The organism is Rhizobium sp. CB2179 (genome assembly GCF_057653455.1).
This window is the reverse complement of record NZ_CM172781.1, coordinates 1,232,493-1,290,163: the sequence shown is the minus strand read 5'-3', so window position 1 is coordinate 1,290,163 and position 57,671 is coordinate 1,232,493. Positions and strand designations below refer to the sequence as shown.

Genomic DNA, 57,671 nt, shown 5'->3' with positions numbered 1-57,671 from the left:
GGGTGATGACAAGGCCATAGGCGGACGGTTCGTCATCGGGTTTCCAGGCAAGCGCCGTCTCGAACCAGCGTGCGGCGGTCTGGAACTGGTTGAGGGAACGGGCATACCAGCCGAATTGCTGCGCCGTCGGCACATATTTCCGGGCGATGACCTCGGTGGCGATGCGGTGCAGCACGTCTTCGGCCAGATCGGCCGGCGGCTCCAACGCCATCAGGTTTGCGGTAGCGGCGAGATAGGTTGATGTCGCGTCGTCGGAATCGGCGCGCCAGCGGAACATCACGTCCTCGGCTTCCTCAGGCGCCTTGCGGGCGATCAGCGCCAGCGCCAGCCCCTGCGAAGCGGTCGCCGAATCTTGCTTGGCTCGAGCGGCACGGAACCATTTCTCGGCATCGGCATCATTGTTGCGGCGAAGCTGGTACCAGCCGAGCAGCAGCGCATCGGAGGCAAGCCCCTCCGTCCCGGCGAGTTTTTCGAGGCGGGCGATATAATCGGGCGCGATGGCGAGATTCGGATCGTCATCGCCCTCGGCCATGAAGCGTCGGGCGAGGTTGTCGCGAATCGCATTGAATTCCTTGCTGCCGTCGGCAGCAGGCCTCTCCAGCGCGAGCAGCGCCTGCATCGGCTGGTAGGCAAGCAGCGTCGAGGCCTTCTCGACCGTCGCCTGCCGCTCGGCCGGATTGGTGCAGTTCTTCAGGATATAAGCGTAGGCGTCCTGGCCGCGCTGCGCCCTCTCCGTCTGGATGAAGGCTTCGGCGACGCGCCAGAGGACATCGATCTCGCTGCAGGTGAGCAGGCTCGGTGTTGCAGCAGCGATATCGACCACAGTCGCATGTTGCTTGAGGTCCGAAGCATTGACGAGGCGGGCGCGGGCCTCGGCGACGTCAAGCCGGTCGAGCAGATCGGCCGGCGGCTGCCATCCGGCATCGGTTGCCTGGCGGTCGGCGACGGCCTTGCGCAGCTCCGCATAGCGGCCATCCGAATAGAGCTGCCACATGGCCTCGAGCTGCTTGTCGCCATTCTGCGGCACGGCGAGCGGATCGGCCGGCGGGACCCAGTTCGGATAGAGCGCCTGAAGGCGGGAGATCTCGGCCTGCAGGCGCACCTTGTCGCCGCGGCTGGCGAAATAACGAAGCGCACTTTCATCGACGGCAGGCTGCGGCGCCGCGGCCGCCTGTTGCGGAGCCGGCGGCGCGGAAACGATTGGGGGTGTCACTGGTGCCGGCTGGGCGACGGTCTGAGCCGGCGGAGTAGCCGTCTGAGGTGCCGCAGGCTGCGGTGCTGCAGGCTGCGGTTCAGCGGCATCCGAATCGGACGTGTCCGGTGGTGACGGCGACGGCGAAGTGATCGCCTCGATCTTGTCGGCGACGAGCTGCGCATTGAATTCGGAATTGCCGGCAGGAACCTCCGGCTTGATGCGGCCCATCATCATCAGCTCCGGTGCCGGCTTGCCGGCAGACCCAAGGCCGAATTTTTCCTGCAGAGCGGCACGATCTTTCAGCCCGGTGACGAGGGTTGCCACCACGACTGCCGCTGAAACCGCCACGAGAGAAGACTTCACAGACACTCTGGATGCTTCTCCCCAATATAGGCCAGCCCCAACAGCTGAAGCGTGGACGGATAATAGAGTGTGGGCGCAAATTGCAGGGCCGAGACCGGCAACTTGGTCCCATCGACTACACAGGCCACAACATCGTTAACAATTCGATAACCTGCGTCCGGCAACACAGTCTTCGTCCGGCCGGTGGTCAGATCGATGGTGGCGGGAACGCCGTCTTGCGACATTCCCTGCTGCAGACGGGTCAGCAGCGCCTTGTCGGTGACGCCGCCACGAGCGAGATAGAGCGGGATGCGGATGGCGTTATAAGCAAATTCGGAGTCGAAACCCTGCGCCGGCTGCGGCTGGCCGCTGAGACTCACCCATTCGGCGGGAAGCTTGCGCGGGCCGAACTGCATCGTCTTCAACAGCGTTAGGCCATCATCCGACAGTTTTTGCCAGGCATCCGACGGAGCGAGCGCCGCCATCACCGGGATCGCCTCGTAAATCCAGTAGGACGGGTTGACGACGGGGCCGTCCTCACGGTCGGTAGCGGCAAAACCCTGGCTCCCCGGCAACAAAAGTGTGTGGCCGGCCGCGTGCACAACGGTTTCGGCAAGCAGCGCCTGCGCCATTCGGGAGGCAGCGAGGATATAGTCGTTGCGTTTCCACGCCGTGCCGGCAAGCGCCAGCGCATAGGCGATCAGCATGTCGCCGTCCGAGGCGTTGTTGGTGTCGGTGACGTGCGGCTTGACGTTCGGATCCCATTTCCAGACGGCCAGGCCATCGTCGCGCAGCAGCAGCTCGGTGCGGGTAAAATACCAGATCTGTTCGAAATCGGCGGGACTGGCTGAGAGATAGGCGAGCAGCATGCCATAACCCTGTCCTTCGCTATGGCTGATATTGCCGTTGCCGTTATCGATAATGCGGCCGGTCGCATCGAGAAACTTCGCCTTGTAGGCCGCCCATGCGCCGGCATTGATCATCGCCTGCTGGGCAACGGCAGGCGGGCTCGCGGCCGCGAACGCGACCGTTGCCGCCAGCAGGAGCGCGCGCCACCGCCTCATTTGGACCGGCCCAGTTTTCTGAGCATGCTCGAGGTGGTGATCCCGATCAGCAGCACGAAGACGACCAGCAGGAAGGCGTAGGAGAGGATATTCGTCGACAGCCAGTTGGCGGCGATCAGGCGGTAATTGGCGATCGACCAGGGGGTGGACGGCACGAAATCGAAACGGGTGACGGGCACGGTTTCGATCTTGCCTGTCTTGCTCGAATAGGTGGTGATGTGGCCTGATATCTGCGGCCAGTTCAGCTGCGCGGTCAGAACCTCGAGCCCTTCGCGCAAATCGTTCGCCGACGGCGCCGCCACCACGGTCCAGGCGCCGGCTCCCGCGGGGCTGGAGCCCTGTGCAACCAGCAGCGTGTCGGCGTTGGCCGGCGTGAAAATCTGCTCGGCGCCGGGGATGAATTGCAGCGAGCTGCGGGAGATATCGAAATTGCGCGACAGCCACTCGCGGAAGGCGGTGACCCGGTTGTGCAAGACACCGCCGCTGACCTTGGAGTTCCACTCCTCGAAGGCCGTACCGGTATCGACGACGCCCGGCTGCGTATCGGCCACCGGACGCCACGAGGCCTGGCTCGTCGTGGAGATATTGGTCTGCGACAGCGCCGTTGTCGGCATCTGCGAGATGGAGCCGATGAAGATCGCATCACGATCGCCGATCGTATTCGGCGAGGCGACGGTTTCGACGGCGATCGGATGGCCGGCGGTGATGGCCATCTGGCCGAGCAGCGTGGCGGCAGCCGAAAGCGTGTCGGCATCGATGCGGTCGATGAAGAGCGGCGTCGGCTCCGTGGCCCGGCCATAGGGATAGGCGGTGCCGGCCATTGCGGCCAGGTTCGGACGCTGACCGACGCGGGCGAAATCCGGAATCTGCAGCTCTGAGGTATCGAACAGGGCAAAGCGCGGGGTGGCGCCGGCGGTCGCGCCCGGCGCGCAAGCCGCATCGTCCTTGGTCATCAGGATCGCCTCGATCGCCATCGAATTGAGGCCGGGCTTGAAGTGTCGCATTGTCACGCGGATCGGCAGATGACGGAGAATGCCGCCTGATGTCGTGGTGATCGGCACGGTGGAGGCGATGTTGTCATTGACGTAGATATCGATGTGGCTGCCGGGCATCACGTTATCGGTATAGGCGGCGTCGAGCAGCACCTTCGCCTCGCCATAGGCATTGGCATAAAAATCGGCCGGCACGGCGATATTGAAGCTGGTCCGCAACCGCCGGCCGGAGAATTCGGTGGTCTTCACACCGAGCTGAGACAGGGCGATGTTGGTATCGGAAAAGACCAGCGGCGCGTTCGGCGCGCTCCAGCGCTCGGTGGTCAGCACGTCGCGGCGGACGTCCGAGGACCGATCTGTCGGCGAGACGATGGTATCGATCGCCGACGAGACCGCCTGCCAGGAGGGGCCGCTGATCAGAAGTACCGGCGAGCCGCTGCGCGGATCGGTGACGAAAGCGGCGAGTGCTGCACTTTCGGCGCCGGGCGGCAGGCCAGGAAAGAGCGGCCGCAGCTCCGCCGCGGTGCCGACGAGCACGCTGAGCTTGCCAGGCCCGCCAGCCGGAAGCGAAGCGGTGCTGAAGGCGAAGATCTGGTTCGGCATGCTGCTCAGCACCGACAGGCCCTGCGCCAGCCGTAGCAGCGGCTTGGTGGTTCCCGGCTGCTCCAGCGCCGGGACAACGATGTCGAATTCCGTCTTGCCGGCGCCGTCGACGCCGATCGCGCGGATTGCATCGGCGCTCGATAGCTGGGCGGCATCCCTGCCGGCAAAGCTCAGATAGGTTCCGGCCGGATCGATGTTCGACCACAGTTCATAAGTCGATTGGATGCTGCAATCGGTGCGGTGGCGCTGATCGGCTTCGAAGGTGACGAGGTTGGCGCCTGGCTGCAGCAGACCGGGCGGAACCTCGAACGTGACGGCCGAAGAGCCATCCGGCGAGCCGACGCGCTGCTGGCCGATCGGGCGGCTGTTGAGATAGACGGTCAGCACCGAGGCCTCAGGCGCGACGACGATCGAATTCTGGTAGGCGAAGGTGAAGCTTGCCTTGGCCGCCGCCTGCTCCGGCGTCAGATAGACCGACCATGACCGGCGGTCGTATTCGCCGCCGAGGCCGAGTTTCGAAAAGGGCACGACAAAGCGGCGGACATCGCCGGGGCGAGGCGGCGCGGCGGTATTTGCCATGGCGGCTGGTTGTGGCGCAGGCGCCGTCGGCTGCGGCTGGACGGCGATCGACGGAGGAACAGGAGCAGCCGAGGTTGCGGGCGCGGGTATGACGGAAACCGGAGGCGTGACGGGAACCGGCGCAGTGGCTGCTGCGGGCGGCGTGGGCGACGTCAATCTCGGGGTAACGGACGCACCGGGCGGCCGCTCGCCGGACATGTCGAAGGGTGCCGTCTGGGCCTGGGCGAAGGCGGAGGCATTCAGCAGGAGAAGCGAGGCGGCTACGATGCTTCTCATCCGGCGTTGACCTTTGCCGCCTGCTGCTGGGCTTCTCGCTCCGGCCGCATGCTGCGGAAGAAGTAAACGAGGCCGCGGCTCGTCTGGTAGAACGACATGCCGAGAAACCAGATAGTGCCGCGGATCAGGCCAGGATTGCGCCGGCGCGAGGCCTGGAACTCTGTCCACTGGCCGGAATTGGCAAACATCAGGTCGGCGATCAGACGATGGTCGAGGGCGCTTTTCGGCACGTACTGACAGCCGACATTGCTGATGTCGCCCGACGGCTCGATATTGCGGACGATGAGCGGCAGGGTTTCCAGATCCGCACCGCTATAGGGCCGGAAGCGGATTTCGCCGACGGCGCCGACCAGCATCTCGTCGAGCTGCTTGTTGAAGATGTGAAGCCTTGCGCCGTGGACGGAGACGTCCTCGATCGAAGCCGTGTACCACTTGCCGTTGGCGCCGAATTCGCAGCGCCGGTTGACCCTGACGCGACGGGACGAGGCGCGCTCGCCGCGCTCCGACACGACACCCAGCGCGCAGCCGGCCATGATCAGGTTGATGACATTCCATCCACCGACGACGAGCGTGACGTCGGCCTTATAGGGCTCGGCATAAATCTTGTAGATGGTGATGATGAGCGCGACGATCTGCACCGCAAAGATGACGAAGAACGGACGGCTGATTTCCGACAGACGGCTGACGGCGATCGATTCGTCCTTGGCAGTGACCTTGAAGGTCGGTTTCCTCGGATTGAGCATGACGGAGACGACGGCCGGCAGCAGATGCACAGTCTGGACATATTCGTAGAGCTCGGAAATCCAGGGCCAGCGGAACGACCCGTAGAGGTAGTTCTGCATCATCAGATGCACGAGCATATAGGCAAGCGTATAGGCGAGGAACTCACCGCCCGAAGCGGTGAAGATTTCCAGATCGAAGAACAGGTAGAAGAGCGGCGCAAACAGGAAGATCGTGCGCGGGAATGGGAAGAGCCAGAAAAGCGTGGAGGACATGTAGCAGAAGCGCTGCGGGATCGTCAGGCCGCGCTTCAGAAGCGGAAAGCGGAAGCGCAGGATCTGCATCATCCCCTGGGCCCAGCGGCTGCGCTGGCCGATGAAGCTTGCGAAGGTGGCTGGCTGCAGGCCGGCGATCAGCGGCTTGTCGACATAGATGCTGTTCCAGCCGCTGCCATGGAGCGCCAACGCCGTCTCGCAATCCTCGGTGATGCTGATGCCGGAAAAGCCGTTCTGGGATTCGAGCGCCCTGCGGCTCAGAACCGCGGCCGAGCCGCAGAAGAAGGCGGCGTTCCATTTATCGAGGCCGCGCTGGATGATGCCGTAGAACATCTCGTTCTCGCTCGGCATCTTGTCGAAGGTGCGCAGGTTGCGTTCCAGCGGATCGGGATTGATAAAGAAGTGCGGGGTCTGGACAAGGAAGAGCTTCGGATCGTCTTCGAAGTAACCCACCGTCTCCAGCAGGAAATCGCGGGCCGGCGCGTGGTCCGCATCGAAGACGGCGATGAGTTCGCCGGTCGAATGTTTCATGCCGTTGTTGAGATTGCCGGCCTTGGCGTGCTCGTTGCGGTCGCGCGTGAGGTAGTGGACATCGAGATCGTCGCAGAGCTGCTTCAGCTCGATATGGCGGGCGGCAGCCGCCTGGGCTTCGAGCAGCTTGCCGGAATTGCGCTTCTGCAGGGTGCCGCCGTCGTCGAGCAGCCAGACATGCAACTTCTCGGCCGGATAATCCATGGCCTTGGCGGCGGCCAGCGTGTTTCCCAACAGGCCGGCATCCTCGTTATAGGATGGTACGAAGACGTCGACATGAGGGAAACGCTCATTCTTGGCGGCACGCGAAGGGCGTGACGGCAAAGGTGTGGCAACGATGAAGAGGCTGAGCGCCAGCATCGCAACGCTATACATTTCAGCAAGATAGAGCAGCAGGCCGGGAATGAAATTTGCCAGCTGATTCACAGGTGGCAGCGTATTGGTAGTGCGCCAGTAGACATAGCGCAGCACGATCGACGTACCGAAGGCGAGCGCCACCAGGCGCCAGGTCCCCTCGCCCTTCAGCACCTTGATCAGCGCCATGACTGTCACGACGGTGATGCTGGTGATGAGCTGGGTCTGCAGGTTGACCGGCAGCGTGATCAGCACGATCATGCAGAGCGAAACCACGGCCCATATGATGACACTGCGGGCTTTGCGCATGGACGTTCCTTCGAAATTGCTCAACCGGGGCATCATCTGGCGCCCGCGGGCATGCTCATTATCTCTGGCAGGCGGCCGTCATGGCCGCGTCGCCTATGCAGTCCGGCGAAGGCACGGTGACGCCGATCGCCCTTACCGATTGTTCGATTGGCGCGGCGGCCGCATCCGGCCTTGCGCTCGTCAGTGGCGCCTCTCCCGGCAGCGGCACGCGCGGGCCGATAGGCGCCGGCACCGCTGCGACGCCTTGAGCTGGTTGTGCGGTCCAGGCGCTGCGAACGGCAGCGGCCCGCGGCCGGCCGACAACGGCAGGCGCCGGCTCGTAGCCGATCGGCATCGGGCTGGCGCGATAACCGCCCTCGTCGGGATAGATCGGTGCGCCGGTGCGCCCGAGCGCCACGTCGGCGGGCGGCGGATTGCCGTAAGGGTTCCAGACCTCGCCGTCGAAGGTGCCGGTGACGGTGTAGCCATAGACGATGCCGAGCAACTGGCGCTCGCTCGCTCTCGCATCGCAAAGGCGCAGGCGCAGCTGGATCATGCCGAAATTACGCGCCTGGGTATTGGCGTTGGTGCTCGAGCGGATCTGCTGCCAGGCATAGACGCAGGTGTCGCCGGCACGGCTGCGGCCGGAGGCATAACCGAAGGGGCCATAGGCGTTCTGCAGGAAGGTCGCCGACGTCGCCATCGGCACGCCGGGGGCCGAACGGGCCACCTCGCGGGCAATGCCGCTCTCATTGATCTTGCTGAAGCCGGCATTGCCGGCGCCGGGATTGGCCCCGGAAGCGCCGAAGAACTGGACCTTCAGGGAATTCTGACCGGGCACGGAGGATGAGGTAAACAGCGAGATCGTCTGCTCGACGCCGTTGCCGCGCTTGCGCTCGACGACGCTGACGATCGACGGGCCGCCCGGCGGCGGCAGGACCAGCGCCTTTTCAGGCGCCACGGTTTCCGGCGCGGAAGGCTGGCGCACACCGCCTGTCGATGTGCAGCCGGCCATCATGCCCGCCACGGCCACCAGCAATATTGTTTTCCGCAAGCGCATGTCTCGAGCCGCCGCAATCGTCTTTCTAGAGATCCATTCGCAAGCCGAAACGCGACGGATCGTCGAATCAACGACCGGTTGGTCGTCCGTTCAGAATAAACGTCCAACATGGTTAGCGAAAAGTAAACAAGCGAGCTCTAACATCACCATCTGGGCTCTTTTCGAACGCTGTTCAGGCAGATCAACCGTATGATGCAAAAATTAATTTAGTAACAACTTAAATGCTCTCATTGCGTCTGTCACTGCTGTTGCGAAAAGCCGCGGGGAACTATGCCGCATGGCCAGCGTTGCCTTGATGTCTTAGGTAGGAAAAGGAGAAATCCAATGCGCAAGACCATGCTGGCTGCGGCCGCCATGCTGACCATCAGCTCTGCCGCCTTCGCGCAGAGCACCGTCATCGTCACCGATCCCGCACCGACCGGCTCAGTCGTATTGCCCGGCGAGGTGCGCACCTATGTGATGGAGCAAAACACACCTTCCGTCGTCTATGAAGGCGACATCGCGGTCGGCACGACGCTGCCCGATACCGTCGAAGTGCATACCGTGCCTGATATTGACGGCTACGGTTATACCGTCGTCAACGAGCGACGCGTGATCGTCGAGCCGAAGACGCATCGCATCATCCAGGTCCTGGAATAACCCGATCTTGAACTATGGACGTGCGGCCGTATTTCGGCTTCACGTCCTCTCATCTTCCATCCTCGCCGGTACATTCAGAAGTTCGCGGATCTTGTGGGCGAGCTGCTCGAGGCTGAAGGGCTTGGCAAGCAGGGAAACGCCGTGATCGAGCACCCCATTGTGAACGATGGCATTGCGGGTGTAGCCGGTCGTATAGAGGATCCGGATCGCCGGCCATTTTTCCCGGACGATATCGGCAAGCTGGCGTCCGCTCATCTGCGGCATGACGATATCGGTGAAGATCAGGTCGACTGCCGCATTTTGCTCCAGAAGCATAAGCGCTTCCATGCCGCTAGCCGCCTGCAATACGGTGTAACCGAGTTCATGCAGGCTTTCGGCGGTCATGGTGCGGACGTTCTCATCGTCCTCCACCACCAGGATCGTATCTTTGACGCTGCCCTGAGGAAGCGGCTGGGCGCCGGCGACATTCAACCGGGCGTCCGCCGCGCCGACATGACGGGGAAGATAGATCTTCAACGTCGTGCCCCTGTCGATCTCTGAATAGATCTTGATGTGGCCGCCGCTCTGCTTGACGTAGCCGTAAACTTGGCTGAGGCCGAGACCGGTGCCGTTACCGGGTCCTTTGGTCGTGTAGAACGGGTCGAAGGCTCGTTCGATCACTTCCGGCGACATGCCGGTGCCGGTGTCGGTGATGCTGATCATCACATATTGGCCTGCCTCGACCTCCGAATGCATGCGCGAATATCGCTCGTCGAGTTCGGTATTGGCGGTCTCGATCGTCAGATTTCCGCCGCCCGGCATGGCATCGCGAGCGTTGACGGCAAGGTTCAGGATGGCATTCTCGAGCTGGCTCAAATCGGCAAAGCTCGGCCAAAGGCCGCCGGCAAGCACAGTCTCGATCCGAATGTGCTCACCGAGCGTGCGACGCAGCAGCTCCGACATGCCGCCGACTAGCTTGTTGAGGTCGATCATCTCAGGGGCGAGCGGCTGCTGGCGCGAGAAGGCGAGAAGACGCGCAGTCAGCACCGCCGCTCTCTGCGCCCCGTCTCTGGCATTCTGGATGGAGTATGGCAGGCGAGGATCCTCGCTGCCGGTCAGGCGCCGCTGGGCGAGATCGAGATTGCCGATGATGATTGCCAGCATGTTGTTGAAATCATGGGCGACGCCGCCGGTCAGCTGGCCGATCGTCTCCATCTTCTGCAACTGGCGGACCTGCGCCTGAGCGGCAGCATTCTCTTCCATCTCGTGCCTGAGCTCGGCAGTGCGCTGGACCACTGTCTGTTCGAGGCGCGTGTTGAAGCTGTTCAGTTCACTGCGAAGGCGGCTTTGCCTGCCATGGGCGATGATGATCATCTCCATCAGGCCAACGATGATCACGGCATTGATAAGATAGGTGGAAAGGCCGACCCATTGGCCGGCGCTGGCCGGCCAGAAAACATTATGCGGCTCGACGAAAAACTGCTGGACAATGAAACCGGCAATCAAGGTCGCGACAAAGCCCGGCCCGGCGCCGCCTATGAAACTCGCGAGCAATATCGCCGGAAGGAAGCTCAGAAAGGGAAATCCGGAGAGAGTGTCGCTGGCGGCAAGCCTCAGAAGAAACGTCAGGCCAACGAAGGCAATGGCCAGCGGATATGTATAACCCGGCCTGTGACGCAGCCAATCCGTGGCACTCAGCAAATCCATCCGACACCCCTTCTTACAGCGCCGCGCGTCTTTCGAGAGCCGCAAAAGACGCTGCAACACTTTGAATTCCGCGTAATTTTTTCCATAAATCGATTCCGATTTATGGAATTATGCAGGAGCCGTTGCAAAGACGGCATTCCAGCTTTTGCACATCGAATTTCAACCGGCAATATGCTGTTTCTCGCACTGCCGACCACGGCGTCTTGACGAGCCGTGCAAGCAGTCCACATAAACCTCCATGCCTAAGCGTGTCGCAATCTTTCAGATTCGCTCCTCGGGCTTTAGGTCTTTGTTTTTACGCATGTCGTTATCGCAAAACCGCGCACAATTTGCGCGACATGCTTTAGCAAGGGGGCAATGGGTGAACCGGATCATGAAAGACATATTCATCGTCGAAGACGATACGCTGATTGCCATGCTGCTCGAGGACATGCTCGCCGATCTGGGCTACCGGGTCTGCGCGAGCGCGCCCGATCTGGAACGGGCGCTGACAACCGCCAGGGATACGGAGTTCGACGCTGCAATTCTCGACGTCTCACTTGCAGGGCAGAGTTCGCTGCCGGTCGCAAAGCTGCTCGATGAACGCGGCAAACCCTATCTCTATGCGACGGGATACGGTACCGCACCTGAAGGCAGCAGCCCAAGCACGCTGCCTGTGCTGCAAAAACCCTTCCAGCTCAGCGAACTCGAACAGGCGATGAAGCGGCTTACCGAAGCTTGACGTTCCTGTTCAGCGCACCTGATCGAGCAGACGCTTGCATTCCAGGAGGTCATAGAGCGCCTCCTGCAGCAGCGCTCTGTCTTCCTTGCCAACACTCGATTTGCCGATCGAGACTTCCTGCTCGTCATCTCCGGCGACGAAATTGAAGAACCGGCGGGTGATCGGCGGCTTGGCGCGGCCGACGATCTGGTCTTCGTCGGCCAAGCCGACGCGCGGTTCCCCGGCACCCGTGTCCTGCACGCCCGACGCTAGCGCCTCGACGCTGGCGAGGTCGCCGTGACCGACCGATATGACGAACTTGTTGCCGTTGGTCTTCAGAAGCTTCTGCACACCCTTGATCGTATAGCCGTGATCATAGAGCAAATGCCGGATGCCCTTGAGGAGATCGACATCTTCCGGCCGGTAGTAGCGACGGCCGCCGCCGCGCTTCATCGGCTTTATCTGGGGAAAACGCGTCTCCCAGAAGCGCAGCACATGCTGCGGCAGATCAAGATCGTCTGCGACTTCGCTGATGGTGCGAAAGGCATCGGGGCTCTTGTCCAACGTCATGCTGTTACGCGACCTCGCGGCTCGATCCTACGGCGACTCATCATATTTCAACGGTTTGGCGCCGACAATTCAAGTCATGTCTTGACGTTGCGCACAAGGATGGAGAGTGCGAGGGAGAAAAAAAGCCGTTTCCGAAACGGAAAGCCAATTATCAGGGAGCCGGATTCTGCGGCTTCAGCTTGATCTTGCGAGCGACATGCGACTTGAGGATGCGCGTCTTCAACACGTTCGACGCCTTGAAGGTCATGACCCGGCGGGGGGAAATCGGAACCTCCTCGCCGGTCTTCGGGTTGCGGCCGATCCGCTCGTTCTTGTCGCGCACCTGGAAGGTGGCGAAGGAGGAAAGCTTGACGGTTTCACCACGCACGATGGCGTTGCAGATCTCGTCGATGACGGTTTCCACAAGTTCGGCAGATTCGGTCCGGGAAAGCCCAACCTTTCGGAAAACGGATTCCGCCAGGTCTGCTCGCGTCACTGTTTTTCCGGTCATGGTTTCCCCGCCCATACAAAATATTTTGTGAAATCGCACGAAGAGTATTTGTCTTGCGCCTTACGGTCAAGCTCTTGTTCGCCGCCAGTTTTTTAGGATTCGTGCCTACCAGCGCAGCAGAACCGCACCCCAGGTAAAGCCGCCACCCATCGCTTCGAGCATCACCAGGTCGCCCTTCTTGATGCGGCCGTCGCCGGCAGCAGTCGCAAGTGCCAACGGGATCGAGGCGGCCGACGTATTGCCGTGCAGGTCGACGGTGATGACCACCTTCGCGGCATCGATGTTCAGCTTTTTCGCCGAACCGTCGATAATGCGGCGATTGGCCTGGTGGGGCACCAGCCAGTCGAGGTCATCGGCAGTGGTGCCGGTCGAATCGAAAGCCGCCTGAATGACATCGGTGATCATGCCGACGGCGTATTTGAAGACCTCGCGACCTTCCATGCGCAGCTTGCCGACAGTGCCGGTGGTCGACGGTCCGCCATCGACATAGAGCTTTTCCTTGTGCGAGCCGTCGGAACGCAGATGCGCGGTCAGCACGCCGCGATCGCTAACGGTTCCCTCGCCTTCGGTCGCTTCGAGTATGATCGCGCCGGCGCCGTCGCCGAAAAGCACGCAGGTGGTACGGTCGTTCCAGTCGAGAATGCGCGAAAAAGTTTCGGCGCCGATGACGAGAACGCGCTTTGCCAGGCCGCCGCGGATATAGGCATCCGCGGTCGTCACCGCATAGACGAAACCGGTGCAGACGGCCTGGACGTCGAAGGCGAAGCCGTGACTCATGCCGAGCCGGTTCTGGATGTTGACCGACGTGGCCGGAAACGTGTTGTCCGGTGTCGAGGTGGCACAGATGACAAGATCGATATCGGCAGGTGTCAGGCCGCCATTGGCAAGCGCTGCGCGTGCGGCGGCCTCGCCGAGCGACGCCGTCGTTTCGTCATCGCCGGCGACATAACGCTGGCGGATGCCGGTGCGCTGGACGATCCATTCGTCGGATGTGTCGACGATGGCCTCCATGTCACGATTGGTCATCACGCGCTTCGGAAGTGCGGCTCCGAACCCGCGAACCACTGAACGGATCATCTTTGATTGAACCCCATCGCTCATGCCGCTTCCGGGCCCATCGGGGGCAGCCGCTTGGCATGATATTTCTTAAGATCGTTTTCTATTTTCTGATTGAGGCCGTTCTTGGCCATGTCGTAGCCGACTTCGATGGCGGCTGCGATGCCTTCGGCATTCGCCCCGCCATGGCTCTTGATGACGATGCCGTTCAGGCCGAGAAACACGCCGCCATTGACCTTGCTCGGATCGAGCTTCTCGCGAAGCATGTCGAAGGCGCTTTTGGCGAAGAGGTAGCCGATACGGGCGAGCAGCGTGCGCGACATGGCGGCCCGCAGATATTCGCCGATCTGCTTGGCGGTGCCTTCGGCGGTCTTGAGCGCGATGTTGCCGGAGAATCCTTCGGTGACGACGACGTCGACCGTACCCTTACCAAGGTCGTTGCCCTCGACGAAGCCGGAATATTCGAGCGAGTCGATGTTTGCCTCGCGCAACAGCCGGCCTGCCTCCTTGACCTCCTCCTGGCCTTTCATCTCCTCGACGCCGACGTTGAGAAGGCCAACCGTCGGACGTTCGACTTCGAAAAGCGCGCGCGCCATGGCGCCGCCCATCAGGGCAAAATCCATCAGCTGCTGCGCATCGGCGCCGATCGTCGCGCCGACATCGAGCACGATGCTCTCACCCTTCAGCGTCGGCCAGATCGCGGCAATCGCCGGACGCTCGATATTGGCCATGGTGCGCAGACAGAATTTCGCCATCGCCATCAGTGCGCCGGTATTGCCGGCCGAGACCGCGACATCGGCCTCCCCCGTCTTCACCGCCTCGATCGAGCGCCACATGGTGGAGATGTAGCGGCCTCGGCGCAGCGCCTGGCTCGGCTTCTCATCCATGGCGACGGCAAGCTCGCAGTCGTGAAAGATCGATTTTTCCTTGAGTTTCGGAAATTTGGCGAGAACCGGATCGCACTGTTCCTTGAGACCGTAGAGAACGAAGGAAATATCCGGATGCCGATCCAACGCCTTGGCGGCGCCGGGGATGACAACCTGGGGACCAAAGTCGCCACCCATGAGGTCGAGAGATATTCTGATCACGCGTCCCTGATCCTTCTTTTCGCCGAGGGCGAAATTTCGGCCAAAATACCGGTTTTGGCGTCGCTTACAACTGAATTGTGTCAAATGCCAGAGGGGCTTCAGTCCTTTTTCCAGTCCTTGAGAGCTGCGAAAGCGGAAGGCTTTTTGTCGTCCTCGCCGCTGTCTTCGACGTGGCCGGAGAATTCTATACCCTGCTTGCGCGGATAGGGATCGATCGCGAGCGCGGCGAATTCGGCAACCACCTCGCCGGCGTCGATCGTATCGCCGACAAAGTTTTCGGGCAGATCGGGACCGTCTGGATCGAGCAGCATCTCGCCGGCGTCGTTGCCGGCCTGACGGGCAAGCTTGGAGCCCTCCGGCACGAAGATCTGCTCGAAGCTCTCGTCGATGGCGGATTCGACCGGTTCCAGCGTCACGACGCAGGACTGGACGATCTTCGCCTTCACCCGGCCCTTGATGCGCACGCCGTCGCGCTTCCAGCGGGCAATCTGCAGATCGGCGCTGAGATCGTCGACGGAGACGACATTCCAGGTCCGGGCCAACGCCTTCAGTTCGCTGGCGTCGGCTTCGACATGGACCTCGACGGGGTTGGCCGAGATATGGCCGACCTTGACGTGATAGGAGAAGGGAACACCGTCCCGATCATTCTGCATCGTTTCCTCCTTCAGCTGACCGGCGGGAGCGTTGCCGAACCGGTGGCGATTACCTCTTCGGCCGCGGCGGACAGATGCGATTCTGCAACCATCATCCATCCGGCGAGACCGGACATATCGGCCGGCGCCGAGGTTTCGGGGTAGATATTGCGCTGAAGGGCAAGAGCGAGGGCTTCGGCATCGCCTGTGTCCATCGCCTTCGAATAGGCTTCGAGCCGGCCGTAAAACATGCCGGCGAGCTTCTTCATGCGCTTCGGCACGCTGTTGTCGCCGATGCCGAGTTCCCGGATCGAATAGTCGATATCCTGGAAGAAAGCGTCGACGATCTCCTGGGCGATCTCCTGGCCGCTGGTGGCGGAAGCACGGGTGCGGCGAAAAAACAGAATCATGGCAATCGACAGCATCTCGAAACGGCCCATGACCGTATCCGGCACATTGAGGCGCTCGTAGAGTTCCGGCATGCGCGCGGCCGCCGTCAACGCCGCATATTGCCTGTCGACGATCGCTTGATTGTTGTTTTTCTTGCGGAAGAGCCCGAGGATCATTGTTTTTTCCGGAAATGCCTCATTCTTCATGCCGGCTGGCGTTTGGCCTTGTTGCATGATTTCGAAAGCTGGTTTACCGAAGCAGGCGCGAATTGCAATGCCGATCATGGCCAGTTTCGGGACGACGCCTTCGACGCGTCAGCGAAGCGAATTCGGGAAATTCGACCCGGAATGGCCACAATGGTTTTGCAGGAGGTAAAGCGTGCAAGGCCCAGAATGGCTGCTATCGACACTCACAGGGAGTAGATGTCGTTGAAGAAACGGTATTTCAAGTCTGACATGAAATTCTTCAGCAATGCGGCCATTGCCCTCATAATTGCCTCCACTACCGCTCTCTCCGGTTGCCAGACCAGCACCGTTCTCAACGGCGGCTACGTCGCCGACCAGCAGTCGCTGAACCTCGTTCCGGAAGGCTCCAGCCGCGAGCAGGTGCTGCTTTCGCTCGGCACCCCGTCGACGACGGCGACCTTCGACGGCGAAGTCTTCTACTACATCTCGCAGCGGCGCACGCGTGCGGTCGCCTTCCAGAAGCTGAAGGTCGTCGATCAAAGCGTTCTGGCGATCTATTTCGACAAGGACGGCGTCGTCAGCCGCCGCGCCAACTATGCGCTGCAGGACGGCAAGGTGTTCGACACGATCGGACGCGTCACGCCGACCGGCGGCAAGGAACTCACCTTCCTGCAACAGATGCTTTCCGGCGGCAGCGCCGCAAGTGCTGCCCGCAGCCTGTTCGGCGGTGGCGCCGGCGGCACGCCGCAGAACCCAAGCAGCCTGCGCTGATCGGACACGCCTCATACGAAAACCCGCCGGATCGCTCCGGCGGGTTTTTTAATGGTCGTCGCTGCGCCAGCTTGAAGTGTGCCAAGCCGGCGGCGTTGTTTATCCGGCGAGAACGGCGAGCAGCAGCAGCGCGACGATGTTGGTGATCTTGATCGCCGGGTTGACGGCGGGGCCGGCGGTATCCTTGTAGGGATCGCCGACGGTATCGCCGGTGACGGAGGCCTTGTGCGCATCCGAACCCTTCATGTGACGCACGCCGTCCTTGTCGACGAAACCGTCTTCGAAGCTCTTCTTGGCGTTGTCCCAGGCGCCGCCGCCTGATGTCATCGAGATGGCGACGAAGAGGCCGTTGATAATGACGCCGAGCAGCGATGCGCCGAGGGCGGCAAAGGCGGAGGCCTTGGAGCCGGAGATGAGAAGCACGCCGAAATAGACGACGATCGGCGCCAGCACCGGCAGCAGCGACGGCACGATCATCTCACGGATGGCGGCCTTGGTCAGAATGTCGACCGCCCTGCCGTAATCCGGCTTTTCCGTGCCCTGCATGATGCCGGGCTTTTCCTTGAACTGACGGCGGACTTCCTCGACGATCGCGCCGGCTGCACGGCCGACGGCGGTCATGGCGATGCCACCGAAGAGGTAGGGAATGAGACCTCCAAAGATCAATCCCGCCACCACGTAAGGGTTGGAAAGATCGAAGGAAATTTCGCCGATGCCGGCAAAATATGGGAACTTGTCGCCATTCGCCGCAAAATATTTGAGGTCGTAAGAGTAGGCCGCGAAGAGAACCAGAGCGCCGAGACCGGCAGAACCGATGGCGTAGCCCTTGGTGACTGCTTTGGTCGTATTGCCGACGGCATCAAGCGCATCGGTGGATTTGCGCACCTCCGGCGGCAGATGCGCCATTTCGGCGATACCGCCGGCATTGTCCGTTACCGGTCCGAACGCGTCGAGCGCGACGATCATTCCGGCGATGCCGAGCATGGCCGTGACCGCAATGCCGGTGCCGAACAGGCCGCCGAGCTGATAGGTGGCAAGAATGCCACCAACGATGACGATGGCAGGCAAGGCCGTCGATTCCAGCGAAACGGCCAGGCCCTGGATGACGTTGGTGCCGTGACCGGTGACCGAGGCCTGGGCGATCGAATTGACCGGACGCTTGCCGGTGCCGGTGTAGTATTCGGTGATCACCACGATCAGCGCAGTGACGACAAGGCCGACGATGCCGCAGAGGAAGAGGTGCGTGCCGGATATATCGGCGCCTCCGACGGAACCGATCGATCCCCAGCCGATGGTGAGCGAGGTGGCAGCACCAAGGCCGACGATCGACAGCAGACCGGTTACGATCAAGCCCTTGTAGAGAGCGCCCATGATCGAGCCGTTCGAGCCGAGTTTGACGAAGAAAGTGCCGATGATCGAGGTGATGATGCAGGCACCGCAGATCGCCAGCGGATAGACCATCGCCGACTGGAGGATCGGCGCGCCGGCAAAGAATATCGCGGCGAGAACCATGGTGGCGACGACAGAGACCGCGTAGGTCTCGAAAAGGTCGGCGGCCATGCCGGCGCAGTCGCCGACATTGTCGCCGACGTTATCGGCGATCGTTGCCGGGTTGCGCGGATCGTCCTCGGGAATGCCGGCCTCGACCTTGCCGACGAGATCGCCGCCGACATCGGCGCCCTTGGTGAAGATGCCGCCGCCGAGACGGGCAAAGATCGAGATCAGCGACGCGCCGAAGCCGAGCGCCACCAGCGCATCGATGACTTCGCGCGAGCCGCTCTCATGGCCGAGCCCGATGGTCAATACCGTATAGTAGATGGAGACGCCGAGCAGCGCCAGGCCGGCCACCAGCATGCCGGTGATCGCACCCGACTTGAAGGCGATGTCGAGGCCGGCGGAAAGGCTGACGGAAGCCGCCTGGGCGGTGCGCACATTGGCGCGGACGGAGACGTGCATGCCGATGAAACCAGCAGCACCGGAAAGCACGGCGCCAATCAGGAAGCCGATCGCGGCCTCGCCGGAAAGAAGCAGCCAGGCTAAAATGAAAACAACAACGCCGACAATGGCAATGGTTCTGTACTGGCGCGTCAGATAGGCTTGAGCGCCTTCGCGGATATAGCCCGCGATCTCCTGCATGCGGCTATTGCCCTGATCGGCGGCAAGCACCGACCGGGTTGCCCAGGCGGCATAAACCACCGAGAGCAGACCGCATGCGATTACGCATAAAAGAATCGTCATTTCGCTCTTTCCTCCCATAGGCCGGAGATCACTCCTTCTCCGGCAGATACGCCGCCGAATCGCCTTCCTCTCCACAGAAATGCCACAGCTAAGCGGTGCGGAGATTGCGTGGTCGATCACGTGGCGTCAAGACCGCAAGGGGCGAAAACCATTGCGGTACGAAGAAAGACGTAGGGGGATTATTTGGCGGCTAAAGACTTATTTCTTCGCCTCGCCGCGGACCTGCTTTGCGATGCGGTCGAGCACAGCGTTGACGAGCTTCGGCTCGTCGTCATCGAAGAAGGCCTGGGCGATCTCGACATATTCGGTGACGATGACCGCCACCGGAACGTCCTTGCGGTCGGTGATCTCGAAGACGCCGGCGCGCAGGATGGCGCGCACGGTGCTGTCGAGGCGCGACAAGGCCCAATCATCCTGCAGGGCTGCGGCAATCAGCGGATCGAGGCGGACCTGATCGCGCACGACGCCGGAAACGATGGAACGGAACCAGGCGACATCGGCCTTCAGATAGGTCGCGCCGTCAAGTTCCTGGCCAAGACGGTGCGCCTCGTATTCGGCGACGATCTCCAAAACGCCGGTGCCGCCGACATCCATCTGATACAGTGCCTGAACGGCAGCAAGGCGGGCAGCGCCCCGCTGGTTTGCAGTCTTGACCGGCCGTTCCGTCTTGTCGTCGTTCATTCGTTATGCACCCAGTTTCTGCTTCAGCTCGATCATGGTCAGAGCTGCACGAGCGGCAAATCCGCCCTTGTCCTTATCCGCGCGGCGCGCGCGCGCCCATGCCTGTTCGTCGTTTTCGACGGTCAGGATGCCGTTGCCGATGGCAAGGGACTCGCTGACCGCAAGATCCATCAAGGCGCGCGAGGATTCATTCGACACGATATCGAAGTGATAGGTCTCGCCGCGAATGACCATGCCGAGGGCGACATAGCCGTCATAATGCGTTCCGCCATTGTCGTCTCCATCGAGCGACATGGCAATCGCTGCCGGAATTTCCAGTGCGCCGGGAACGGTGACAACCTCAAAGGTGGCGCCGGCCTCTGTCAATGCGAAGGTTGCGCCTTCGAGCAGGGCGTCGGCCATGTCGTCGTAGAAGCGGGCCTCAACGATCAAAATATGGGGAGCGGTCTCTCTCGGCATGGTTCACCTTCGGTTGGCGGGACATTTACCCACTCGGCAGCCCGCGGTCAAAACATGCCTTCGGCCGAATGGCAAGCAATTTCGCCTGATGCCGCAATACGAAAGGCGAAATTCTGCAAGGGGATAGCAGCACTATAGATGCACAGCTGGGCAAGCCTCTCAAATCAGCTTTCCCGGTCGCCTGGAAAGCGGCAATTCGAAGGCAGTTTTCGTGAACAATTCTTAATGGATTTTCAGTGGCTTAATCCATTGAATCGCGAATGGAAGAATGCCAATTCCATGTCGTAACGCAGACGATCCCCTGCAACGACAGCCGACCGTCTAAGCAGATGAAAGGATACCAATCATGCACCGCGTTCTCACCATCACCCTCGCTGCCGCCCTCTCCTCCCTCGCCTTTGCCGGCGTCAGCCGGGCCGAAAGCCTTGGGATGAACACGGCCCAGGGCATCGAGCAGACACTCCGGACCTTCCACGGCAATGACTTCAATGTCGAACAGGTCCACAACTGGCGCAACCTCGACGACGAGACGACCGGTCCGCGCTCGGCACCGGAACGTTCTGGTCAGGCCGTTCACGGCATCCAGGCCTCGATCGACGCCAACAGGTCGCTTGCCCACCGGCTCAACAACGAAGGCGTCGACGTCCGCAACATCGTCAACGCCGAGCAGGCAGCTGATGGAAGCGTGACCTTCTACGTCCGCTGACGCTCCAGCGCATACCCCCGAAAATCGGAACGATCTTCGGGGGTATGCGTGGGTTAAAAGGGATCGAGCGTCTGGCGCACCTTGTTCGATGCGTGGCGCTCATAGCATGGGCGGCGGTCTCCTCTCCGCCCATGCTGGGGATATCAGAGATAGGCTCAGATAATCATTGAATTTTCCCGGGATGACGGCTTCTCTTGTTGAAACAGGAGGACGTCATGGCAACGGAACAGAAGGCGGTGATCAATACCGCCGATCTCAAGCTCGACCACTGGAAACAGGGCGAGCTCTATGAAAGCACCGACACCTCTTTCGGCGCGCTACTTGGCCTGGCCGGGCTCGGCGTCAGCTACAACGAGGTACCGCCCGGCAAATCGGGCTGTCCCTTCCACAACCATCACGTCGAAGACGAGCTCTTCTATGTGATCGCGGGCGCCGGCGAATACCGCTTCGGCGACGCGCGCCATGCGATCAAGGCCGGCGACGTGCTCGGCGCGCCGGCAGGCGGACCGGAAACGGCGCACCAGATCATCAACACCGGCACCGCCACACTCGTCTATCTCGGCATCTCGACCATGGCGAAGACCGAGATCGTCGAATATCCCGATTCCGGAAAGTTCCTTGCCAAGACGAACAGGGACGGTGCAGAAACCAAGCGCTTCCGCCACATCGGACGGTCGGAAGGCGATCTCGACTATTGGGACGGCGAGCCCGGCGCATGAAGGATCCGATGTGACCGACATTCCGACTCTCGAAACGGCGCGGCTGACGCTTCGCCCTCACCGCCTCGACGATTTCGACGCGCACGCGGCGCTGTGGGCGGACGAGCATGTCGTGCGCTTCATCACCGGCGTGCCGTCGACACGTGAGCAGAGCTGGAACCGCATGCTGCGCATTGCCGGCATGTGGCACCATATGGGCTTCGGCTTTCTGGCGATCGTCGAAAAGGAGAGCGGCCGGTTCATCGGCGAAGCGGGCTTCCTCGAAGCCCGGCGCGAGATGGAACCCTCGATCGAGGGGACGATGGAGGTAGGCTGGGCGCTGATGCCTTCGGCGCACGGCTGCGGTTATGCCACCGAGGCGCTGACCGTCCTGATCGGCTGGGCGGAAACGCATTTCCCAGGAAAACCGATGAGCTGCATCATCAGCCCCGAGAACCAGGCCTCGCTGCGGGTCGCAGCCAAGCTCGGCTTCCGCGAGACGGCGCGCACACAGTACAATGGCGAGATCATTCAGTTTTCGCGGTAGGGAATTCCACCAAGCGGGCAACATAGCGCGCGCCATTGCGGGCTTGCTCACATTTGCCGACATCGCCAACAGCAACGGCAAGTTTAAGAAAATGGATATCGACACCCTCAACTTGCGACACCCAACTTCATCCCCGGATGGGTCCGGACTTCGCACCTGCTACGCGCAAGGAACGCACTTTAGAGTCGCTGACAAGAGGCAGAAACGCTTGGAATACTGCCGTCCGCCACCTTGACACAACTAAGCATTGACGGGCGAGCCGCGTGGTAATTGCAGCCGGCAGAAACTCCCCATCCATAAGAGGCTGATCACAAATATGACCATTTTCATTGTTTGCCACAAGGATTTGCCGAGCTACCCTCCTCCCGAGGGCTCGAAAATCATATGGCTCAATTCTAAACCTCCTTTGGACAACAAGGGAATGGATGTCATTGCCGGCTATGATTTTTTCAGCGAGCCGGAGGAGATTCACGCGAAATTGTCAGGATCGCTGGGAACGATCGTAATCGCGAAAGTCGTTTCCGAAGAAGCAGCAAAGCCTCGCAACATTACTATCTGGCAGTATCGTAAATTTTTAACACGACTAAAAATAGGAACACCAAATCCCGAATATCCCGGGATGAATACAGCAACCTCAGAAGAAGTAGGAATCATAAAACCGGAGAATCCGGCGATTTTTACAGAAAGCTTCTTCTTACCTCGGCCATTAAATCTCCATAACATATCTCAACACTATGCACGCTTCCACAATATTGTTGACTTCCTGCGATATACAGCGTTTGCAATCGAAGCAAACACTTTAACGCAAGCCGAAGCTTTGCAATTTTTTAATTCCAGCACTTTCGTTCCTGGAGGCATTGAACTCGGCACGTATCCGACGGACTGGTGGCTGGATACTTTTGTGCGCCTTGTGGCGCCGTCTTTTGAATTTGCGAAACGATATCAACCGTTTCAATCCGAAGACCCCGTGCAGAAACGTGCGATCTCATTTTGCCAGGAGCGTCTGGGAAGCTATCTTCTAATCAAACGGATAGCCGAACTCTATGGCAATAGCTTACCTGGGTCCTTGTTCGGAGAAATAGCGACCGTATCGAATGATGGGGTCTACAAAAGCGGCGTATAAACCGAGGCGGCCCAACGTAAAATCGCAACTCTTTGCGATACTGGCAGCAGAAGCGGCTGAGCCAATGAAGCTGGCTAGAAAAAGCCGACCCCAGATAGTCGAGCTCCCACACTCCCGCCAGGCTGACCAGTGAAAGTTCTGCGAACAGTGTGGCGCAAGCTTCACCTCAAATAGTAGGCACCAAACAGGCTCGAGTTGCCGTTCTGCGGATTTCCCATACAGACGGCAGCCCTTCGCGAAGGACAATACCTTGACGATCAATCAGCCCATTTCTTCTTTGCCGGCCGGTCTTCCTGATCTGGCGCTTCTCACGGAGAAGGCTGCGGGCACTGGATCCGTCATTGTCTATCAGCCTTATCTCGATCCCTCGCAGCGCAGCCAGCTCGATGCGGCTGCCATGCCGCTCGACATCTCGTTCAATACGCAGGCTACGACCCGCGAATATGAACTCTTCCTCACGCTGCATCAGCATCACGAGGCGATCGGCCTCGGCGACGACGTGTTTTGGGGGCTGCTCTCCAGCAAATTCGAGATGAAGTCGGTGACGAGCTTTCCGGCTTTCGTCACCGAGGCGGAAAAGGCCAGGGCGGAAGGTGCGGATGCCTATCTCTACAATCCACTGATCGGCCACGCCGCGATCTACAGCAACGTCTGGGAACATTCGCTGCTTGGCGGCCATCCAGGCATGGACCCGATCTTCCTGCATATCCAGGAGCTCGGCTATCCGATCGCACCGCCGCAAGACAAAACCACCTTCGCGTTCTGCAACTATTTCTGCGGCAACAGGAAGTTCTGGTCCGGATATTTCGCCTTCTGCGAACGTATTCTGGGATCGCTGGAAAATGAAGCGCGCCTCGGCACGCCGGCGGGCACTGCCTATGCCGGTTCGGCGCAGTATTCACGCGACGCCAACGCAACGATGCGCCCCTTCGTGATCGAGCGGCTGCTCGGGCTCTATGTCCAGCAGACTGCTGCCAAAGGATTGAAGATCGCCGCCTTCGTGCCGGCGCCTGCCCATTTCGAGTGGAAGTTCGGCGTCCGCCTCGGCCGGATGCTGCATGGTCTCTTCGCCGCCAAGGAGGCTTTTCTTCTGAGCCGCGACCAGGCCCACTTGACCTCTTGGCAGGAGGGCCGTCAACCATTGATCAAGCAGCCGCACCTTATCTGGGGCGCTGATGATCCGCCCGGCTGGATGCCGCGGGGCCAATTTATCGGCGGCCGCGAATTGATGCGCGCCTATGCCCCTCAGGCGTCAGGCGCTTCCCCGGTACAGCCGCAGCCGGTGCAGACGGAAAGGCCCGCTATATCAGCCGCGCCGAAGATCGAGCAGCCGCTCCGCAACCTGTTGCAGCCCTTTGCCGGCGGATGGCAGGCACACAGGGATCGTCATTGCATCTGGATCGTGACGCCCGACAACTACAATCACAGCCACGCCTTCGACGAAGTCGCGCTTGGCCTACAGGGCGCCTTCGAGGAACTCGGCGGCTCAGCACCGATCACCCGGGACATGAACGCATTCGCCGGCCGTGCGCCGATCATTTATGGCGGCAATCTTCTCCCCGCCGAAATCGTCAGCCATCTGCCAAAGGACAGCGTCGTCATCAATCTCGAGCAGGTGTCCGAAGAAAGCATCTGGATCAATTCGCGCTACACCTCGATCCTGAAGTCGCTTCCGGTTCTCGACTACAGCCCGCGCAACCGGGAGAATCTCGCCGCCAAAGGCATTGATCACGCCGGCGTGCTCGAGATCGGCTATAGCGGCTGCCTCAGCCAGATACAGCACGCCGCCGTCAAAGATATCGACGTGCTCTTCTACGGCTCGATGAACGAACGCCGCCACCATATCCTGAAGACGCTGAAGGACGGCGGGCTCGAGGTCGCGCACCTCTTCAACATCTACGGCGCGGAACGCGATGCGGCGATTGCCCGCGCCAAGATCGTGATCAACATCCATCATTATGCGAGCGGCGTCTTCGAGATCGTGCGCATTTCCTATCTGCTCGCCAATCGCGTTTGCGTGCTGACGGAAGGCGACATCCGCGATCCGGACCTTCAGCCCTTCATCGGCGGCTTGGCAATTGAGCCCTATGACGACATGATCGAGCGCTGCTACAAGCTGATCGCAGATGCCGACGAGCGCGATGCCATTGCCGCGGCAGGCCTTGCGGCCATGCGAAGCCGCTCGCAGGCGGACATGCTGATGAGCGTCATGAGGGCGGGCGCTTGATAAAGGCCGCAAAAAGGTAAGTCATGCGTATTGAGACCACGGCCATCGAGGGCATCATTGCGATCACGCCGCCGCGCTTCGGCGATCACCGCGGCTACTTCTCCGAAGTATTCAAGGATGCCTGGTTCCGGGAAAATGTGGCCGACGTCACGTTCATCCAGGACAATGAATCGCTTTCGGCGCAGACCGGCACCGTCCGGGGGCTGCATTTCCAGATACCGCCTTTCGCACAGGGCAAGCTGGTGCGCTGTCTTGCCGGGCGGATCATGGATATCGTCGTCGATATCCGCGAGGGATCGCCGAGCTTCGGTAAATGGCTCTCTCAGGAGCTCTCGCCGGAAAATGGTATGCAGCTCTGGGTACCGGCCGGTTTCGCACACGGATTCGCAACGCTCGAGCCGAACAGCGTCATCAGCTACAAGGTAACCGCACCCTACAGCCCGCAGCATGATCGGGGCATCGCGTGGAACGATCCGGCGATCGGTATCCGCTGGCCCTTCTATGAGAGAGACATGGTATTGTCCGACAAGGACAAGACGCTGCCGCGGCTCGCCGACCTGCCAGGCCATTTTTCCTGTTCAGCACAGCAACCCAGGGATTGATCGACGATGCGCATACTGGTCACGGGCGGAGCGGGCTTCATCGGATCGGCATTGGTGCGCCATCTCGTCAGCGAGATCGGCGCCGAGGTGCTGAATGTCGACACGCTGACCTATGCCGGCAATCTGGCATCGCTGAAATCCGTCGAATCGGCGCCGAACTATCAATTCCTGCAGGCCGACATCTGCGACCGCGCCAGGATGCAGGAAGCATTCGCGTCCTTCCGCCCTGATATCGTCATGCATCTCGCGGCAGAGAGCCATGTCGACCGCTCTATCTCGGGCGCGGACGATTTCATTCAGACCAACATCGTCGGCACATTCAGCCTGCTGGATGCCGCACGGCACTATTGGGATGGGCTCGACGCTCGCCGCAAGAGTGCCTTCCGCTTTCTGCATGTCTCGACGGACGAGGTCTACGGCTCGCTCGGCGACGAGGGCCTCTTCGAGGAGACGACGCCTTACGACCCGTCCTCGCCCTACTCCGCCTCCAAGGCCGCCAGCGACCATCTGGCGATCGCCTGGCACCGCACCTACGGCCTGCCCGTCGTTGTCTCGAATTGCTCCAACAACTACGGCCCGTTCCATTTCCCCGAAAAGCTCATTCCGCTAATGATCCTGAACGCACTGGAGGGCAAGCCTCTTCCCGTTTACGGCAATGGCGCGAATGTCCGCGACTGGCTCTATGTCGAAGACCACGCCCGCGCGCTCTTCACGATCGCATCCAGTGGGCGCCCCGGCGAAAAATACAATGTGGGCGGCCGCAATGAGCGCAGGAACATCGATGTCGTTCATCGCATCTGCGTTATTCTCGACGGCGTCTACAGTGACAAGGGACCGCATGCACGTCTGATCACCAATGTCACGGACCGCCCCGGACACGACGCACGCTATGCGATCGACGCCTCCAAACTCGAAAGCGAACTCGGCTGGAAGGCGCAAGAGACCTTCGAAACCGGCATCGAGAAGACCGTGCACTGGTACTTGGAAAACGAATGGTGGTGGAGGCCGCTGCGCGAAAATGTCTACTCCGGCGAACGCCTCGGCGTTTTCAAGGGACGATAAGCGATGCGCATTGCCGTCACCGGCAAACAGGGCCAGGTCGTTCAGTCGCTGCTCAGACGGGGCGCTGAAATGGGCGTCGAAATCAGCGCGGTCGGGCGCCCGGAAATGGACCTCGCGGATCCTGCAAGCATCGCAGCCGCCTTCTCGGCTCTGCGGCCGGATGTGATCGTCTCGGCGGCTGCCTATACGGCGGTCGACAAGGCCGAGAGCGAACCCGAGCTTGCTTTTTCCGTCAACGCAGCAGGCGCCGGGGCGGTTGCCGAGGCTGCTGCGCGGATCGGGGCCCCGGTCATCCACATTTCGACCGACTACGTCTTCAGCGGCGACAAGGCCTCCGCCTATTCCGAAGAGGATGCGACGGCGCCGATCTCCGTCTATGGGCGTTCGAAGCTCGCGGGCGAGAAGGCCGTCGCGGCGGCGAACCCGAACCACGTCATCTTGCGTACCGCCTGGGTCTATTCGCCCTTTGGCGCCAACTTCGTGAAAACGATGCTGCGGCTTTCCGAGACGCGCGATCATCTTCGCGTCGTCGCCGATCAGACAGGATGCCCGACCTCGGCACTCGACATCGCCGACGCGATTCTTGCGATCGCATCCCGTATCGTAGCGGACCCTGCGCCATCGCTGCGCGGCACCTTTCACCTGACCGGCAGCGGCGAGGCAAGCTGGGCGGACTTCGCCGAAGAGATATTCACGGAGCTTTCTAAATCCGGCGGCAGAAACGTCGGCGTCGAGCGCATCCCGACGGCGGACTATCCGACACCGGCGAAGCGGCCCGCCAATTCACGTCTCAACGGCGACAAGCTCGCCAGAACCTATGGAATCCGGCTGCCGGAGTGGAAGCAGTCCATGACTTTTGTCATGCAAGACCTTTTGAATAAGGGTCTTTAAGGAGATGGGCATGAAGGGAATTATTCTCGCCGGCGGCACAGGCACGCGTCTGCATCCGATCACGCAGGCCGTTTCGAAACAGTTGATGCCGGTCTACGACAAGCCGATGATCTACTATCCGCTAACGACGCTCATGCTCGCAGGCATCAGGGAGTTGCTGATCATCACCACGCCTCACGACGTCGAAGCCTTCAAGCGCCTTCTTGGTGACGGCTCGCAATGGGGAATCTCGCTGACCTATGCCGTACAGCCGAGCCCGGACGGCCTCGCCCAGGCTTTCATCATCGGCGCCGACTTCGTGCACGGCGACAGCTCGGCACTCGTTCTCGGCGACAACATCTTCTACGGGCACGGACTGCCGGAAATCATGAAATCCGGCACGGGTCGGCGGGAAGGCGCAACGGTGTTCGCCTATCACGTCACCGATCCGGAACGCTATGGCGTTGTCGGCTTTGACAAAAAGATGAATGCCCTGTCGATCGAGGAGAAGCCGAAGAAGCCAAAATCGAACTGGGCGGTGACCGGCCTCTATTTCTACGACCAGCAGGTGGTCGATATCGCCGCCAACCTGAAGCCGTCACCGCGCGGCGAATTGGAAATCACCGATGTCAACCGCACCTATCTCGAGCGCGGCCAGCTTTTCGTGGAGCTGATGGGCCGGGGCTATGCCTGGCTCGACACCGGCACGCCGGACAGCCTGCTCGATGCCGCAGGTTTCGTCAGCACGCTGGAGAAACGCCAGGGCTTCAAGATCGCCTGCCCTGAAGAAGTCGCCTGGCGCATGGGTTACATCTCGCAGAACGACCTCGCCAAGCTCGCAGAGAAGCTCGGCAAGAGCGCCTACGGCCAGTATCTGACGAAGCTGTCCCCGGATTGGTGAGCTATCGGGCCGACGCCGCGTCGCAGACGCGCAGTTGGATGCGTCGACGAGCGCCTGATGATGTTTCGCGCCCAGCATGCCAGTCGTGGTGTGACCCTGAAAACCGTCACAGGTTTTTGATTCAGGTGCTCGGGAATTCGGCCAGCCTGGCGGCATAACGCGCCATGGTGTCGACTTCGAAATTGACGAAATCGCCAGCCTTGCGATCACCCCAGGTGGTGACCTCGAGCGTGTGGCGGATGAGCAGCACATCGAAATCCGTGCCGTCGACGGCATTGACCGTCAACGAAGTACCGTCGAGTGCAATCGAACCCTTGGGGGCGATGAATTTCGCCAGATGTTCGGGCGCGCGCAGACGGTAGCGGGTGGCGTCGCCCTCTGATGTCACCGAGAGGATTTCCGCCTTGCCGTCGACGTGGCCGGAAACGATGTGACCGCCGAGTTCATCGCCGATCTTCAGCGACCGCTCGAGATTGATACGGCTGCCTTCCTGCCAGGTGGCGATGGTCGTCAGCCGCAGCGCCTCTTCCCAGGCCTCGACCTCGAACCAGCGGCCGTTGCTACCTTCCTGCGGCAGGCCGGTGACGGTGAGGCAGATGCCGGAGTGCGAGATGGATGCGCCCATATCGATGGTCGCCGGGTCGTAACTCGTCGCAACGCGGAGCTTGATGCCCTCCTTCAGCGGTGAAACGGATTCGATCGTACCGATATCGGTGACTATTCCGGTGAACATCAAAGCCCTCTTTCGTATTCGTCCAGGCGATCGCCGCCGAACATCAGCGTGCCCGTATGGGCAAAACCCGATGGTATGTCGGTAGCATCAAGCGGGGATTCAATACCGCGCTCGCCGATCACAACAGGCCCTTGATAATGCTGGATGCGGTCCACAAGGCCAGCCTCGAGGAAAAGCCGCGCCGTCTTTGCACCGCCCTCGACCAGAAGCGAGGAAATACCGCGCGTCGCGAGTGCCGGCAACAGGACTTCCGGATGATAGGGATTGCAATGGACGACTTCGACGCCTGCGGCTTCGAGGGCTGCGCGGCGGGAGTCCATGTCTGTGGGATCTGTGGGTGGGTTACCCCCCTCTGCCCTGCCGGGCATCTCCCCCACAGGTGGGGAGATTGGCTGGGGGCTAGCCTCTTGCCCCACATCTTGCCTGGAGGCGAAACCATCATCATCGGAAGCTGGAGAACGCGGAGCAGGCTCCTTGCCGATCTCCCCCCTTGTGGGGGAGATGTCCGGCAGGACAGAGGGGGGTAGCCCCTCCGCATCCGCCGACAACGGCCACACTTCCTCGCTCGCCACCACGATGACCGGCACTTCCCGCGCCGTCGCGACGAGCTTGCTGGTCAGCGGCAATGCCAGGGAAGGATCGAGGACGATGCGGATCGGCGATTGCGATTCAAGACCTGGCGAACGCACCGTCAGCAGCGGATCATCCGCAATCGCGGTGCCGATGCCGACGAGGATCGCATCGGTTTCGGCGCGCAGCGCCTGCACCTGGGCACGGGCTTCCGGGCCTGTTATCGCCACCTGCCCTGCCCCCTCGCGGCCGATCATGCCATCGGCGGAAACGGCAAGTTTGAGAGTCACATAGGGCCGGTTCTTCGTCTGGCGGGTGAGATAGGCGGCAAGCGAGTGCCTGCCTTCAGCCTCCAGCACGCCGGTATCCACCTCTATGCCGGCTTCGCGCAGCATGGCGATGCCGCGGCCGGAGACCCGCGGATCGGGATCGGTGACGCTGATGACGACGCGGGCAACGCCATAAGCGATCAGCGCCTCGGAACAGGGCGGCGTCCTGCCGTGATGCGAGCAGGGTTCGAGCGTCACATAAGCGGTGGCGCCGCGGGCGAGCGCGCCGGCCTCAGCGAGCGCTTGCGTCTCGGCATGCGGGCGGCCACTGAGCGCCGTCACCGCACGGCCGACGATGACGCCATCCTTGACGATCAGGCAGCCGACGGAGGGGTTGGTGGCGGTGCGGCCGAGATGCCAGCGCGACAGGCGGATCGCCGCCGCCATGAAACGTTCGTCATGCGGCGTGATGCTCATGGCTCACCTGTCCAGCGGGTCGCGGGCGATCTTGGCGTTGATTTCGGAAATGACCTTCTCGAAATCCTCGGCAAGCGAGAAATCCCGATAGACCGAGGCGTAGCGCACGAAGCCGACATCATCGAGGCTCTTCATGGCTTCCAGCACCTGCAGGCCGATCTGCTCGGAGGAGATCTCGGTCTCGCCGGAGCTTTCAAGACGCCGGACGATGCCGGAGACGGCGCGCTCGATGCGGTCCCGCTCGACCGGGCGTTTGCGCAGCGCCACTTCGAAGGAGCGCACCAGCTTGTCGCGGTCGAAGGGCACCTTGCGGCCGGTCTTCTTGATGACCATCAGCTCGCGCAGCTGCACGCGCTCGAACGTGGTGAAGCGGCCGCCGCAATCGGGACAGATACGCCGCCGGCGGATGGACGTGTTGTCCTCCGCCGGGCGCGAATCCTTGACCTGGGTATCTTCCGAACCGCAATAGGGGCAGCGCATCCCTGCTCCTTATCCCAAGTAATCATACATGGGGAAGCGGTCGGTGAGGCTGACCACCTTGCCGCGCACCGCGGCTTCGACGGCGGCGTTGCCTTCATCGGAATTCGCGACCTTCAGGCCGTCGAGGACCTCGACGATGAGATTGCCGATCTCGCGGAATTCGGCTTCCTTGAAGCCGCGGGTCGTGCCGGCCGGCGCGCCGAGACGCACACCCGAGGTGACGAAGGGCTTTTCCGGATCGAAGGGAATGCCATTCTTGTTGCAGGTGACGTAGGCGCGGCCAAGGGCTGCCTCGGCGCGCTTGCCGGTGGCATTCTTCTTGCGCAGGTCGACCAGCATCAGGTGGTTGTCGGTGCCGCCGGAGACGACGTCGAGGCCGCCTGCCATCAGCGTCTCGGCAAGCGCCTTGGCATTCTTGACGACCTGGGCGGCATAATCCTTGAATTCCGGCTGCAGCGCCTCGCCGAAGGCCACAGCCTTGGCGGCGATGATGTGCATCAGCGGGCCGCCCTGCAGACCGGGGAAGACAGCCGAATTGAACTTCTTCGCCAGATCCTCGTCATTGGTGAGGATGACGCCGCCGCGCGGGCCGCGCAGCGACTTGTGGGTCGTCGTCGTCGCGACATGGCAATGCGGGAATGGCGACGGATGAACCCCACCGGCGACGAGGCCGGCAATATGGGCCATGTCGACCATGAGGTAGGCGCCAACCGAGTCGGCGATCTCGCGGAAGCGCTTCCAGTCCCAAATGCGGGAATAAGCAGTGCCGCCGGCGATGATGAGCTTCGGCTTGGTTTCCTCGGCCTTGCGGGCGACTTCATCCATGTCAAGCAGGTTGTCGCCTTCGCGCACGCCGTAGGAGACGACGTTGAACCACTTGCCGGACATGTTGACCGGCGAACCGTGCGTGAGGTGGCCGCCCGAATTCAGGTCGAGCCCCATGAAGGTATCGCCGGGCTGCAGCAGCGCCAGGAACACGGCCTGGTTCATCTGCGAGCCGGAATTCGGCTGGACGTTGGCGAAATTGACGCCGAACAGCTTCTTGGCGCGCTCGATTGCCAGTTCCTCGGCGATATCGACGAACTGGCAGCCGCCGTAATAACGCTTGCCGGGATAACCCTCGGCATATTTGTTGGTCATGATGGAGCCCTGGGCTTCCAGCACGGCGCGGGAGACGATGTTCTCAGAAGCGATCAGTTCGATCTCGTGCCGTTGGCGACCGAGTTCCTTTCCGATCGCGCCGAAAATGTCCGGATCGACGTCCGCAAGCGAGCGATTGAAGAAGGATTCGGTGGAAGCATTGGTCATGGGCGGGCTCCTCAACTGGAATGCGCTGAGGTATTAGCCTTCCGCCGTGGCGAGGGCAATACGAAGAACGACATTTGCTGAGCAAAGCGCGCGCTTGCGCTCTTTTGCGGTCGTACGACACCGAAGCCTGACGCCGTAGCAGGCAGCGCCTTTGCGCACATAAGAAAAACCGCGCCGGAAAGCGCGGTTTTCAGATTGCGATGCAGAGGTCGCCGCTTACTGGACCGGCTGTTCCATTCCCGCCGTGGTGTCGAGCGCCAGCTCGGCATTGCCGTCCATCTGATAGATGTCGTCGCGGAACTGGACGATGCCGTCGGGCATGCCCCAGGCAGAGATGTAGACGAAATAGACCGGAACTTCCGTGGCGAGCTTGACCGGCGTGTTGACGCCGGTTGCGATCACCTGCTCCATCTGCTGGCGGTTCCAGCCGGGGGTCTCGCGCAAGAGCCAGTTCGACAAGTCGCGCACGTTCTGGACGCGGACGCAGCCCGACGATTCGAAGCGCATCAGCTTGTTGAACAGGCCCTGCTGCGGCGTGTCGTGCATGTACTCGCCGTTCTTGTTGTAGAAGTTGATCTTCGTCGACGCCATGGCGTTGGTCTTGCCGGGGTCCTGACGGAACATCAGGTTCGGCGCCTCGCCGTTCCAGTCGATAGTCTCGGGGGCGACTTCATTGCCCTTGCCGTCGAGCAGACGAATGGCATTCTTTTCGAGATAGGTCGGATCCTTGCGCATCAGCGGCATGATGTCCTTCTCGACAATCGAGCGTGGTGCCGTCCAGTAAGGATTGAGGATGACCTCGTAGATCTTCGAATTGACGAGATGCGTCGGGCGGCTCAAGCGGCCGACAACCGCTGTGTGGCGCGTCGCGACACTGCCGTCTTCAACAGCCTCCACATAGGCTGCCGGGATGTTGACCATCAGGTGACGGCGGCCCAAGTCTTCAGGGAAGGTCTGCAGACGGACGACATTGGTGTTCAGCTGCTGCAGGCGGACATCGGCGGGGATGTTCATCGCCTTCAGCGTGAATTCGCCGAGAACGCCATCCGCCGGCAGGCCGTGACGCGCCTGAAAGCGCTTGACGGCGCCGTCGACATAGGAATCGAAGGCGTTGGACAGGCCGGCCTCGCGCGGCAGGTCGCCGGTGATCGCAAGGCGCTGGCGCAGCGCCTGGACGGCTGGAGAGCTGACGCCGAGCTGCAGGCGCTGGTCACCGGGGTTGACCTCAGGCCAGCCACCGGCTGCGGCGATCTGCTGATACTGCATGATCGCCTGCTGGGCGCTCGCGACCGATTGGGGCCCAAGGATCGGCGTGTTGGAAACCATGGCGGTCGCCGTGCGCGACGCCGCCTTGGCGTCGAACTGGTCGTCCCAGTTGCCGCGGCGCGGCGCATTGATCAGCGTATCGAGCGCCGATTGCGCGAATGCCGGCGCGGCAAGCGCGCTGGCGCCAACCGTTGCCGCGGACGCAAGGAAGGCGCGGCGCGAAAGAGCTTCAATTCCGTTTTTCTTTGACATAGTCCCAACCACTGAATGCCGCTATAAAGAAAACCTGCGGCCTTTTGCGATATCACTGCGCTTTAACGCAGATCCCAGTCCATTCGTTGTCCCGGCACACCGAAAGATTCCGCTTGCCCCATCACAAGATTGCGATGCGGCAGCCTGAACATTCCTGATCGGTCTATTGAAAGCGCCGGTTGCTAAGCCTTCCGCTGCCACACCAATATGGCCAATTCGTGTTGCCAGTGGGAAGACGGATTTGCCGACTGCCGGAAACAGGACGCAACGAACCATATGACGGGGTAAAGCGTGCCGGTTAATAACGGCTAAAAAACGGCTTGAATACCGGGCTTTGCGCTTGCCTGCCATGCGTTGCAAAGATGCCACGCGAGAACAAACGGCAAAAACCGGACGCGCAGGGACGCATCCGGTTTTGATCAACCATGAAAGGAGGTCAGGGGTCTCACAGGCGGTACAAAATCTGGTCGTTCCAGAAACGGTCCAGACGCTGGAGCAGTTTGTTCATCTGCGTGAACTCGTCGGTGCCGATGCCGCCGACCTTGTCGATCGAGGCGATGTGGCGTTGGTAGAGCTTGGCCACCGTTTCGGCGATGTCCTGGCCGGTGTCAGTCAGGCTGATGCGGACCGAGCGGCGGTCGATGCGCGAGCGCTGGTGGTTGATGAAGCCGAGATCGACCAGCTTCTTGACGTTGTAGGAGACGTTGGAGCCGAGATAGTAGCCACGCGAGCGCAGCTCGCCGGCGGTCAGCTCGGAATTGCCGATGTTGAAAAGGAGCAGCGCCTGGATGGCGTTGACGTCGCTGCGACCCTGACGGTCGAATTCGTCCTTGATGACGTCGAGAAGACGACGGTGCAGACGTTCAACGAGATGAAGGGATTCCATGTAAAGATCACGGATGTCGTGGTCCTGCTGGTCACGGAAGGTCGATACCGCCTGCGGCTTGATTTTCGTGTTCATATTGACTGCCTCACTGTTTGTTTGGCGGTGTGTTTTCTTCCCGCCTTGAGTGAGACCCTATCGAATACATATAAAATTCGACTTAAACCGCAGGCTTAACGGAGCCTTACCGGTAACTCCACGTTGTCTCAGGGTAAATCAACACTTACCTGGCGGCGATGCCGGCGCTTTTCCAGCCAGAGCAGCAGGCGGAAAATCAAGTAGACCACGGCGACGATGACGTGCAGCAAAATGATCAGTTGATTGGGGCCGAAAATATCCGGCAGTAGGCCATACATGAGGATTTGTCCGCCGGCGGCCAGCACCCAGATGACCGGTCCCCAGGAGACGGTGAGCCAGAGGCCGAGGGAGGCGACGGGGAAGAGCACGGCGAGGCTGGTGCTCGCCACCTTCCACGGCAGGCTCAAAAGATCGAAGCGGCCGGCGCCGACCAGCGAATAGCCGACGAGCATCGCCCAATATTGCAGGCCGAACCAGAAGCAGGAGACGGCAACCAGTCTCAGGAAGAGAATGAAGAGGATATCCGCCAGTGTGCGTTTCGGTATCGTTGGGGATTCGGTTTCCATAGCGCAGACATCGGTTTGGGGTTGCATCTTCACAAGGGCGTCCGAGCGTCTGACAAGACGCGCCAGGGCCGCTCTATAACATTGAGTTGGCGCATAACCCGAAAATCGAGCCCGATTTTCGGGTTATGCGCCAGAGGTTTTTCCGCCGCGGCCAATCGTCCGGTTTGGATTTTCCAGGCGCCATGATAATGAGCGCTCCGATAAATGGAATGGGCCAAGGACAGATATCATGCAGGACAGGACGCATCTCGTCGACGACATCACCGGTCATCGCCGCATGCGGCGCAACCGCAAGGCGGACTGGACACGCCGGCTGGTGCAGGAAAACCGGCTGACGGTCGACGACCTGATCTGGCCGATCTTCATCGTGCCGGGTTCCGGCATCATCGATCCGATCCCGGCCATGCCGGGCGTCAACCGGATGAGCATCGACAAGGCGGTCGAAGCGGCGCGGGAAGCGGCCGGCCTCGGCATTCCGGCCCTTGCCACCTTTCCGAATATCGAGATGGAGCTGCGCGACGAGACCGGTTCGAACAGCCTCGAAGCCAACAACCTGATCAATCAGGCGACGGCGGCGATCAAGAAGGCGGTGCCCAATATCGGCATCATTACCGATGTCGCGCTCGATCCCTTCACCAGCCACGGCCATGACGGCATCCTCAGAGGCAGCGAGATCGTCAACGACGAGACGGTCGACCAGGTGGCGCGCGCCGCCGTGATGCAGGCGGATGCCGGCGCCGACATCATTGCGCCGTCGGAGATGATGGACGGGCGCATCGGCGCAATCCGCATGGCGCTCGACGCCGCCGGCCACCAGAGCGTCGGCATCATGAGCTATGCGACGAAATTCGCCTCTGCCTTCTACGGTCCCTATCGCGAGGCGATCTCGACTGGCGGGCTGCTGAAAGGTGATAAGAAGACCTATTATATCGACCCCTCCAACGGCACCGAGGCGATCCGCGATGCGGCCCTCGACGTCGAGGAAGGCGCCGACATGCTGATGGTCAAGCCCGGCCTGCCCTATCTCGATATCTGCTGGCGAATGAAGGAGGCCTTCGGCCTGCCGACCTTCGCTTACCAGGTGTCCGGCGAATATTCGCAGATCAAGGCAGCGGCAATGAATGGCTGGATCGATGGCGAGCGGGCGATGCTCGAAACGCTGCTGTCGTTCAAGCGGGCAGGATGCGACGGTGTCCTCACCTATTTCGCGGTCGAAGTGGCGAAAATTCTCGCCAAGCGGTGATTGGGCCGAACCGGCCCAAATCATCCGAATCTAGAGCAAATATTGCATTTTGCCCTGCCGATACCATATCAGCGGCATCGCTTTTCCTGAGGAGATTGAGATGAGCTACAACCCCAATCCGCTTTATGCCGCACCGGAGGACTGGCGCGCCTATAGCGGCGTGTTGAGCCGCCGGGTCTTCGCCTTCATTCTCGACTATGTCATCGTGGCGCTGCTCTGCATTCCCGCAGCGATCGTGCTGTTCTTCCTGTCGATCGTCACGCTCGGCCTTGGCTTCTTTCTCTACCCTGCCCTCTTCGTCATCGTCGCCGGCATTTACTTCGGCCTGACTGTGGGCGGGCCGAGCCAGGCCTCGCTCGGCATGCGCGCCATGGGAATCGCGATCGTGCGCGTCGACGGACGGCCGATGGATTTCATGACGGCGATCGTGCATCTGGCACTGTTCTGGATCCTCAACTCGGTGCTGACGCCGCTCATCCTGCTTGCCGGCCTGTTCATCGAACGCAGCCGTCTCGTCCACGACCTGCTGGTGGGCACGGCGACGGTGCGCACAGCTTGAGACTTTGGCTGAAACCCTAACTGCGATCCCGGGGCGGAGACGAAATAAAGTCTCCGCCTTCTCTTTGCCGGCGGGTGCCGGCGCTCCATATCTAAAATTGGAAGACTGATATGAAGGGCGAAAAGCGCCCCGCTGTTGACGTTTTTTATTCTTAGGTCATGCTGTCAGGAAACGGCACGGTCTCGACAAGGAAATTTCCGCGACAAATGAATACGCAGACGACGCCATCACCGCAGTTTTATCTGACGGCTCCGGCTGCGTGTCCGTACCTGCCGCATGAGATGGAGCGCAAGGTGTTCACCCATCTGGTCGGCCCGCGCGCCGCCGAGATGAACGACATCCTGACGCAGGGCGGTTTCCGCCGCTCGCAGAACATCGCTTATCGCCCGGCCTGCGAATCCTGTCGCGCCTGCGTTTCCGTGCGAATTCTCGCCCAGGAATTCGAGCCGACGAAATCGATGAAGCGGGTGCTTGCCGAGAATTCCGACGTCATCGCCACCGAATTCGCGGCCCAGCCTTCCAGCGAGCAATATTCGCTCTTCCGACGCTATCTCGATTTTCGCCACCAGCAGGGCGGTATGTCCGACATGACCGTGCTCGACTATGCAATCATGGTCGAAGACACGCATGTGAATACGAGAATCATCGAATACCGCCGGCGCGAAGAAGGCTCCGGACTGGAGCAGCGGCCAAAGGGCGAGCTGCTTGCCGCCGCCCTCACCGACACGATGAGCGACGGGTTATCGATGGTCTATTCCTATTTCAATCCGGCGCTTGAGCGGCGTTCGCTCGGCACCTTCATGATTCTCGACCATGTCAGACGCACGAAAGCGCTGGGGCTGCCGCATGTCTACCTCGGCTACTGGGTTCAAGGGTCGCGGAAAATGGACTACAAGACGCGCTTCCAGCCGCAGGAGCATCTGACCCCGCGCGGCTGGGAACGCTTCGATCCCTCGTCCATGCCCGAGAGCACCCACGATTAGAGCCCTTCCTGGTCAGATTGAAGCATTCTGCCGGAGCAGGTTTTCGTCAGGGCAGAGGCGATTGGCGAAGGGCATACCCCTTGGTACGTCCGAGCCGATCGCCTTTGATCCTGGCGGAAAGATGCCCGGCCCTTCGGGTTGGCTGAAACGGGCCGCCTGCTCGACCGGCCGGCTTGGCCGTAGAGCTGGGCTACGACGCGCGCCGGCCGGTCGACCATCCGACTCCGTTTGAGCCAACAGAATGCTTCAATCTGACCAGGAAAGGCTCTAAATGTTCCCCACCGCTCTTTCCGACCATCGGAAAGGCCTGCTGCTGACGGCGATCGGCGGGCTGGCGCTTTCCATGGATATCCCGTTGATGAGGCTCGCCAACGGCGAGCTGTGGTCGATTCTTGCGGCGAGAAGCATCGCGACCCTTGGCGTGACGCTGCTGGTCGCAACGGCGCTCAGGATCGCCAAGGGGCGATGGCCAGTGCTCGTGCCGGGCTGGCCGGGCCTCGTCACCGGTCTGCTCTACGGGCTGACGACGGTGATCTTCCTTCTCGCCGTTTTCAACACATCGACGGCCAATGTCGTTTTTATCGTCGCCTTCAATCCGATGTTCGCCGCCCTGCTTTCCTGGATTTTCCTGAAGGAGCGGCCGGCGCTGGCAACACTGCTCGCCATGGCGGCGATGATCTTCGGCGTCGGCCTGATCGTGCGGGACGGGCTTTCGGGCGGCCATCTCTTCGGCGATAGCATGGCGCTGCTTACCGCCTTCATCATTGCTGCCGCCATCACCATCAGCCGCGCCTCTCGCCGGGAGATGGGCTTCGTCTCGCTGCTTTCGACCGTGCTGCCGGCGGCGGTCGGCCTGATCTCGGTCATGCCGGCAGGCGGTTTTTCGATCGAGCATCCTGCCTGGATCCTCTTTAACGGCGCGGTGATGATGCCGCTTGCCTTCTGGTGTTTGGCGACCGGGCCACGTTACCTCTCCGCGCCGGAGGTCGGCATGTTCTACCTGCTCGAAACCGTGCTCGCACCGATCTGGGTGTGGCTGATCTTCGCGGAAACGCCAGAGCCGATGACGCTAGTCGGCGGCGGCATCCTGGTGGCGGCGATCGCAGCCCATTCCGTCTGGATAGTGCGGAGGAAAAGCATCGTTCAAATGGCAGGCTAGGACGTTGTCGCCGTTTCGCTGCCGTGTTATAACGCCGTTACCACACAGAGGATGAGGCGATGAACGTCACAATTCGAAAGATCGGCAATTCCGAGGGCGTTATTATCCCTAAAGAGGTACTGCAGCGGCTGGGCTTGAGCAGCGGCGACAGCCTCGAACTGCGAGAGGTCGAGGGTAATATTCAGCTTGTACCGGAATCCGCCGACCTTGCCGAGCAAATGCGGGCAGCCCGCATCGGCATGGAAAAATATCGGGTGGCGCTCCGCGAACTCGCAAAATGATACGGCTTAAGTGGCTGAGCCGCCAAGCAATTGAAAATATGCACGATGAGCAAATTGCCGAGCATGGCGGTCTGGCTGGCCTGCGGGATACCAATGCATTGGAAACCAGCTTGGCACGCCCGCTTAACAAGGCTGCATACGGCGAGACAGACATCTTCGTACTCGCCGCAGCCTATCTCTATGCCATTGTCAGAAACCACCCATTCGTGGATGGAAACAAGCGCACAGGCTATCTTGCGGCGTTTACGTTTCTCTACATCAACCGCTATGTCATCAATGCCGACAACGCGCAGGTCATTGCATTTGTACTAGAGGTAGCCGCCGGCGAGATCGACGAGGAAGGCGCTACCCGCTTCCTGCGGGATTTCAGCGTACCCCTCAGCCCGTAGCCTTGAACTGCTGCTGCTCCAGTTCCCTGCCAAGACCTTCGACCACATGCGCCCAGCCTTGCCGGGTCTTTTCCTCGTGTTCGGCCCATTCGGCGCACATTTCATGGGTCAGCGTCAGACGGCTGCCGCCGCCGAGAGGCTCGATGTTGATCTCGACGCGGTCGCAATTGTGATCGTGCTCCTCGACGGAGAAGCTGAAGACCATGCGCTGCGGGCGCTTCAGTTCCAGGAAGACGCCCTGATGAAAGGCGTCGCCGGTCGGGCGGCGGTCGACGACGAAGAAACGGCCGCCGACGTGCGGATCGATTTCGGCGCGAATGACATGACCGTCATCGGTCGCAAACAGGAAGCGGCGGGCGATTTCGGGGTTGAGCCACGCGTCGTAAACGACGGCGGGCGGCGCTTTGTAGGTGTGGCTGACATGCAGTTTGATGGTGCTGGCGGGCATCGATTTTCCTCCGTTAAGGGCACGCGCACTTCCCCAAGCGCACGGGCCGCGGCCATCTCGTCCGCCTTCTGAGCCGGCCTGTTCGTATTTTTGGTAACATCAATGAGATAGAGGAGTTGTTGCGCCCGCCAAGAGTCGGGGGCGGAATTTACTGGATAATTCCTTCAATCAGAATCGATTGAAGGATAAATTATCCAGCAATTCAAATTGTTACGGCGTCCTTTGCGCGTCTGAAAGGACGCGGGACGCTGTTATGCTTTAGCCGGCGAATTTGCCGCTACGCGGGAAACCCTTCGGCACGGTGCGGCCGGCGGTGGCGCGATCGGCCAGCCATTCGGCAAGCTCGTCTTTGTTCTTCGTGAAGGTTCGACCGGCGCTGTCTTCCCAGACGAGGCCGTCCGATATCGCGAAGCAGCGAATGTCGGAAATGCCGCCATCCTTGTAACGCTGCAGACGTACGCCCTTGCCGCGCGACATTTCCGGCACCTGGGCCAGCGGGAAGACCAGCAGCTTGCGGTTTTCGCCGACGACGGCGACATGGTCGCCGCTGACGGGCACGAGCAGCTGGGTTTCCTCGGGCAGCCCGACATTCATGATCTGCTTGCCCTTGCGGGTATTGGCGACCAGCTCGGCTTCGGGAACGACGAAGCCGTTGCCGGCGGTCGAGACGATCAGCTGCTTGCGCGAGGGATCATGGACGAAAGCGGTCAGCACCGCCTGGTCGTTATCCATATCGACGATGATGCGCAGCGGCTCGCCATGACCGCGACCGCCCGGCAGCTTGTCGCCGCCGAGGGTGAAGGCCTTGCCGCCTGTGGTGAGGATCAGGATCTTGTCCGTGGTCTGCGCTGGGAAGGCGATCTTCAAGCCGTCGCCTTCCTTGAAGGTCAGCGTCGCCGTATCGGCGATATGGCCCTTCAACGCGCGGATCCAACCCTTTTCGGAAATGACGACAGTGATCGGTTCCTTCTCGATCATCGCCTGCTGGATTGCTTCCTCGTCGGTCTCGGGCGCGTCGGCAAACTGGGTCCGGCGGCGGCCGATCTCGGTCGCCTTGGCGAATTTCTTCTTCACTTCGCCGATTTCCCAGGCGACCGTCTGCCACTGCTTGTCGTCGGAGGAAAGCAGCGTCTCGATCTCGCCCTTTTCCTTGGTGAGTTCGTCGAACTCCTTGCGGATCTCGAACTCTTCCAGCTTGCGCAAGGCGCGCAACCGCATATTGAGGATCGCCTCGACCTGATTGTCGGTGAGATCCCAGCGCGCCATCATGACCGGCTTCGGCTCGTCCTCCTCGCGGATGATGCGGATGACCTCATCGATGTTGAGGTAGGCGACCAGCAAGCCGCTGAGGATTTCGAGGCGCCTGTCGATCGCCGCCAGGCGGAAGCGCGAACGGCGCTGCAGAACTTCGCGGCGGTGGTCCAGCCACTCCTTCAACACCTCGTTCAGCGCCATGACCCGCGGGATGCGGCCCATGGAGAGCACGTTCATGTTGAGCGGGAAGCGGCTTTCGAGTTCCGTCAGCTTGAACATCGATTCCATCAGGATCGTCGGATCGACGCTGCGGGTCTTCGGCACCAGCACGACACGAATGTCTTCGGCCGATTCGTCGCGGATATCTTCCAGCAGCGGCAGCTTGCGGGCGATCAGCAGCTCGGCGATCTTCTCGATCAGCCGCGATTTCTGCACCTGGAAGGGAATTTCGGTGATGACGATCTGGTAACCGCCGCGGCCGAGATCTTCCGTCTGCCATTTCGCCCGCACGCGGAAACCGCCGCGGCCGGTGCGGTAGCTCTCGATGATGCTGTCGCGGCTATCGATGATGATGCCGCCGGTGGGGAAATCCGGGCCGGGAATGAATTCGACGAGCTTTTCGACGGTCGCATCGGGATGCTTGATCAGATGCAGGGCAGCGTCGCAAAGCTCGTGGGCATTGTGCGACGGGATCGAAGTCGCCATGCCGACGGCGATGCCGGATGAGCCGTTGGCGAGCAGGTTCGGGAAGGCGCCGGGAAGGACGACCGGCTCGGAATTCGATTCGTCATAAGTGTCGCGGAAATCGACGGCATCCTGATCGATGCCTTCAAGCAGCAGTTCGGAGACCGCCGTCATCTTCGATTCGGTGTAACGCATGGCGGCGGGGCTGTCGCCGTCGATATTGCCGAAATTGCCCTGGCCGTTGACCAGCGTGTAGCGCTGCGAGAAATCCTGGGCGAGACGGGCAAGCGCGTCGTAGATCGACTGGTCGCCGTGCGGATGGTAGTTACCCATCACTTCGCCGACGATCTTGGCGCATTTTCTGAAGGCCGAGTTCGGCCTCAGCCCCATCTCGTTCATCGCATAGACGATGCGGCGATGGACAGGCTTCAGCCCGTCGCGCACGTCAGGCAGGGCGCGGTGCATGATGGTCGACAACGCATAGGCAAGGTAACGCTGCTCGAGCGCCGCCTTGAGGTCGACCGGCTGGATGTGATCGTCGTCTCCGCCTGAAGGCGGCAAAATCTCTTGTCCCATAGGTTCTGACTAGCTCAGAAGAGGCCGGCGGGCAAGGAATCGGGGCCATTGCAGCTGTGGATGAAGTCTTGGGACTGACATCAAAGGATGAGACAAACGTTCCGCCGCAATTTGGACTTCGTTTGCCGTTCCTCTCAACAGAAATTTAGAGATCCGCAAATATAAAGCGGGCCTAATCCGTAGTAGCGTAACTGCAGATTTCCAACCGCCACCACGCCACCAGAGGAATCACCCCATGAACTTTTCCCGGACAACGCGGCTGATGCTGTCGGGCGCCGCCTTTTTCTCGCTCGCCGGTTCGGCCTTCGCCCTCGACGGCGCCGATCTGCTGAAGAAGCTCAATGCCGCCTATGCCGTACAGGGCGGAACGATTTCGGCTGACGCCGTCGATATCGACGGCACGACCGCGACGCTGAAGAATGTCAGCGTCAAATCGGCCGGCGGTGAAAGCTTGGCCGTCGGCGAAGTCACCCTTTCCGGTGTCGAAGAAGACGAGGATGGCGGCTATTACATCGAAGAGGCCGCCTTCCCCGATATCAACACCACGAAAGACGGCGTCACGGTCACGGCGCAGGAGCTGACGCTCGGCGGCATCTCGATCCCGGCAACGGCGGGCGGCGACACGCTCGATACGATGATGCTCTACGAAACCGCTCATACCGGCCCGTTGAAGGTGGTCAAGGATGGGGCGGAAGTGTTCTCGCTGCTCGAAACCGACGTCAATCTGACACTGCGCGAAGACGAATCCGGCTTCGATTTCGACGGCGCCTTCAAAAGCATGAAGGCCGACCTCAGCAAAGCCGAGGATCCGCAGAGCAAGGACGCGATCGAGAAGCTGGCCCTGCAGCACATCCAGGGCGACATCACCATGAAGGGCGCTTGGGAACTTGCGCCCGGCACGATCGACATTTCGGAATTCGCCTTCGACTTCACCAACATCGGCAAGCTGAACCTTGGCTTCAAGATCTCGGGCTACACGATGGCCTTCGTCAAGTCGCTGCAGGATGCGATGAAGCAATCTGAAGCCAATGCGAACAAGGAAGAATCGCAGCAGGCACTCGGTCTTGCCATGCTCGGCCTGATGCAGCAGCTGTCCTTCGAGGCCGCGCAGGTGCGCTTCGAAGATGCCTCGATCACCAAGCGTGCGCTCGATTATGCCGGTTCGCAGCAGAACATGTCCGGCAAGCAGATGGCGGATTCGCTGAAGGCGATGACGCCGATCATGATCGCGCAGCTCAATATCCCGGAACTGCAGAACGCCGTTTCGGCTGCCGTCAACACCTTCCTCGACGATCCGAAGAGCCTGACCGTCAAGGCCGCCCCTGAAAAGCCGGTGCCGTTCCCGACGATCGTGGGCGCTGCCATGGGCGCTCCGAACACGCTGCCGCAGGTGCTTGGCGTCAAGGTTACCGCCAACGACTGATCGCTTCGATCTCGCGACGAAAGGCCCGGCAGTAGTGACCTGCCGGGCCTTTTCGTTTTTAGGCGCGGTGACGGGCAACCTCGGCGATGGCGAGGACTGCGATATCAAACAATTCCTCTAGCGATGCGCCGTCCCTCGCCTGCACCGACATGCCCTGGATGATGGCAGCGAGGAAGCGCGCCAGCGCGCGGGGGTTCGTGTCGGACTTCATGTCGCCCTCGCGGATGCCACGCTCGATCCTCGCCGTGAAAGCGTCCAGCGACCGACGACGCATCGCTGCGACATGGTCGGCGATCATGGCATTCTCGCTGGCGCAGTTCAGCACAGCCGTCGAGATCATGCAGCCTTTCGGATGCTCCGGAGCCGAGAAAATCGCAGCCGAGCCCCGCAATATGCGCTCGAAGGCGGAGACGGTGTCGATCGGCTCGCCAAGCGCGGAAAACGTGTCGGAACCTAGCGCTCGGTACTGCTCCAGCGCCGCTCGATAGAGATCTGCCTTCGAGTTGAAGGCGGCATAGAGACTTTGCGGCGTGATGCCCATGGCGGCAGTGAGATCGGCGATCGAGGCGCCCTCATATCCATGCGCCCAGAAGGTCTCGCGGGCAGCCGACAGCACTGTCTCGCGGTCGAAGGCCGGCGGACGGCCGCGGCGTCGGGCGGTAGAATTTTCCACGTCTCGGCTATTTTTCACAATGATCACTCTAGAAATTCGAAACGGCTTTCTATATTCAGGAACGGTCATTGTGATTATAGAAGGTTTAATCTGATGAGTCTTCCCCTCGAAATGGCAGACGCCGACAGGAATTCATCCCTTGCCGCAGCGGTCGATGCAGCCATCACAAGCGCGCTCGACGACAAGCGGCTTGTGGGAACGGTGGTGTTCGTCGCCCGCGACGGAGAGATCGTGCATCGCCGCGCCGCCGGCCTTGCCGACCGCGAAAGCGGTCTGGCGATGCGTGAGGACACCATCTTCAGGCTTGCTTCCATCACCAAGCCGATCGTCACCATCGCCGCGATGCGGCTCGTCGAACAGGCGAGAATCGGGCTCGACGACCCAGTGACGAGATGGCTGCCGGACTTCCGGCCGAGGCTGCCTGACGGTGGCGAAGCAACCATTCGCATCCGCCACCTGCTGACCCATACGTCCGGCCTCAGCTACAGCTTCTTCGAAGAGGACGATGCCTATGCCCACGCCGGTGTTTCCGACGGCCTCGCTGAACCCGGGTTGCCGCTCGCCGAGAACCTGCGGCGGATCGCCAGCGCGCCATTGCGCTTCGCGCCGGGCAGCGACTGGCAATATTCCATTGCCATGGATGTTCTCGGCGGCGTCATCGAGGCGGAAACCGGAGTGCCGCTAGGCGAGGCCGTCGCTGAACTGGTGACGAAACCGCTTGGCCTTGCCGATACCGCGTTTTCGGTTCGCGACCGCAGCCGGCTGGCAGCGGCCTATATGGACGCTTCACCGGAACCGGCGCTGATGGGCGAGACTGCGCTGGTGATGTCGCTGATGGGCCCCATCCGCTTCGCGCCGAACCGCATCTTCGACCCCGCCTCCTATCATTCCGGCGGCGCCGGCATGGCGGGAACGGCGGGTGACGTCCTGGCCATACTCGAAACCATCCGTAGAGGTGGTGCACCGCTGCTCTCGATCGAAACCGTAGGGATGATGGCGACGGACCAGGCCAACGGCCACCGCCAGCAGCACGAACCCGGCTCCGGCTTTGGCTTTGGCTGGTCAGTCATCACCGATCCGGCCGAGGCAGGCGTCCCCTTCCCCACCGGCACGCTGAAATGGGGCGGCGTCTATGGCCATAGCTGGTTCATCGACCCGGTTAATGGGCTGACCGTCGTTGCACTGACCAACACGACGCTGGAGGGCATGTGGGGCAAGTTCACAGTCGATCTTCGCGAGGCGATCTACGCGGCATTGTGAACGAACGATACAAGCAGAAAAGCCCGGCGATTGCCGGGCTTTTGCATTCGGGATCAGATGATCTCAGTCTTTCTTGACCGGCGGGATCGGCCGGATCGAGAGCTCGCGCAGCTGTGTCGGGCTTGCCGGGCTCGGCGCGCCCATCAGCAGGTCCTGGGCCTGCTGGTTCATCGGGAACAGCGAGATTTCGCGCAGGTTCTTCGCGCCGACGAGCAGCATGATGATACGGTCGATACCGAAGGCAGCACCGCCATGGGGGGGGGCGCCGTACTGGAAGGCGCGATAGAGGCCGCCGAAACGGTCTTCGACATCCTGCTGGCTGAGGCCGACCTTCTCGAAGGCGGCCACCATGGTTTCCGGCGACTGGTTACGGATCGAGCCTGAGGCGATTTCGAAGCCGTTGCAGACGGCATCATACTGGAACGCCTTGATGGTCAACGGATCCTGGCTCTGCAGCGCTTCGAGGCCGCCCTGCGGCATCGAGAACGGGTTGTGCGCGAAATCGACTTTCTTTTCTTCCTCGCTCCATTCGAAGAACGGGAAGTCGACGATCCAGCAGAGTTCGAAACGGTCGCGATCGACAAGGTTCAGCTCTTCGCCGGCCTTGGTGCGGGCTTCACCGGCAAACTTGTAGAACTTCGCCGGATCGCCGGCAACGAAGAAGCAGGCGTCCCCGTCATCGAGACCGAGCTGGGTACGGATCGCGTCGGTGCGCTCCTCGCCGATGTTCTTTGCAAGCGGGCCGGCGCCCTCGAGCTTGTCACCTTCCTTGCGCCAGAAGATGTAGCCGAGGCCAGGCTGACCGGTCGACTGCGCCCAGGCATTCATGCGATCGCAGAACGCTCTGGAACCGCCGGTCTTTGCCGGGATCGCCCAGATCTCGACCTTCGGGTTAGAGGCGATCATGCCGGCGAAGACCTTGAAGCCGGAGCCGGCGAAATGTTCGGTGACCGCTTCCATGACGATGGGGTTGCGCAGGTCCGGCTTGTCCGAACCATATTTACGGATCGCCACGTCATAGGGGATGCGCGGCCATTCCTTGGTGACCGGCTTGCCTTCGGCGAACTCTTCGAAAATGCCTGTCATCAGCGGACCCATCGTGTCCCAGACGTCTTCCTGGGTGACGAAGCTCATTTCGAGGTCGAGCTGGTAGAATTCACCCGGTAGGCGGTCGGCGCGCGGGTCTTCGTCGCGGAAGCAGGGCGCGATCTGGAAATAACGGTCGAAGCCCGCCACCATCAGCAGTTGCTTGTACTGCTGCGGCGCCTGCGGCAGCGCGTAGAAGGTGCCGGGATGGATGCGGGACGGCACGAGGAAGTCGCGCGCGCCTTCCGGCGAGGAGGCCGTCAGGATCGGCGTCGTATATTCGGTAAAGCCGACATTGCCCATTTCGCGGCGCATGGCGGAGATCACCTGGGTGCGCTTGACGATGTTCTTGTGCAGCGTTTCGCGGCGAAGATCGAGGAAGCGATACTTCAGGCGGACGTCTTCGGGATAATCCGGCTCGCCGAAGATCGGCAGCGGCAATTCCTTGGCGGCGGAGAGGACTTCGATCTCCTGCGCGTAGAGCTCGATCTCGCCAGTCGCCATGGTCTTGTTGACGGTGTCTTCGGTGCGCGCCTTGACGATGCCATCGATGCGGATGACCCATTCGCCGCGCACGGTTTCCGCCATCTTGAAGGCCGGGCTATCAGGATCGGCGACCACCTGGGTGATGCCGTAATGGTCGCGAAGGTCGATGAAGAGAACGCCGCCATGGTCGCGAACGCGGTGAACCCAGCCGGAAATACGGACGGTCGAGCCGACATCCGACTTGCGGAGGGCGGCACATGTGTGGCTGCGATAGCGATGCATGATCTCAAATCCTGGATGTGGCTTAAGACGGCAGCAAGGGTTCCAAGACCCTCAAGCGCCGACAAGAAAATCGGGCGGAAAAGCGCATGGACGCTCCGATTTGTCAAGGCTTGGCGCACGCGGCCGGGCGTTTGGCACGCGTTTATGGCGAGGCTGCGACCCGTATGCTGCGGCAGTTTGGCCGCGCTTCCTGTATTGCTGAAGCTGCCGGTCAACTTTACAAGGATCGGCATTCTCACCGTGGAGCGTCCGCATGCCTCTCCTTAGCCGCCGCAACCTCTTGAAGGCATCCGCTGTTGCGGGTGCCTATGGTGTCGGCATCGGCATTGCCGGTAAATACGGTTTTGCCGAGGCGGCTCCCGAGCCGCAGCTGCTGACGGCAGTGAAGACCGAAGCCATGCTGACCGAGGCGGGACCGACCACGGATATCATGAGCTGGGGCCATGACGGCATGCCGCCGGTCCTGCGGATGAGGAGGGGGCGGCCCTATGCCGCGCGGCTGAAAAATGGACTCGACGAGCCGACGACGATCCACTGGCACGGGCTGCGCATCGACAACCGCATGGACGGTGTGCCGTTCATGACGCAGCCTTACGTCTATACCGGCGACAGCTTCGACTATGCCTTCACGCCGCCCGATGCCGGCACCTTCTGGTATCATCCGCATTGCAACACGCTGACGCAGATGGGGCACGGCATGACCGGTGTCATCGTCGTCGAAGATCCGGCCGATCCGGAATTCGATGCCGAGGTGGTGCTGAACCTGCGCGACTGGCGGCTCGGCGGCGATGGACAATTCATCGCTCCCTTCCGGCCGCGGGATGCTGCCAAGACCGGCACCTACGGCACGGTGCGCACCGCCAACTGGCATCGGGAACCACGATATGACGCGCCGGCCGGCGGGCTGGTGCGGCTGCGTATTGCCGTGACCGACGTGACGCGGATCTTCTCGTTGAAGATGGAAGGCGCCGATGCCACCGTGATTGCGATCGACGGCAATCCGGTGCCGAAGCGTTTTCCCCTCGACCTGCTGCAGATCGGACCGGGTCAACGGCTCGATCTTGCCATGCGCATGCCGGATGATGAAGGCGCGGTCGCGACGCTGGAGGATATCCGCGGCACGGCGCCGAAGACGATCGCCAGCCTGCGCGCGGTCGGATCATCGTTGAAGCGCGCCATCGAAGATCTCGGGCCGCTTGTCGACAACCCCGTCCCGAAGGCCGATCTAACCGCTGCCGAGCAGATCCCGCTGATACTGAGCGCCACTGCCGAGAATGCCGCCGTCGAAAGCATTTGCGGCACGCTGGGCTACAGTTTCTGGGCCATCAACAAGGTGCCATGGCCAGGCGATACACCCGATCCGACGGCGCCGCTGGCGGAATTGAAGCTCGGCAAGAGCTATGTCTTCAATCTGGAAAATACCACGCCGCATGCCCATCCGATCCATCTGCACGGGATGAGCTTCACGGTGATCTCCTCCTCGACGCGGGAGGTGATGCCGCTGGTCTCCGATACCTATCTCATCCAGCCGGACGAGAAGGTGCAGCTTGCCTTCGTCGCCGACAATCCCGGCGACTGGCTGCTGCATTGCCATATCATCGAGCATCAGAAGACGGGGATGACGAGCTATCTCAGGGTAAGCTGAGGCCGCCTGCACTTTCACCGCGATTGCAGCCGTGCATCGCACCTTGCCTCAGTTTGGACGTGATTCTTCGCCAGCAATGCTCGAAGCGTATGCTGTTGTATTGACATATCGAACCGAAAGGAGAAGGAAGGTTCAACCGACCTTTTCCTTGCGAATGAAATGATATGATCGAAACCACCGCCGATTTGGCGGCCGCCTGCAAAGAGCTGGCCAAGTCCGACTTCATCACCATCGACACCGAATTCCTGCGCGAAACGACCTTCTGGCCGGAGCTCTGCCTGATCCAGATGGCAAGCCCGACGACGGAAGTTCTCGTCGATCCGCTGGCCAAGGGCATCGATCTCGCCCCCTTCTTCGAGCTGATGGCCGATACGAAGGTGCTGAAGGTCTTTCACGCGGCGCGCCAGGACATCGAAATCATCTTCAATCGCGGCAATCTCATTCCGCATCCGATCTTCGACACGCAGGTCGCCGCCATGGTCTGCGGCTTCGGCGACAGCGTCTCCTATGACCAGTTGGTCAGCCGCATCAAGAACGTCCATATCGACAAGTCGTCGCGCTTCACCGACTGGAGCCGCCGGCCGCTCTCGGACAAACAGCTCGATTATGCGCTGGCTGACGTCACCCACCTGCGCGACGTCTACCTGTCACTGAAGGCGGAACTCGATCGCGAAGGCCGCAGCTCCTGGCTCTCCGAGGAAATGGACATTCTCGAGTCGCGCGAAACCTACGACATGCATCCCGACGATGCCTGGCAGCGGCTGAAGATGCGCCTGCGCAAGCCGCAGGAGCTGGCGATCCTGAAATATGTCGCCGCCTGGCGCGAACGCGAGGCGCGCGCCCGCAACGTGCCGCGTTCGCGGGTGCTGAAGGATGATGCGATCTACGAGATCGCCCAGCAGCAGCCCAAGGATACCGAGGCGCTCGGCCGTCTGCGCACCATTCCGAAGGGTTGGGAGCGCTCGACTTCCGGCGCCGCGGTCATCGAGGCCGTCAACACCGCTCTTGCTCTTCCGAAGGCCGATATGCCGCATGTACCGCGCCAGGCGCAGGCGCCCGAGGGGGCCGCTGCTGCCGTCGAATTGCTGAAGGTGCTGCTGAAGCTGATATCGGAAAAACACGGCGTGGCGCCGAAGGTGATCGCCAACAGCGAGGATCTCGACAAGATCGCCGCCGAGGGCGAGAAGGCCGAAGTCGCCGCCCTGCACGGCTGGCGGCGCGATCTTTTCGGCGAGCCGGCACTGCAACTGATCCAGGGCGCGATCGCTCTGCGCTTCGTCGACCGGAAGGTCGAAACCGTCAGCCTCTGAGGCGAGTGCATCACGCCTTAAATCGGCATCGATTTTAGGACAAAATCACGCAGTCATTCAAATGCTACAGCGCCGCGCGTCTGAAAAGGACGCGCGGCGCTGTAGATTCGAATTCGCTTGACGGTTTTTTCCGGCCTGAAACAATGGCCTTAACCAACATCACGGCGCAGAGGCGGCATGCGGGAAATATCTCCGACACAGAATTGGATCCTGATCACGATCGTCCTTGCGGCCAGCGGCGTCATCTATGATCTGATGTTCTACTCCAATCAGACACCGATTGTCGGGGCGATCTTCGCGCTCTTCATCGGCATGCCGATCCTCGCCTTCGAGCGTAAGGTGCTGTTTCGAGCACTCTACCGGCGCATCCAGAAGCTGCCGACCTTCGCCTTCATCATCACCGAGCTGCTGATCTACGAAATCCTGATGAGCATCGGCTTTGCCTGCGCCGGCCTGCTGCTCTGGTCGCTCGGCATGGTGAAGCCGGTGTCGCTCCTCGACCTCGTCATCATGCCGTTCGAAGTCTTCCTCTATGCCCTGGCGGTCTGCACGATGCTGATCTTCGTCTTGCGCGTGCGAGAACTGCTTGGTCGTGAAGTTTTCCTCAGCATGCTCATCAGCCGCTACCGCAATCCGGTCAAGGAAGAACGCGTCTTTCTGTTCATCGACCTCGTCGATTCGACGGCTTTTGCCGAAAAGCACGGCGACCTCAGGGCGCAACAGCTGCTGAGCTCGCTGTTTGCGACCTTTGCCGAACCCGTCAGGCGCCACAAGGGCATGATCAACGACTATGTCGGGGATGCGGCGATCATCACCTGGCCACTTGCCCGCGGCGTCAAGAATGCGCGTTGCGTGCGCTGCATCTTCGATATCCTTGCCGATATCGAAGCCAATGCCGCCGGCTGGCGGAAAAATTACGGGCAGGTGCCAAAGCTCCGCGCCGCCCTTCACGGCGGCGAGATCATCACCGCCGAAATCGGTGTGGATCATCATAAGATCAGCTATTTCGGCGATACGGTGAACACCACCGCCCGGTTGGAGACGCTCTGCCGCAGTCTGAACCGATCGATTCTGATCTCCAGCGAGCTTGCCCGGCGCATGAAATTTCCCGACGACATATCCTGCGAGGATCTCGGCACCCATGCCGTGAAGGGACGCGGCCAGGCACTCGGCGTCATGGCGCTTTCCTCGCGCGCGGTCACCGTGCTGAAAACGCCGGCCGTCATTCTGCACGGCTGAGCACCGTCTGACCTTACGTCACCAAAGCTTCACCCAACCGTCAATTCGCTGACATTAAAGCCCTGCTAAGCGGAAGGCCTTTGCAATCCACTCCACGGGGATATTATGAAGAACGTCCTTTTTGCTTCCGTATCGCTTTTCATCCTGGTCGCGGGCGCCGCTTCGGCCGACCAGCAGCAGTTCCCGGTCAAGCTCGCCGGCCAGGCGATCCTGCCTGCCAACACCATGGTTCCGGCACCGGCAGATGCCCCCGAATTCCTCAAGCATTCCGGCAAGTTTACGACGCCGGACCGCAAGCGCACCGAAGCGCTCGGCACCGTTCCCGGTAAGGACGGCGCCCGGATCACCGATCTGAAGCTTCCCTTCGACGGCCAGCCGATCCAGGGTTTCTCGGGCGTCAAGACGATGGCCGACGGCACCTTCTGGACGCTCTCCGACAACGGCTTCGGCTCGAAGTCCAACTCGTCGGACTCCATGCTCTTCCTGCACCAGATGAAGTTCGACTGGGCCGGCAACAAGGCTGAAGTCGTCAAGAACCTCTTCCTCTCCGACCCCAACAAGATTGCTCCGTTCCCGATCGTTCTCGAAGGCAGCGACACGCGTTATCTCACCGGCGCCGACTTCGACATCGAGTCGATCCAGCCGGTTGCCGACGGCTTCTGGCTCGGCGACGAATTCGGTCCCTACATCCTGAAATTCGACACGTCAGGCCGCCTCACCGACGTCATCCCGACGACGCTCGACGGCAAGCCGGTGCTTTCGCCCGACAATCCACTTCTCTCGGTTCCGGCCAACCCGGCCGCCAAGATGCCGGTCTTCAATCTGAAGCGCTCCGGCGGCTTCGAGGGCCTCGCCATGTCCAAGGACGGCGCCAAGCTCTACGGCCTGCTCGAAGGCGCCATCTACAAGGATGACGGCACGGTGGAAACCATCGACGGCCACACCGCCATCCGCGTCATCGAGTTCGATGTCGCGTCCAAGAAGTGGACCGGCCGCAGCTGGCTCTATCCGTTCGAGGACAAGGGGGTATCGATCGGCGACTTCAACGTGCTCGACGACACCACCGCTCTCGTCATCGAGCGCGACAACGGCGCCGGCACGACGGACAAGGCCTGCGCCGACCCGAAGCAGCCGAAGCCGGATTGTTTCGAAGCTCCGGCCGTGCTGAAGCGCGTCTACAAGATCGAGTTCAACGACGCCAATGTCGGCAAGGCGGTCCGCAAGATCGGCTATATCGACCTCCTGAACATTCAGGACCCCGACAACAAGAAGAAGGCCGGCAGCAAGGACGGCGTCTACGACATGCCGTTCGTGACGATCGAAAACGTCGATCGCGTCGACGCCACGCACATCATCATCGGCAACGACAACAACCTGCCCTTCTCGGCCGGCCGCGCCGTCGACAAGGCCGACAATAACGAGTTCAGCCTGCTTGAGGTTGGCGAGTTTTTGAACGCGAAGTAAGCAGAAAATCCTGAGGACATCTGGAGGGCGGTGCGGTCAGCGCCGCCTTTTTTTTGCAGAAGGCATTACCTCAGCCTCCCTCATTCCTGTGCTCGTCACAGGAATCCAGCCACGGCGCGTCCGCGCCGTGATTGAATCAATACCTCAAGGGAAAAGAGTCTTTCGCGCCCAAGGACTTGGGCGCGCTTGATTCCTGTGACAAGCACAGGAATGAGGGAGGAGCGAGGTTTCGGCACGAAAAGAAACGATCAAATACGGCGAGCAGCGGAATTACCCTATTCGAATCGAAACGCCAACCGCTTGTTCGTCAGCTTCGACAGCTGCTGCAGGCGGCCGTCCAGGCGTTCGCCGGCAAAGTCGCGATATTCGGGGGGCACGACGAATTCGAGGTCGAGGTCCGGGCTCGAAGATTTGCGGAAGGTCAGGTTCTTGACGATGCCGGGCATCGAGGCCGAGAAGAGATAGACGACGCGCAACATGCCGCCGAGCAGCTTGGCGCGCTCGATGAGCTGCGGCGTGGCGATCTGCGCCAGCTGACCAGTGGCGCCGTCGTCATGCAGGCCTTCGAAACGGTAATAGTTGGAAAGCGCGATGAAGGCGCGGCCGGGATGACTGATGCCGACGAAGGAAGAGTGGGCGATGACGTTCAGCGCCTGCAGACCGCGATAGTCAGGATGGGCGCGCCAGCTGATATCGGCCAGCAGACAGGCGGCCTGACGGTAGCGGCTTTCCTCTTCGGTTTCCTGGATGCCGAAGAGGGGCATCATGCGGCCGGTCCATTCCGCCAGCTCGCGGGCATGCTCCGGCGAACGGGCACGCAGGATCGCCAGTTCTCCGGCGGCGGCAAGCAGCGGATCGGCGCGGCGCTCGGCCTCCGACAGCAGCGAATAAAGATATCCCTCGCGCACACCCTGCGCCGAAAAGGAAATCAACGACGGCTTCATCGCGCTCAGCACTTCCTTCATGGCGACGGCGCCGAAAGGCAGCAGCGAACGGCGGTGCTTGGAAACGGCCTGCAGCGCCGGCTCCCTGGAGTCGCGCGCGGTCACCACCTGGTCGAGGAACTGCATCATTCCTTCGAACGACACCTCATAACCCTGCATCATGTGCAGCGGATAATGAGTGATTTCCATGTGCAGCTTGGCGATGTTTCGCCAGGTACCGCCGACGGCGTAGAAGGTGCGTCCCTCGCCTTTCGACAGCAGCTTTGCCGTCTTCAGCTGCTTGCGGGCAAAGCTCTGGGCCTTGGAGAGCGAACCGCCGGCATATTCCGACAGGCGCAGGCCGCCGAGCGGCAGCGTGATGCCCTTGCCGAACTCCTTGCCCTTGATATCGATCAGTTCCAGCGAGCCGCCGCCGAGATCGCCGGCAATGCCGTCAGGATTGTAGAAACCGCTGATGATGCCGAGCGAGGCGAATTTCGCCTCCTCCTCGCCGGAGAGCACGCGAACCTTGCGGTTAAGGATGGTTTCCGCCTGATGGATGAAATCAGGACCGTTGCTCGCCTCGCGCGCAGCCGCCGTTGCCAGCACATACATGGTGGCAGCGCGCGCCTGATCGGACAAAGCCTTGAAACGGTGCAGCGCCGCCAAAGCCCGCGCGACGCTGTCTTCATCCATCTTGCCGGTAAGGGCGACGCCCTTGCCGAGGCCGCAGAGGACCTTTTCGTTGAAGAGGACGGTTGGCGAACGGGACATGCCTTCGTAGACGACAAGACGAATAGAATTCGATCCAATATCGACGACGGAGACCGGGGCGATCCCCGGAAGGCGCCCCTGGGCTTCAGATTCAACCATTTAGGTCCAGTTTTACTTGTTGTTGCGGCCTTCGAGCAGGCCGGCGATCAGCTTCGGCGCACTGGACTTCAGAGCTTCACCACGGCCCGACAGGCTCGGATTGGTCATGAAATACTGCTGCGCATTGAACGGTTCTTCGCCCCTGCGCACTTCCATGCGTCGCGACGTACCGTCGGGCAATATCTCGTAGCTTTGTTGATTGTCAATCACGTTGCCGAGCATAATCTGTGACAAGACCTGCTCGTGAACGGTCGGATTCGTCAGCGGAACCATGGTTTCGACACGGCGATCGAGGTTTCTCGGCATCATGTCGGCCGAACCGATGTAAACCAGCGCCTTGTCGGATGGCAGGCCGTGACCGTTGCCGAAGCAGAAGATGCGGCTGTGTTCGAGGAAGCGGCCGACGATCGACTTGACGCGGATCTTTTCCGAAAGGCCGGGCACCTGCGGGCGCAGGCAGCAGATGCCGCGCACGACGAGATCGATCTCGACGCCGGCATGGCTGGCGCGATAGAGCGCATCGATGATGTCGGGGTCGACAAGCGCGTTCATCTTCATCCAGATCGCGGCAGGCGCACCGTTCCTGGCGTGCTGGATCTCTTCCTCGATGTGGCGCAGGATGCGCGGGCGCATCGTATAGGGCGAGATGGCGAGCTGCATGCCCTGTTCGGGCTCGCCGTAGCCGGTGATGAAGTTGAAGATATTCGCCATGTCGTGGGCGATCACCGGATTGCAAGTGAAATAGGAGAGGTCTGTATAGATCTTCGCGGTGATCGGGTGGTAGTTGCCCGTTCCGAGGTGGCAATAGGTTCGCAGCTTGCCTTCCTCGCGCCGGACGACCATCGACATCTTGGCGTGGGTCTTGAGCTCGATGAAGCCGAAGACGACCTGCACGCCGGCGCGCTCGAGATCGCGCGCCCAGCGGATATTTGCCTCTTCGTCGAAGCGAGCCTTGAGCTCGACCAGCGCCGTCACCGACTTGCCGGCTTCGGCGGCGTCGATCAGCGCGCGGACAATCGGGCTGTCGTTGGAGGTGCGATAAAGCGTCTGCTTTATCGCCAGGACATCAGGATCGCGCGCAGCCTGGAGCAGAAACTGGACCACCACGTCGAAAGATTCGTAGGGGTGGTGGACGACCATGTCCTTTTCGCGAATGGCGGCGAAGCAGTCGCCGGCATGCTCGCGAACACGCTCGGGAAATCGCGCATTGTAGGGCGCATACCTGAGATCCTCGCGCGGCGCCTTGGTGATCTCGGACAGGGTGTTCAATGCCAGAAGGCCCGGCAAAACGGCGACGCGATTATCAGGGATATTGAGCGCCTGAACGACGAACTGACGCAGCGACGCCGGCATTTCCGAGTCGGTCTCGATGCGGATGACCTTGCCGCGACGGCGCCGCTTCAGCGCCGTTTCGAAGAAGCGGACGAGATCCTCGGCCTCTTCCTCGACTTCGATATCGCTGTCGCGGATGACGCGGAACGTACCGGAGCCCTGCACCTCGTAACCCGGGTAGAGCCGGTGGATGAAGATGTTGGCGACATCTTCGAGCGTGATGTAGCGGATGGTGTTTCCATCATCCGGCAGGCGGACGAAGCGGTCGAGTGCCACCGGCAGGCGCAGCAGCGCCGTCATCGGCTCGCGGCCATTCTTGCTGACCAGCTGCAGACCGATCGAGAAGCCGAGGTTCGGAATGAACGGGAATGGATGGGCGGGATCGATCGATAGCGGCGTTAAAACAGGGAAGATCGCCTGTTCGAATTCGGCGGCCAGCCATTGGCGGTCGGCATCGCTCAAGGCGCCGGGACGCACGATCAGGATGTCTTCTTTGGCGAGATATTGCTGCAGGACGGCGAGCGAGGCCTGCTGCTCCATCTGCAGATGGTCGATCTCCTGCAGGATCGAGTCGAGCTGCTCGGCCGGCGTCTTGCCGTCGGGGCTGCGGATGACGA

At 61.1% G+C, this 57,671-nt stretch carries 52 protein-coding genes (2 of these 52 cut by a window edge); 24 read left to right on the top strand and 28 right to left on the bottom strand.

Annotation, left to right across the window (positions count from 1 at the left end):
- The 5 genes in view from AC244Q_RS06465 to bcsN are tightly spaced (at most 58 nt apart) and all read right to left on the bottom strand, a layout consistent with a single transcriptional unit that may run on beyond the window.
- Positions 1-1,558: the 5' portion of a tetratricopeptide repeat protein gene (locus AC244Q_RS06465; protein WP_128406374.1), read on the bottom strand. It extends 818 nt beyond the left edge of the window; the window shows 1,558 of its 2,376 coding nt (coding positions 1-1,558); the start codon lies at positions 1,556-1,558; the stop codon falls past the left edge of the window.
- On the bottom strand, positions 1,555-2,601 hold the full coding sequence (locus tag AC244Q_RS06460; protein WP_128406355.1) for a family 8 glycosyl hydrolase: 1,047 nt from the start codon (positions 2,599-2,601) through the stop codon (positions 1,555-1,557). The genes AC244Q_RS06465 and AC244Q_RS06460 overlap by 4 nt, the downstream gene beginning before the upstream one ends.
- A complete protein-coding gene (locus AC244Q_RS06455; protein WP_128406354.1) occupies positions 2,598-5,051 on the bottom strand; it encodes a cellulose biosynthesis cyclic di-GMP-binding regulatory protein BcsB in 2,454 nt (817 codons plus the stop codon). The genes AC244Q_RS06460 and AC244Q_RS06455 overlap by 4 nt, the downstream gene beginning before the upstream one ends.
- On the bottom strand, positions 5,048-7,240 hold the full coding sequence (gene bcsA, locus AC244Q_RS06450; protein WP_128406353.1) for a UDP-forming cellulose synthase catalytic subunit: 2,193 nt from the start codon (positions 7,238-7,240) through the stop codon (positions 5,048-5,050). Before bcsA ends, AC244Q_RS06455 begins: the two co-directional genes overlap by 4 nt.
- A 58-nt stretch (positions 7,241-7,298) precedes the next feature.
- Positions 7,299-8,279: a cellulose biosynthesis protein BcsN gene (bcsN, locus tag AC244Q_RS06445; RefSeq protein ID WP_128405777.1), complete on the bottom strand. Its 981-nt coding sequence runs from the start codon at positions 8,277-8,279 to the stop codon at positions 7,299-7,301.
- A 324-nt stretch (positions 8,280-8,603) separates the two neighbouring features.
- On the opposite strand from bcsN, the gene AC244Q_RS06440 reads away from it, so the two are divergent.
- Positions 8,604-8,918: a DUF1236 domain-containing protein gene (locus AC244Q_RS06440; protein WP_012756907.1), complete on the top strand. Its 315-nt coding sequence runs from the start codon at positions 8,604-8,606 to the stop codon at positions 8,916-8,918.
- Between the two features lie 39 nt (positions 8,919-8,957).
- On the opposite strand, the gene AC244Q_RS06435 is transcribed toward AC244Q_RS06440, so the two are convergent.
- Positions 8,958-10,604 (bottom strand): ATP-binding protein, encoded by a 1,647-nt coding sequence (locus AC244Q_RS06435; RefSeq protein WP_128405776.1) that lies wholly within the window; start codon positions 10,602-10,604, stop codon positions 8,958-8,960.
- Positions 10,605-10,977: 373 nt separating this feature from the next.
- On the opposite strand from AC244Q_RS06435, the gene AC244Q_RS06430 reads away from it, so the two are divergent.
- Positions 10,978-11,325 carry a response regulator gene (locus AC244Q_RS06430; RefSeq protein ID WP_017993577.1) on the top strand — a complete coding sequence of 116 codons (348 nt, stop codon included), beginning with the start codon at positions 10,978-10,980 and terminating at the stop codon, positions 11,323-11,325.
- Positions 11,326-11,334: 9 nt separating this feature from the next.
- Here the strand turns inward: AC244Q_RS06430 and AC244Q_RS06425 are convergent, their stop codons facing one another.
- The 6 genes from AC244Q_RS06425 to AC244Q_RS06400 all read right to left on the bottom strand — a co-directional run bounded on the left by AC244Q_RS06425 (position 11,335) and on the right by AC244Q_RS06400 (position 15,814).
- Positions 11,335-11,874 carry a MerR family transcriptional regulator gene (locus AC244Q_RS06425; RefSeq protein WP_012756904.1) on the bottom strand — a complete coding sequence of 180 codons (540 nt, stop codon included), beginning with the start codon at positions 11,872-11,874 and terminating at the stop codon, positions 11,335-11,337.
- A 151-nt stretch (positions 11,875-12,025) separates the two neighbouring features.
- On the bottom strand, positions 12,026-12,364 hold the full coding sequence (locus AC244Q_RS06420) for an integration host factor subunit alpha (protein ID WP_003558352.1): 339 nt from the start codon (positions 12,362-12,364) through the stop codon (positions 12,026-12,028).
- A 105-nt stretch (positions 12,365-12,469) separates the two neighbouring features.
- Complete coding sequence (locus AC244Q_RS06415; protein WP_012756903.1) at positions 12,470-13,441, bottom strand: beta-ketoacyl-ACP synthase III; 972 nt, start codon at positions 13,439-13,441, stop codon at positions 12,470-12,472.
- Between the two features lie 20 nt (positions 13,442-13,461).
- Positions 13,462-14,508 carry a phosphate acyltransferase PlsX gene (plsX, locus tag AC244Q_RS06410; RefSeq protein ID WP_012756902.1) on the bottom strand — a complete coding sequence of 349 codons (1,047 nt, stop codon included), beginning with the start codon at positions 14,506-14,508 and terminating at the stop codon, positions 13,462-13,464.
- Between the two features lie 98 nt (positions 14,509-14,606).
- Positions 14,607-15,161: a YceD family protein gene (locus tag AC244Q_RS06405; RefSeq protein WP_012756901.1), complete on the bottom strand. Its 555-nt coding sequence runs from the start codon at positions 15,159-15,161 to the stop codon at positions 14,607-14,609.
- Positions 15,162-15,172: 11 nt separating this feature from the next.
- Positions 15,173-15,814, bottom strand: a complete 642-nt coding sequence (locus AC244Q_RS06400; protein ID WP_128405775.1) for a ubiquinol-cytochrome C chaperone family protein — start codon at positions 15,812-15,814, stop codon at positions 15,173-15,175.
- 138 nt (positions 15,815-15,952) lie between these two features.
- Between AC244Q_RS06400 and AC244Q_RS06395 the strand changes: the two genes are divergently transcribed.
- Entirely contained in the window at positions 15,953-16,486 is a 534-nt protein-coding gene (locus AC244Q_RS06395) for an outer membrane protein assembly factor BamE (protein ID WP_012756899.1), read from the top strand.
- A 99-nt stretch (positions 16,487-16,585) separates the two neighbouring features.
- Here the strand turns inward: AC244Q_RS06395 and AC244Q_RS06390 are convergent, their stop codons facing one another.
- From AC244Q_RS06390 to ribH, 3 genes are all read right to left on the bottom strand, one after another.
- Complete coding sequence (locus AC244Q_RS06390; protein ID WP_012756898.1) at positions 16,586-18,724, bottom strand: sodium-translocating pyrophosphatase; 2,139 nt, start codon at positions 18,722-18,724, stop codon at positions 16,586-16,588.
- A 198-nt stretch (positions 18,725-18,922) separates the two neighbouring features.
- Positions 18,923-19,405 (bottom strand): transcription antitermination factor NusB, encoded by a 483-nt coding sequence (gene nusB / locus AC244Q_RS06385; RefSeq protein WP_012756897.1) that lies wholly within the window; start codon positions 19,403-19,405, stop codon positions 18,923-18,925.
- Positions 19,406-19,408: 3 nt separating this feature from the next.
- Positions 19,409-19,864 (bottom strand): 6,7-dimethyl-8-ribityllumazine synthase, encoded by a 456-nt coding sequence (gene ribH / locus AC244Q_RS06380; RefSeq protein WP_113545992.1) that lies wholly within the window; start codon positions 19,862-19,864, stop codon positions 19,409-19,411.
- 346 nt (positions 19,865-20,210) lie between these two features.
- On the opposite strand from ribH, the gene AC244Q_RS06375 reads away from it, so the two are divergent.
- From AC244Q_RS06375 to rfbA, 9 genes are all read left to right on the top strand, one after another.
- Positions 20,211-20,570, top strand: a complete 360-nt coding sequence (locus tag AC244Q_RS06375) for a hypothetical protein (protein WP_128405774.1) — start codon at positions 20,211-20,213, stop codon at positions 20,568-20,570.
- A 215-nt stretch (positions 20,571-20,785) separates the two neighbouring features.
- Positions 20,786-21,289 (top strand): cupin domain-containing protein, encoded by a 504-nt coding sequence (locus tag AC244Q_RS06370; protein WP_012756895.1) that lies wholly within the window; start codon positions 20,786-20,788, stop codon positions 21,287-21,289.
- A gap of 10 nt (positions 21,290-21,299) precedes the next feature.
- Complete coding sequence (locus tag AC244Q_RS06365) at positions 21,300-21,815, top strand: GNAT family N-acetyltransferase (protein ID WP_128405773.1); 516 nt, start codon at positions 21,300-21,302, stop codon at positions 21,813-21,815.
- 316 nt (positions 21,816-22,131) lie between these two features.
- The gene (locus tag AC244Q_RS06360) at positions 22,132-22,938 is read left to right on the top strand and encodes a hypothetical protein (protein WP_012756893.1); all 807 of its coding nucleotides are present in this window, start codon (positions 22,132-22,134) and stop codon (positions 22,936-22,938) included.
- Positions 22,939-23,188: 250 nt separating this feature from the next.
- Positions 23,189-25,165, top strand: coding sequence for a glycosyltransferase family 1 protein (locus AC244Q_RS06355; RefSeq protein WP_128405772.1), 1,977 nt, complete (start codon positions 23,189-23,191; stop codon positions 25,163-25,165).
- A gap of 23 nt (positions 25,166-25,188) precedes the next feature.
- A complete protein-coding gene (rfbC, locus tag AC244Q_RS06350) occupies positions 25,189-25,767 on the top strand; it encodes a dTDP-4-dehydrorhamnose 3,5-epimerase (protein WP_012756891.1) in 579 nt (192 codons plus the stop codon).
- Positions 25,768-25,773: 6 nt separating this feature from the next.
- Positions 25,774-26,829, top strand: coding sequence for a dTDP-glucose 4,6-dehydratase (gene rfbB / locus AC244Q_RS06345; protein WP_128405771.1), 1,056 nt, complete (start codon positions 25,774-25,776; stop codon positions 26,827-26,829).
- A 3-nt stretch (positions 26,830-26,832) separates the two neighbouring features.
- Positions 26,833-27,720: a dTDP-4-dehydrorhamnose reductase gene (rfbD, locus tag AC244Q_RS06340; RefSeq protein ID WP_128405770.1), complete on the top strand. Its 888-nt coding sequence runs from the start codon at positions 26,833-26,835 to the stop codon at positions 27,718-27,720.
- Positions 27,721-27,730: 10 nt separating this feature from the next.
- On the top strand, positions 27,731-28,600 hold the full coding sequence (rfbA, locus tag AC244Q_RS06335) for a glucose-1-phosphate thymidylyltransferase RfbA (protein ID WP_128405769.1): 870 nt from the start codon (positions 27,731-27,733) through the stop codon (positions 28,598-28,600).
- 121 nt (positions 28,601-28,721) lie between these two features.
- On the opposite strand, the gene AC244Q_RS06330 is transcribed toward rfbA, so the two are convergent.
- From AC244Q_RS06330 to AC244Q_RS06300, 7 genes are all read right to left on the bottom strand, one after another.
- Complete coding sequence (locus tag AC244Q_RS06330; protein ID WP_128405768.1) at positions 28,722-29,333, bottom strand: riboflavin synthase; 612 nt, start codon at positions 29,331-29,333, stop codon at positions 28,722-28,724.
- Entirely contained in the window at positions 29,333-30,649 is a 1,317-nt protein-coding gene (ribD, locus tag AC244Q_RS06325; RefSeq protein WP_128405767.1) for a bifunctional diaminohydroxyphosphoribosylaminopyrimidine deaminase/5-amino-6-(5-phosphoribosylamino)uracil reductase RibD, read from the bottom strand. The genes AC244Q_RS06330 and ribD overlap by 1 nt, the downstream gene beginning before the upstream one ends.
- A 3-nt stretch (positions 30,650-30,652) precedes the next feature.
- Positions 30,653-31,129, bottom strand: coding sequence for a transcriptional regulator NrdR (gene nrdR, locus AC244Q_RS06320; RefSeq protein ID WP_003547190.1), 477 nt, complete (start codon positions 31,127-31,129; stop codon positions 30,653-30,655).
- Between the two features lie 9 nt (positions 31,130-31,138).
- A complete protein-coding gene (gene glyA, locus AC244Q_RS06315; protein WP_128405766.1) occupies positions 31,139-32,437 on the bottom strand; it encodes a serine hydroxymethyltransferase in 1,299 nt (432 codons plus the stop codon).
- A gap of 216 nt (positions 32,438-32,653) precedes the next feature.
- Entirely contained in the window at positions 32,654-33,955 is a 1,302-nt protein-coding gene (locus tag AC244Q_RS06310; RefSeq protein ID WP_012756884.1) for a L,D-transpeptidase family protein, read from the bottom strand.
- Between the two features lie 445 nt (positions 33,956-34,400).
- Complete coding sequence (gene ldtR / locus AC244Q_RS06305; RefSeq protein ID WP_128405765.1) at positions 34,401-34,916, bottom strand: transcriptional regulator LdtR; 516 nt, start codon at positions 34,914-34,916, stop codon at positions 34,401-34,403.
- Positions 34,917-35,044: 128 nt separating this feature from the next.
- A complete protein-coding gene (locus AC244Q_RS06300; RefSeq protein ID WP_026157306.1) occupies positions 35,045-35,482 on the bottom strand; it encodes a DUF6163 family protein in 438 nt (145 codons plus the stop codon).
- Positions 35,483-35,711: 229 nt separating this feature from the next.
- Here AC244Q_RS06300 and hemB point away from each other — a divergent pair, with 229 nt between their 5' ends.
- The 6 genes from hemB (at position 35,712) to AC244Q_RS06270 (ending at position 40,096) form a co-directional block, all read left to right on the top strand.
- Complete coding sequence (gene hemB, locus AC244Q_RS06295; RefSeq protein WP_128405764.1) at positions 35,712-36,725, top strand: porphobilinogen synthase; 1,014 nt, start codon at positions 35,712-35,714, stop codon at positions 36,723-36,725.
- 100 nt (positions 36,726-36,825) lie between these two features.
- Positions 36,826-37,284 carry an RDD family protein gene (locus AC244Q_RS06290; RefSeq protein ID WP_003547150.1) on the top strand — a complete coding sequence of 153 codons (459 nt, stop codon included), beginning with the start codon at positions 36,826-36,828 and terminating at the stop codon, positions 37,282-37,284.
- A 206-nt stretch (positions 37,285-37,490) separates the two neighbouring features.
- Positions 37,491-38,267, top strand: coding sequence for an arginyltransferase (locus AC244Q_RS06285; RefSeq protein ID WP_003558295.1), 777 nt, complete (start codon positions 37,491-37,493; stop codon positions 38,265-38,267).
- Between the two features lie 271 nt (positions 38,268-38,538).
- Complete coding sequence (locus AC244Q_RS06280) at positions 38,539-39,426, top strand: DMT family transporter (RefSeq protein ID WP_012756880.1); 888 nt, start codon at positions 38,539-38,541, stop codon at positions 39,424-39,426.
- 59 nt (positions 39,427-39,485) lie between these two features.
- Positions 39,486-39,707 (top strand): AbrB/MazE/SpoVT family DNA-binding domain-containing protein, encoded by a 222-nt coding sequence (locus AC244Q_RS06275; protein ID WP_012756879.1) that lies wholly within the window; start codon positions 39,486-39,488, stop codon positions 39,705-39,707.
- Entirely contained in the window at positions 39,704-40,096 is a 393-nt protein-coding gene (locus AC244Q_RS06270) for a type II toxin-antitoxin system death-on-curing family toxin (protein ID WP_012756878.1), read from the top strand. Before AC244Q_RS06275 ends, AC244Q_RS06270 begins: the two co-directional genes overlap by 4 nt.
- Here the strand turns inward: AC244Q_RS06270 and AC244Q_RS06265 are convergent.
- Positions 40,086-40,544: an SRPBCC family protein gene (locus AC244Q_RS06265; RefSeq protein WP_012756877.1), complete on the bottom strand. Its 459-nt coding sequence runs from the start codon at positions 40,542-40,544 to the stop codon at positions 40,086-40,088. The two genes, AC244Q_RS06270 and AC244Q_RS06265, sit on opposite strands and share 11 nt — an antisense overlap.
- Before the next feature lie 258 nt (positions 40,545-40,802).
- Entirely contained in the window at positions 40,803-43,058 is a 2,256-nt protein-coding gene (gene parC, locus AC244Q_RS06260) for a DNA topoisomerase IV subunit A (protein WP_128405763.1), read from the bottom strand.
- Positions 43,059-43,293: 235 nt separating this feature from the next.
- Between parC and AC244Q_RS06255 the strand changes: the two genes are divergently transcribed.
- Positions 43,294-44,481, top strand: a complete 1,188-nt coding sequence (locus tag AC244Q_RS06255) for a YdgA family protein (protein ID WP_128405762.1) — start codon at positions 43,294-43,296, stop codon at positions 44,479-44,481.
- 58 nt (positions 44,482-44,539) lie between these two features.
- Here the strand turns inward: AC244Q_RS06255 and AC244Q_RS06250 are convergent, their stop codons facing one another.
- Positions 44,540-45,181, bottom strand: a complete 642-nt coding sequence (locus AC244Q_RS06250; RefSeq protein WP_017993560.1) for a TetR/AcrR family transcriptional regulator — start codon at positions 45,179-45,181, stop codon at positions 44,540-44,542.
- 66 nt (positions 45,182-45,247) lie between these two features.
- Between AC244Q_RS06250 and AC244Q_RS06245 the strand changes: the two genes are divergently transcribed.
- Complete coding sequence (locus tag AC244Q_RS06245; RefSeq protein WP_128405761.1) at positions 45,248-46,414, top strand: serine hydrolase domain-containing protein; 1,167 nt, start codon at positions 45,248-45,250, stop codon at positions 46,412-46,414.
- 63 nt (positions 46,415-46,477) lie between these two features.
- Here AC244Q_RS06245 and aspS read toward each other — a convergent pair whose 3' ends face one another.
- Positions 46,478-48,268, bottom strand: a complete 1,791-nt coding sequence (gene aspS, locus AC244Q_RS06240) for an aspartate--tRNA ligase (RefSeq protein WP_128405760.1) — start codon at positions 48,266-48,268, stop codon at positions 46,478-46,480.
- 253 nt (positions 48,269-48,521) lie between these two features.
- Between aspS and AC244Q_RS06235 the strand changes: the two genes are divergently transcribed.
- The 4 genes from AC244Q_RS06235 (at position 48,522) to AC244Q_RS06220 (ending at position 53,926) form a co-directional block, all read left to right on the top strand.
- Positions 48,522-49,913 (top strand): multicopper oxidase family protein, encoded by a 1,392-nt coding sequence (locus tag AC244Q_RS06235; RefSeq protein WP_128405759.1) that lies wholly within the window; start codon positions 48,522-48,524, stop codon positions 49,911-49,913.
- 164 nt (positions 49,914-50,077) lie between these two features.
- Positions 50,078-51,223, top strand: a complete 1,146-nt coding sequence (gene rnd / locus AC244Q_RS06230; RefSeq protein ID WP_128405758.1) for a ribonuclease D — start codon at positions 50,078-50,080, stop codon at positions 51,221-51,223.
- A 177-nt stretch (positions 51,224-51,400) separates the two neighbouring features.
- Complete coding sequence (locus AC244Q_RS06225) at positions 51,401-52,462, top strand: adenylate/guanylate cyclase domain-containing protein (RefSeq protein WP_128405757.1); 1,062 nt, start codon at positions 51,401-51,403, stop codon at positions 52,460-52,462.
- A gap of 105 nt (positions 52,463-52,567) precedes the next feature.
- Positions 52,568-53,926, top strand: a complete 1,359-nt coding sequence (locus AC244Q_RS06220; protein WP_128405756.1) for an esterase-like activity of phytase family protein — start codon at positions 52,568-52,570, stop codon at positions 53,924-53,926.
- Positions 53,927-54,201: 275 nt separating this feature from the next.
- On the opposite strand, the gene ppx is transcribed toward AC244Q_RS06220, so the two are convergent.
- Together ppx and AC244Q_RS06210 are read right to left on the bottom strand one after the other, a co-directional pair.
- Positions 54,202-55,722 (bottom strand): exopolyphosphatase, encoded by a 1,521-nt coding sequence (ppx, locus tag AC244Q_RS06215; protein WP_012756867.1) that lies wholly within the window; start codon positions 55,720-55,722, stop codon positions 54,202-54,204.
- Positions 55,723-55,734: 12 nt separating this feature from the next.
- Positions 55,735-57,671 carry the 3' portion of an RNA degradosome polyphosphate kinase gene (locus AC244Q_RS06210; protein ID WP_012756866.1) on the bottom strand. 268 nt of this gene lie beyond the right edge of the window, so 1,937 of the gene's 2,205 nt are visible here — the last part of the coding sequence; its start codon lies off the right edge, out of view — the gene reads right to left on this strand; its stop codon occupies positions 55,735-55,737.

Bases quoted from the DNA above. Each gene is read 5' to 3' on its own strand.
- AC244Q_RS06460 (WP_128406355.1), bottom strand. From the start codon at position 2,601: ATGAGGCGGTGGCGCGCGCTCCTGCTGGCGGCAACGGTCGCGTTCGCG.
- AC244Q_RS06455 (WP_128406354.1), bottom strand. From the start codon at position 5,051: ATGAGAAGCATCGTAGCCGCCTCGCTTCTCCTGCTGAATGCCTCCGCC.
- bcsA (WP_128406353.1), bottom strand. From the start codon at position 7,240: ATGCGCAAAGCCCGCAGTGTCATCATATGGGCCGTGGTTTCGCTCTGC.
- bcsN (WP_128405777.1), bottom strand. From the start codon at position 8,279: ATGCGCTTGCGGAAAACAATATTGCTGGTGGCCGTGGCGGGCATGATG.
- AC244Q_RS06440 (WP_012756907.1), top strand. From the start codon at position 8,604: ATGCGCAAGACCATGCTGGCTGCGGCCGCCATGCTGACCATCAGCTCT.
- AC244Q_RS06435 (WP_128405776.1), bottom strand. From the start codon at position 10,604: ATGGATTTGCTGAGTGCCACGGATTGGCTGCGTCACAGGCCGGGTTAT.
- AC244Q_RS06430 (WP_017993577.1), top strand. From the start codon at position 10,978: ATGAAAGACATATTCATCGTCGAAGACGATACGCTGATTGCCATGCTG.
- AC244Q_RS06425 (WP_012756904.1), bottom strand. From the start codon at position 11,874: ATGACGTTGGACAAGAGCCCCGATGCCTTTCGCACCATCAGCGAAGTC.
- AC244Q_RS06420 (WP_003558352.1), bottom strand. From the start codon at position 12,364: ATGACCGGAAAAACAGTGACGCGAGCAGACCTGGCGGAATCCGTTTTC.
- AC244Q_RS06415 (WP_012756903.1), bottom strand. From the start codon at position 13,441: ATGATCCGTTCAGTGGTTCGCGGGTTCGGAGCCGCACTTCCGAAGCGC.
- AC244Q_RS06405 (WP_012756901.1), bottom strand. From the start codon at position 15,161: ATGCAGAATGATCGGGACGGTGTTCCCTTCTCCTATCACGTCAAGGTC.
- AC244Q_RS06400 (WP_128405775.1), bottom strand. From the start codon at position 15,814: ATGATCGGCATTGCAATTCGCGCCTGCTTCGGTAAACCAGCTTTCGAA.
- AC244Q_RS06395 (WP_012756899.1), top strand. From the start codon at position 15,953: ATGTCGTTGAAGAAACGGTATTTCAAGTCTGACATGAAATTCTTCAGC.
- AC244Q_RS06390 (WP_012756898.1), bottom strand. From the start codon at position 18,724: ATGACGATTCTTTTATGCGTAATCGCATGCGGTCTGCTCTCGGTGGTT.
- nusB (WP_012756897.1), bottom strand. From the start codon at position 19,405: ATGAACGACGACAAGACGGAACGGCCGGTCAAGACTGCAAACCAGCGG.
- ribH (WP_113545992.1), bottom strand. From the start codon at position 19,864: ATGCCGAGAGAGACCGCTCCCCATATTTTGATCGTTGAGGCCCGCTTC.
- AC244Q_RS06375 (WP_128405774.1), top strand. From the start codon at position 20,211: ATGCACCGCGTTCTCACCATCACCCTCGCTGCCGCCCTCTCCTCCCTC.
- AC244Q_RS06370 (WP_012756895.1), top strand. From the start codon at position 20,786: ATGGCAACGGAACAGAAGGCGGTGATCAATACCGCCGATCTCAAGCTC.
- AC244Q_RS06360 (WP_012756893.1), top strand. From the start codon at position 22,132: ATGACCATTTTCATTGTTTGCCACAAGGATTTGCCGAGCTACCCTCCT.
- rfbC (WP_012756891.1), top strand. From the start codon at position 25,189: ATGCGTATTGAGACCACGGCCATCGAGGGCATCATTGCGATCACGCCG.
- rfbB (WP_128405771.1), top strand. From the start codon at position 25,774: ATGCGCATACTGGTCACGGGCGGAGCGGGCTTCATCGGATCGGCATTG.
- rfbD (WP_128405770.1), top strand. From the start codon at position 26,833: ATGCGCATTGCCGTCACCGGCAAACAGGGCCAGGTCGTTCAGTCGCTG.
- rfbA (WP_128405769.1), top strand. From the start codon at position 27,731: ATGAAGGGAATTATTCTCGCCGGCGGCACAGGCACGCGTCTGCATCCG.
- AC244Q_RS06330 (WP_128405768.1), bottom strand. From the start codon at position 29,333: ATGTTCACCGGAATAGTCACCGATATCGGTACGATCGAATCCGTTTCA.
- ribD (WP_128405767.1), bottom strand. From the start codon at position 30,649: ATGAGCATCACGCCGCATGACGAACGTTTCATGGCGGCGGCGATCCGC.
- nrdR (WP_003547190.1), bottom strand. From the start codon at position 31,129: ATGCGCTGCCCCTATTGCGGTTCGGAAGATACCCAGGTCAAGGATTCG.
- glyA (WP_128405766.1), bottom strand. From the start codon at position 32,437: ATGACCAATGCTTCCACCGAATCCTTCTTCAATCGCTCGCTTGCGGAC.
- AC244Q_RS06310 (WP_012756884.1), bottom strand. From the start codon at position 33,955: ATGTCAAAGAAAAACGGAATTGAAGCTCTTTCGCGCCGCGCCTTCCTT.
- ldtR (WP_128405765.1), bottom strand. From the start codon at position 34,916: ATGAACACGAAAATCAAGCCGCAGGCGGTATCGACCTTCCGTGACCAG.
- AC244Q_RS06300 (WP_026157306.1), bottom strand. From the start codon at position 35,482: ATGGAAACCGAATCCCCAACGATACCGAAACGCACACTGGCGGATATC.
- hemB (WP_128405764.1), top strand. From the start codon at position 35,712: ATGCAGGACAGGACGCATCTCGTCGACGACATCACCGGTCATCGCCGC.
- AC244Q_RS06290 (WP_003547150.1), top strand. From the start codon at position 36,826: ATGAGCTACAACCCCAATCCGCTTTATGCCGCACCGGAGGACTGGCGC.
- AC244Q_RS06285 (WP_003558295.1), top strand. From the start codon at position 37,491: ATGAATACGCAGACGACGCCATCACCGCAGTTTTATCTGACGGCTCCG.
- AC244Q_RS06280 (WP_012756880.1), top strand. From the start codon at position 38,539: ATGTTCCCCACCGCTCTTTCCGACCATCGGAAAGGCCTGCTGCTGACG.
- AC244Q_RS06275 (WP_012756879.1), top strand. From the start codon at position 39,486: ATGAACGTCACAATTCGAAAGATCGGCAATTCCGAGGGCGTTATTATC.
- AC244Q_RS06270 (WP_012756878.1), top strand. From the start codon at position 39,704: ATGATACGGCTTAAGTGGCTGAGCCGCCAAGCAATTGAAAATATGCAC.
- AC244Q_RS06265 (WP_012756877.1), bottom strand. From the start codon at position 40,544: ATGCCCGCCAGCACCATCAAACTGCATGTCAGCCACACCTACAAAGCG.
- parC (WP_128405763.1), bottom strand. From the start codon at position 43,058: ATGGGACAAGAGATTTTGCCGCCTTCAGGCGGAGACGACGATCACATC.
- AC244Q_RS06255 (WP_128405762.1), top strand. From the start codon at position 43,294: ATGAACTTTTCCCGGACAACGCGGCTGATGCTGTCGGGCGCCGCCTTT.
- AC244Q_RS06245 (WP_128405761.1), top strand. From the start codon at position 45,248: ATGAGTCTTCCCCTCGAAATGGCAGACGCCGACAGGAATTCATCCCTT.
- aspS (WP_128405760.1), bottom strand. From the start codon at position 48,268: ATGCATCGCTATCGCAGCCACACATGTGCCGCCCTCCGCAAGTCGGAT.
- AC244Q_RS06235 (WP_128405759.1), top strand. From the start codon at position 48,522: ATGCCTCTCCTTAGCCGCCGCAACCTCTTGAAGGCATCCGCTGTTGCG.
- rnd (WP_128405758.1), top strand. From the start codon at position 50,078: ATGATCGAAACCACCGCCGATTTGGCGGCCGCCTGCAAAGAGCTGGCC.
- AC244Q_RS06225 (WP_128405757.1), top strand. From the start codon at position 51,401: ATGCGGGAAATATCTCCGACACAGAATTGGATCCTGATCACGATCGTC.
- AC244Q_RS06220 (WP_128405756.1), top strand. From the start codon at position 52,568: ATGAAGAACGTCCTTTTTGCTTCCGTATCGCTTTTCATCCTGGTCGCG.
- ppx (WP_012756867.1), bottom strand. From the start codon at position 55,722: ATGGTTGAATCTGAAGCCCAGGGGCGCCTTCCGGGGATCGCCCCGGTC.